The sequence below is a fragment of the Oculatella sp. LEGE 06141 genome, from assembly GCF_015207605.1.
In the GTDB taxonomy this organism is placed as follows: Bacteria; Cyanobacteriota; Cyanobacteriia; order Elainellales; family Elainellaceae; genus Oculatella.
Map to the genome: position 1 here is coordinate 57,672 of NZ_JADEWO010000008.1, position 57,671 is coordinate 115,342.

Here is a 57,671-nt window from a genome sequence, read left to right on the forward strand (position 1 = left end):
TGGTTGAGTCAGGAACCAGTGCTGAATTGGAGTCAGCGGCACTGTACCCACAGTCTCCTCGGAACCCACAGTCTCCTCGGAACCCATTGCCTCCTCGGACTGCGTGGGTAGCAATTGAGCCGTCACAACCGTCGCCAATTCGGCGATCGTTTGGTGTTGAAAAAGCTGCTTGGGCGTGAATTGTAGCCCTACTTGATTGGCTTTAGAAATAATTTGAATACTGAGAATGGAGTCTCCTCCCAGTTCAAAGAAGTTGTCATGAATACCAACCTGGGGCAATTGCAAAACATCTGCCCAAATGCGAGCCAGTTGAGCTTCAATTGCTGTGCGGGGAACATCCTCTGAAGCCGTTGACTCAGGAGACGCAACTACCGGGAGATCTTGCTGAGCCAATCCAACGCGATCGACCTTGCCATTGGGTGTTAAAGGCAATTCATCTAGAACCACGAATGCAGCGGGCATCATATAAGCAGGGAGCTTCTCTCGCACAAACTCTCGCAAAGCCGACACAGTTGTAGAACTAGTATCTGTAGTAACACTGTCCTGCGAATGCAGAACGACATAAGCGACCAGTCGGTGCGAGTCAGACAAATCTTGACGGGTAACTACCACAGTGTCTCGCACAACGATATGCTGCCTGAGTACTGTTTCAATCTCACCTAGTTCAATGCGAAATCCGCGAATTTTGACCTGATGATCAATGCGACCTAAACATTCAAGATGACCGTCATTGCGATACCTGACTAAATCTCCGGTTTTGTACAATCGCGCTCCTGGTTCACTACTGTAGGGATCAGGTACAAACCGTTCGGCGGTTAAATCTGGACGATTGAAATACCCTCGTGCTACTCCAATTCCGCCAATGTACAACTCTCCTGGAAGACCAACGGGCATCGGTTGGAGTTGGGCATCTAGCACATAGGTTTGCAGGTTCTGGAGGGGTCGTCCAATCGGCACTTCACGTTCAACAGTCAGAATTGAGTCAGAGCCTGCCAGATCACAGACAGTTGCCGCAATGGTCGTTTCTGTCGGACCATAACTATTCATCAAGCGAATCTGTTGGCTGACCTGCTGCTGCCACATGGCAAGACGTTCAGGCAGCGCCCGTTCGCCCCCCGTAACCACCAGGCGAATTGAGTCTGGAAGCGACAAGGCTTCGTTTGTCAAATCAATGACTGTCTGATGCCACAGTGCTGTGGGTAAGCAGAGTACTGTCAGTGCCTGCATCTGACACTGGTGTAAAAAGGTCTGGGTTGAACTCACCTGATCGTCGCTTCGCAGGACGAGAGTAGCCCCTTGAATGAGAGTCGCAAAGATTTCTTCCGCCGCCACATCAAAGCCAATAGACGCAAATTGGAGAAAGCGATCGCCCGATGTTAACTCGTACTGTTCAACCGCTGCCTCAATGTAGTTGACTAACGCATCATGCTGAATCATCACTCCTTTGGGATGACCCGTTGAGCCAGAGGTATAGATTAAATAAGCCAGGTTTTGAGCATATCCCCAATCCTCTGGGGCGGACTGGCTGTGCTGAGCGATCGCCCCTCTCTCCTGATCCAGACAAACAACCGTCGCGCAACAGGCGGGTAACTGTTGCTGTGCCGTGCGATGGGTAATGAGGAAAGAGACTTGAGCATCCCCCAAAATGTAGGCCAGCCTTTCAGGCGGATGCGTTAGATCCAGTGGCAGGAAAGCGCCTCCAGCTTTTAAAATAGCCAGCAGTCCAATCACCAGATCGAGACAGGGAGATAAATAGATCCCCACTCGCGTCTCTGAAGTGACGCCAAGGGATCGCAAGTAGTGAGCCAATTGATTGGCACAATGATCTAGTTCTCGATAGGTCATGTGCTGATCGTGAAACACAACGGCTGTGGCATCGGGCGATCGCGCCACTTGGGTTTCAAACAGATGATGGAGAGATTGATTTTGAATAGGTGATGTCGGAGCTTGATTCCAATCCATCAACTGCTGCCGCTCTAATTCAGTCAGCAACGATAATGTGGAGAGAGTCTGATCTGGTTGAGCAACAATCCCCTTCAGCACCTGTTGAAAATGCTCCATCATACGATGCATCGCCGCCGCCGCAAACAAATCTGTACTGTATTCCAGTTGTCCGATCAACCCGTGCGGTGTTTCTGACAGGGCAAGGGATAAATCAAAGTTGGTCGTGCCTTTGTCACGCTCCTGCACATCAAACGTGAGTTCCGGTAGCTGCACCGTTTTGTGGGGGGCATTGTGTAGCACAAACATGATTTGAAACAGTGGATTGTGGTTTAAACTGCGCTGGGGTTGCAGTTCATCCACCAGTCGTTCAAACGGCAAATCTTGATGCGCGTAGGCACCGAGAGCCACTTTCCGCACCCGTTGCAGCAGTTCTCGAAAGGTGGGATCACCGGAGAGATTAGTGCGTAAGACTAATGTATTGACGAAAAAACCAATAATTCCTTCAATTTCAGCTCGGTTGCGATTGGCGATCGGTGAACCAATCAAGATATCGGGCTGCCCACTATAACGGTACAAAAGCACCTTAAACGCCGCGAGTAGCGTCATAAATAGAGTGACATTTTCCCGTTGGCTAAAGGCTTTCAGGGCTTGCGTCAGGTCATTGGACAGTGAAAAATAATAGACTGCACCTTGAGTGCTTTGTCCTGCTGGACGGGGAGAGGCAACGGCTAATTGCAGAACGGGAAGTGAACCCTGGAGTTGCGATCGCCAGTAGATCAACTGTTGCTCAAGAATGTCTCCTTGAAGGTGCTGTCGTTGCCAAACCGAGAAGTCTGAATACTGAATTGCCAATGGCAGAAGTGGAGAAGGTTGTCTTGCAGAGAAAGCCCGATAAAGTGCCGTTAGTTCCTGAAACAAAACTTTCATCGACCAGCCATCAGAAATGATGTGGTGCATCGTGAGCAGTAACACATGTTCCCTGGCTGATAGCTGAACTAACGTAACGCGCAACAGCGGAGCATGGGTTAAGTCGAAGGGACGTTGTGCATCTGCTGTTGCCAGTCGGGCAACTTCCGGGGACTGTTGCAGAGTTGGTAACTCTTGCAAGTCCACGAATGGCACGCTCAACGCGAGTGACGGCACAATGACCTGAAGGGGCTGTCCTTGCACGGTATTAAAGGCAGTACGAAGTGCCTCCTGGCGATGAACCGTTTCATTCAACGCGCGAATCAGTGTCTTGACCTGAAGTGTTCCAGTCAGGCGAATCTGAAAGGCAATGTTATAGGCGGCACTACCCGGTTCCAACTGATCAAGAAACCATAACCGTTGCTGAGCAAAGGACAGCGGCACCGTTGTAGGTTGCTCAGCCTTCCGTTGCAATAGTTCGGCGAGAAGCTGGCGCTTTTCTGCTAGCGAACGAGGTGTAGCGTGGATTGGGCGATCGCTCATGAGTTCACCTCCTTCGCAAGTAGTTCGTTTAGTAACGTGTCCAACTCCTGTTCTGACAGTTGATCAATCTTCACGAGTAGGGATGGATCACTCGGAGTGCGATCGCGCTTTTGAATGGGCGTAACGGGTGCTTCGAACTGTGCCTGTGCCTGTAACTGTTGAACATGGTGAGACTGTTGGGCAACGGTGGGCGTTTCAAAGACGCTATGCAGGGGTAAATCTACCTGAAAGGCTTGCCGCATCGCAGAAATCACCTGAGTTGCTAGTAGCGAGTCACCACCCAGTTCAAAAAAGTGATCGTGAATGCCAATGGCCGTAATGCCTAAATACGTCTGCCAGATGTCTGCAATCGTTTGTTCAATCCCCGTTTGAGGCGCAACATAGGCCGTTGCGATGGGTGGCCGCGCATAGGTAGGTTTCACGTCATGGGCGGAAGGAGGCTGCGACCAATGAGCAGACCGCTTTTTCGCAATGACGGTGGGTAAGTCGCGAGTTGAAATCAACACTTGCGGAGCAACCCCTTGCAACACGCGCCGAAAGACTTCAATGCCTTCCTGGGATGTCATCCCCCGCTGGGCGATCGCGTCTTGGGGGGCTTCATGTTCCAGAGACGGCACTACTCCATTAGAAGATGCACTGGAGGGGATGGCATCTCCCAGGCGCTCACCCTTCACCTTCCGCATAGTGAACTCATCCACCGTGACTAATTCATTGCCCTGCTCATCTAGAATTTGGACGTTAAAGGTCAGGGTTTCCGTGTAAGCATCCTGACTGGCCAACGCCCGAATATGGCTGTAAATGCGGCGAGGAAGCGATCGTTGAACGGTTAGTTGCTTGTAAGAAAATGGCAAATATACTCCTCCATACAACCGCCGCATAAAGCCCGTAGCTAAATCTAGCAGGGCAGGATGCAGGGTATAGGCGTTCAAGTCGTCAGCGAAGCGTTCGGGTAACTCTAACGTGGCTAATGCCTGATGCGGCCCTGCGTTAATCTGCTTTAGATTCGTCCAGCGAGGGCCAAACTCAGCCAGTCGAGGTTCAGACGCATCCGATTGGTGGGACACGATTAGCGTTTGCTGACTACACTGGTCGGCAATGGCTGAAATGGAGTGGGCAGCAGATGGGGCATCGGTTAAACAAACAGCCGTTCCTTTTGCATGATCCTGCCATTGAGTTGGATCAACACCAGATTGACTTTTAACCACAAAGTCAATCTCCGTTCCTCGTCGCTGTAACTGTAGTTGAACCTGCTTGTTCTCAGTATCATTGACGCGAAGCGGACTGAGGAAGTAGACATTCTGAAGAGCAATTGCCCCTTCGAAGTGACAGTAATCTGCCACAGCGGCTCGTGCCATTTCTAAGTAAGCTGTCCCCACTAACACTGCCGTTCCCTGAATGCGATGTTCACTCAGCACCCAATGGTTTTGAACGGTCAACTGAGTGACATAGATAGCTTGATTTAAATCTTCACTAATGCAGGTGTCCAGTAATGGATGATCAATGGCTCGACCGGACAGGACAGAAGCAGGAGACAGCGCGCGCGATCGCCCGTTGAGCCGAGCCGCCATACCCACCTCTTTCCAGGTATCCCAGTTGATGGATAGCGTCAATGTCCCATCCTGATCAGACTTGTAGTAAGCAAAGGCATCGAGAAAAGCATTGGCGGCACAGTAATCCACTTGCCCAACGCCGCCGATGATGGCATTCAGGGAGGAGCAAAGCACAAAGAAGTCTAGCGGCAGATCTCGACAGACGTTACTGAGAATGACCGTACCGTTCACTTTGGGGGATAAAATCCGTTCAGTGACATCTCGTGTTTTGCCCTGGATGAGTCCGCCACCAGGAGTTCCAGCGGCATGAATGACACCGTGAATTGTCCCAAAGTGTGCAAGGGACTGGGCGATCGCCTCCTGCATCTGAACCGGATGGGTTACATCTGCACGAATCACCAAACAGTCTGCCCCTGAAGCCTCCAGTTGTTGCAGCAATCGAATTTTTTGACTGATTTCATCCTGTGATTCATGTGTCAACAACCACTGCGACCAGTTTGCTTTATCTGGAAAGGCCGAACGTCCGATTAAAACGAGTCGAGCCTGCACGGTGGTAGCTAAGTATTCAGCGAATGCCAGTCCAATGCCTCCCAATCCACCTGTGATTAAATAAACGCCCTGCTCTTTGAGTGGTGGAACAGCCTGAATTTCGGTCAGTGGAAATGGCTCAAAGGTTTGAATCCACCGTTGCGAACCACGATAGGCAATGAAGCGATCGCTTGATTGTGCTTGCAGTTCTGCCACCAGTGCATCGATTAATGCCTGAAACGACTGACTTCCAGGTTCAGGCATCGTGATGTCAATCGTACGGCAGTTGAAATTGGGATATTCCTGCTCCATTACCCGAACGCAACCCAACGAGGTCGCCTTCTCCGGACAGAGACTATCTGATCCAATCACCCGCTGCATATAGCTGGAAATAACCGTAATGTCGAGAGCATGATCGAAACTGTGTTTGCCCAATGCCTGTGCCAGAAACAGTAGGCTGTAGAACCCATTGGTTTGGCTGCGATCGATGGCTTCAGGATTGAGATCGGGTTGCTCTGGTGCGTCTACTGCCCAGCAGTGAATTATGCTGTGGGGCAAGCGATCGCCCGCCACCAAATCCCGAATGAGCTGATCGTAATGATCGGATTGGGCGGGATCAAGCGTATAGGTTCTGTCATTGATCCGCGCAAACGTATTGCCAAGTTGGGCGATCGTCACTGGATAGCCTTCTTGCTGCAAACGGTTTGCCAACGGAGTTCCAAGCCCCCACTCATCCACAAACATCAAGATCGGTGAAGATGAAGTTGGAGACGGTTGCGGTTGCACTTTTGGGAGAACAGACTGCTTCCAAATAGGGAGATAAAACCAGTCTGCGATGTTGGCTTTCTGGGTTAATGCAGGTTGAGCGGAGTCCTGCGTTAGAGACGACGTTCGTTCAATCCAGTATCGCTGTCGTTCAAACGGATAGGTGGGGAGGGGCGATCGCCACCGTTGCTCATGGGCATGAAATTCAGTCCAGTTGATCGCTACTCCAGATAACCAAAGCTGTCCCACCGTGTGCAGCAGCATCGCACTATCAGATTGGGCCTCTTGGGGATGGCGCAGGGAAGCAAACACAACAGACTCCCCAACAGAATGCTGCCTGACAAAGGTACTTAAGGTTTGTCCTGGCCCCACTTCCAGCAAGATATGAGTCGGCTGACGGAGTAATTCACGAATCCCGTCACTAAACCGTACTGTTTGGCGCAAATGCCGCACCCAGTAATGCGGATCAGTTGCGTCAGCATCAGTCATCCAGGTACCACTAACGTTAGAAATAAAGGGGAGTTGAGGTGCTTTCAACGGCACCGTTTGTAGAGCGTCCGCAAAGGGTATCAGAATAGATTCAACCAACGGAGAGTGAAAAGCATGACTAACTTCCAATTGCCGACAGTGAAAACCTTGCTGTGTCAGCGTTCGCTGAAGTTGATCGATTGCTGATGGCTTTCCCGAAATGACGCAGTGAGAGGGGCTGTTGTGACTGGCGATCGCCACATCCTGATTGAGCAGAGGCTGTACTTCCGCAATGGTTCCCTGCACCGACAGCATTGCCCCCGCCGGAAGTTGCTGCATCAGCTTGCCGCGAATCGCGATGAGCGTCAGTGCATCTTCCAGAGAGAAAACGCCTGCTAACGTTGCCGCGACATATTCCCCCAGGCTATGCCCAATGAGGGCTTTGGGTTGTACGCCCCAACTCATCCACAGTCGTGCCAGCGCATACTCCACCACAAAAAGAGCAGGTTGGGCGTAGCGGGTTTCGCTCAGCAACGTTGATGGTAGATCATTGTTGGGATAGAGAATGTCTCGTAAGTCAAAGCCTAGTTCAGGTTTGAGGAGCTGGCAGCACTGATCTACCTGCTGCCGAAACGTGGGTTCTGTGTCGTATAACTCGCGCCCCATGTTGACGTACTGCGCCCCCTGCCCAGGAAACAAAAAAGCGATCGCCTTTTGTCCAGGTTGCCGATCGGAGTGATACTGAGTCAAAACTCGCTGAGGATAGGGAGTAGAAAGAACCTGCACCGCATCTAGGCGATCGCGACAAACGACCATACGGCGATAGTCGAAGGATTTGCGACCGACGTGCAGTGTATAGGCAACATCCGCCAGGTTCAGCTCTGAATGGTGCTGAAGGCAAATGGCTAAGTTTTTAGTGGCTGTGTCTAATGCCGATTCGGTTTTGGCAGAGAGTAATAAAAGTTGCCAGGGACGCAATGATGGCTGTGATGGGGCCATCGGCGGCGCTTCCTGGAGAATGATATGGGCGTTGGTGCCACCCATGCCAAAAGAACTCACCCCCGCCCATCGTGGCGTAGTGGAGTGCCAGTCCGTCAGCTTAGTGTTGACATAAAACGGACTGTTGGTAAAGTCAATTTGGGGATTCGGTTGCTCAAAGTGGAGACTGGGCGGAATTTGTCGGTGCTTCAGCGCTAGAACCGTTTTAATTAATCCTGCAATGCCAGATGCCGAAACCAGATGCCCCACATTGCTTTTAACGGAGCCAATGGCGCAAAATCCAGTATTAGTTGTTCCAGTCCGAAAAGCTTTAGTCAACGCTTGAATTTCAATAGGGTCGCCTAATGCCGTTCCCGTTCCGTGGGCTTCAACATAACTAATCGTGTCTGGTGATACGCCCGATGCCGATAAAGCTTCGACAATCACTTCCGCCTGCCCTTCCACACTGGGAGCGGTATAGCTGACTTTGAGTGAGCCATCATTGTTGATAGCAGACCCTTTAATCACGGCATGAATCGGATCGCGATCGGCCATTGCCTCTTTTAACCGCTTCAACACCACAATCCCGATGCCGCTGCCAAAAATCGTTCCCTGAGCCTTGGCATCAAAGGTACGGCAGTGACCATCTGGGGAGAAAATATCATCGGCTCGATATGGGTAGCCCTGATTCTGGGGCATTTTGATCGACACCCCCCCTGCCAATGCCATATCACACTCATAATTGAGCAAACTTTGACATGCCACATGCACTGCTACCAATGAGGTCGAGCAGGCGGTTTGAATATTTAGACTGGGACCTTTCAAATTGAACTTGTAAGAAATGCGCGTTGGCAAGAAATCCTTGCTATTGCCGAATGTAATTTGTTCACCCAGTGCCGCAATTAAGTCTTGATTGGAATACAGGTTGATCAAGTAACTGTTCATGTTTGCGCCCGCATAAACACCAATGGCCCCCTGCGGTACGTATCCTGCTCCTTCCAATGCTTCCCAGGCGCACTCTAAAAAGAGGCGATGCTGGGGGTCCATAATTTCGGCTTCACGGGGTGAAATCCCGAAGAAGGTGGCATCAAACCATTCAATCTTTTCAAGTCTGGAGGCGGCTTTAACATAGTGAGGATGGTTGAACGTATCAGGTGCGACTCCGGCAGCTATCAATTCCTCATCGGTGAGCCAGGAAATGGACTCTACACCATCACGGAGGTTGCGCCAGAAGTCTTCCAGCGTTGCGGCTCCTGGAAATCGTCCCGCCATGCCAACAATGGCAATATCCAAGTCATCAATGATGTAGTCCAATGTCTCGGTCTCCATGTCTCTACCTAAAACCCATTCAATGCCACGCGCAGCGATGCCACAGCAAGCGCTATCATCGTCGTTGCTGCTTTGTTTCTCGGCGTTTTTGTCCTCGCGTTGAACTGGCAACCAGGGGTGCTTCTTCCTGGTCGTCCTGCCTCAGGAGTGCGGCTAAAGCATTGACCGTCGGCCGTTCATACAAACTGACAACGGGAATTTGAATATTTAACGCCTGTTTTAACTGGGCGACAACCTGGATACTGCTGAGGGAGTTACCGCCTAAATCAAAGAAGTTATCGTTCATACCAATCTGGGTAACACCCAATACTTGCTGCCAAATACTGGCAACGGTTTGCTCCAGATCAGTGCGAGAGTTGATCTTCTGAACGGATTGGATAGCAGGTGAAATGACTGGCTGACTTGAAGACGTGGCTCGAACAGACTCCAACTTCAACCATTGATCCATGCGAACCTTGAGATCGCTTGTTGAAACCACCACTTGCGCCAGAGTCTTCAAGGCAAGGAGTCGTTCAAAGGCCGCGATTCCTTCACTGGGGCTAATGGCGTGAACTAACGTTGAGTCGGCGATCGCCCCTCTATCCACGTCGGTACTGACCTGCCACGCATCCCAATTGATGCTCAACATCGGGATATCACGGTGGCAACGCTGGCGACGAGCCACGGCATCCATAAAACTATTCGCCGCCGCATAGGCCGCAAATCCCAATCCACCCAGAACGGATGCCAGGGACGAAAATAGCAGACAAAAATCTAGCGACTTGCCCCGCAAAACTTTTTCTAACGTTAGGACTCCATTCACTTTTGCCTGGAACTGTCGCTGACAGTCTGCCAGGGTTAGATCCTGAATGGTTCGCCGATCGCCTGCAATACCCGCCGCATGAATCACGCCGTGAATGTCTCCACACTGTTGATAAACTTGGGCGATCGCCCGTTGCAGTTGTGCCTCATCTCCCACATCTGCTTGAATCACTAAAACCTTAGCTCCCAGGTGTTCCAACCGTTGAATTTGTTGGATGCGGGAACGGGTAACATCCTGATCCGGATAGGTCTCTAGCCACTGCGGCCAGAGCGATCGCTCTGGCAGTCCGGATCGACTCATGAGTACTAAGGTTGCCTTGACCGTTTGAGCCAGGTATGTTGCAAAGGTCAATCCCAACTTGCCGAATCCACCCGTAATGATATAGACCCCCCTGTCTCGCATATATTGAGACTTAGTGTCAGTAAGTTGAACCGCTTCAAAGTCCTGAATCCAGCGGTGGTTTCCCCGGTAGGCCACGACCAAATCCACGGATGTAGTCAGTTCTACACAGATCTGTTCGGCAATCCGCTGGATGCCTGTTTGCCTACTTGTCCCGGTGATGGATAGGCTAACGTCAATACTGTGACAGGTAATATGGGGATACTCCTGGGGAATAACTTTGCACAGCCCCAGACTGGTGGCCTGGGTAGGACAAAGAACTTCATCACCCACTATATCGTAAATACTATTAGTAATTATTCTCAATTGCAAGGGTTTTGTTATCGCTTGTTGCCCAATGGCTTGCGTAAAGTACAGCAGACTATTAAAACCTAACGCCGTATCGGGAGAATCATCCCCTGTTGTGGTTGCCAGGTTCCACAGGTGAATAACGGCATCGGGAAGGGAGTGGGAGTCCGCCAGGGATTGAATCAGGGTGTCATAGTCGGCTCGATGTTGAGGATTGATGCCATATTCATCCTCATTGATGTGGGTAAACTCCCGGCTGCACGTCACGGTGATGACGGTCTTGTTTTGTTGGTGCAAGCGGGTGGCGATCGCCTGTCCAATGCCGTAAGTATCCGCAAAGATAAGCCAGCACTGGGGCTGTTGTTCACACCTGGGCTGAAGCAAGTCGGGTGGAACCGTTTGCTTCCAGGTCGGGAGATAAAACCAGTCTGCAACGTCCAATGGTTGAGCTTGTGACGTAGAGGGTAGGGCACTCGATTCACTCAAGCTAGGTTCAATCCAGTAGCGCTGCCGCTCAAAGGGATAGGTAGGGAGGGGCGATCGCCGCCGCTGCTCGTGGGCAGAAAAGGCTTGCCAATTGATAGAACCGCCAGTCAGCCAGAGTTTGCCAAGGGTTTGCAGCAGAAATGCAACATCAGACTGTTGTTCTTGGGGATGACGTAATGAAGACAGGACGGTGACCGACGCAGTACCATCCAGGGTTTGTTTTGCCAGGGTGCTCAATGTGCGTCCAGGTCCGACTTCCAGCAGGATTTGCGCCGAGGACTGGAGTACCTTGATACCTTCTGTAAACCGCACCGTTTGCCGTAGATGCTTTACCCAGTAGTGAGGATTTGTAGCTTCGGCGGGTGTGATCCAGGTGCCCATCACATTCGAGATAAAAGGGATGTTGGGAGCCTGGAGGAAAACCTGATTGACCTGTGCCAGGAACGGTTCCAGGATCGGGTTCATCATGGGAGAGTGAAAGGCATGGGATGTATGCAGTAAGCGGCAGGTAATACCCTGCTGGGTGAGGCGATCGCTCAACGTTTGGATGGCTTGACTCACTCCAGAAACGACACATCCACAAGGCGCATTGTGAGCCGCGAGAGTTACTTCATCATTCAAAAAGGGCTGTAACTCTGTTTCGCAGAGAGATACCGCTAACATACTTCCCGGGGGAATCTGTTGCATTAAGCGGCCTCGCATCGCCACGAGTTTTAAGGCATCGTCCAGGCTAAACACCCCAGACAAACAGGCTGCCACATACTCCCCAATGCTATGGCCGATCATGGCACTGGGTTTCACGCCCCAACTCATCCACAGTTGCGCCAGTGCGTATTCAATCACAAAGATCGCAGGTTGGGCGTAGCGAGTTTGGGTCAGGAGGGAAGAGGCTGGGGTTGGAGCTTGGGGATATAAAATATCGCGCAAATCTAATCCCAGGTGCGGTTTTAGAAGTTGACAGCATTGATCAACCTGTTCCTGGAAGCCGGGTTCTGTGTCATACAGCTCGCGTCCCATATCCCCGTACTGCGAACCCTGTCCAGGAAACATGAATACGAGTTGCGGTGAAGGGGACTGAACGAGGTTTGTGAACACGGATGGTGAATCAGGATGTTTCAACGCGTTCACGGCATCGTCGAGATCCTGGCAAACGATCGCCCGTCGATGGTCAAAGGCTTGCCGCCCAACCTGGAGAGTATAGGCGACATCGGCCAACTTGGGACGAGCCTGCTGGAGGTGGTCGGCGAGATTCCGCGTAGCGACGTCTAACGCCGATGGAGTCTTCGCGGATAGCAGCAGGAGTTGATGGGATCGGGAGGCTCCAGAGGATAGAATCGGGGCTTCCTCCAGCACCACATGAGCATTGGTGCCTCCCATGCCGAAGGAACTAACGCCTGCCCGCCTCGGCGTACTGGATTGCCAGTCCGTCAGCGTTGTATTGACATAAAACGGACTGTTAGTAAAGTCAATCCTGGAATTAGGTTGCTGAAAATGCAGGCTGGGTGGAATCTTTCGGTGTTGTAGTGCCAGGATTGTCTTAATTAAACCAGTGACACCAGCAGCAACGCCCAAATGACCAATGTTTGTTTTAACCGAACCAATGGCGCAACACCCAGTTTGCAGTTGAAAGGCTTGGGTTAGTGCAGCAATCTCAATGGGGTCGCCTAGTGCCGTTCCAGTGCCGTGGGCTTCAATGTAAGTAATCGTGGCAGGATCAACATCGGCGATCGCCTGCGCCGCCTGAATCACCTTCGCCTGACTATCAATGCGAGGAGCCGTATAGCTAACTTTCAATGCTCCGTCGTTGTTAATGGCAGAACCTTTGATCACCGCTCGAATGCAGTCTCCATCGGCGATCGCATCCTCCAATCGTTTCAGAGCCACAATCCCCACGCCATTACCGCCAACCGTGCCATTGGCCTGAGCATCAAAGGCGCGACAGTGACCATCGGGGGATAAAATATCGCCTTCCTGATAGCGATACCCGCTCTTTTGCTGCGCTGAAACCCCTACACCGCCCGCCAGAGCTATATCACATTCGCCATTCAGCACGCTTTGGCAAGCAAGATGCACCGCCACCAATGAGGTAGAACAAGCTGTTTCAATGGTGCAGCTTGGCCCCTCTAAATTCAGCTTGTAAGAGACGCGAGTGGTTAAATTGCCCGGATCATTGCCCAGCAAAATTTGATTGGGACTGACAGAGGCTAAGAGGCGATCGCGGTTGGGGAACAGGTTCACTAACAAATAGCTACTCAGTCGAGCTCCCCCATAGACACCAATTGAGCCGTCATAGCGGTGTGGGTCATATCCCGCATCCTCTAGCGCTTCCCACGCACATTCGAGGAACAGCCGATGTTGCGGATCAAGGATTTCAGCCTCTCTGGGAGAGAAACCAAAGAAAGCCGCGTCGAATTGATCACTGTCTGCTAAGATGCCTCCCGCCCTGACATGGTTAGGGTCATTCATCAGCACCAAATCAACGCCAGACTGCTCCAATTCCTCAGGCGTAAAGAATGAAATAGACTCTTTGCCCTCGCATAAGTTCTGCCAGAACTGGGCAACGTTTTTGGCACCCGGAAAGCGCCCGGATAGACCAACGACGGCTATTTCGAGTCCGTTCAGCGAATTTCCTGGATAGCTGGTGGTTGGATCACTCATAGTTCAAACTGGATGGAATTACCTGTACATGCACCGTTACTTTATGCGCTTGACTCGTCGTTGCTGCATTCGCTGTTTGCCCTGTTGACGTGCTTCGATGTGGTGGGCATTCGACGATGCTAATTGTTCACCAGGTTGATGATTGGATAGGTTACGGAATTGGCTGAGATGTTGAGCGATCGCATGAATCGTCGGATACCGAAATAAATCAAGAATAGATAAGTCTGCCTGCAACTGGGAGCGGAGTCGAGTATTCACTTGAATTAATAACAGGGAGTGCCCCCCCAACTCAAAGAAGTTATCGTGGATACCCACCGTTTCCAGTTGCAGTACCTCTTGCCAAATCTGGGCGATCGCCTGCTCTAACTCCGTTTGCGGCATGATATACGCCGTATCTAAGTTGGGGCGAATGGTTTGTGGCAAGGGCAATGCGCGGCGATCGATTTTGCCATTGGGAGTCAGCGGCATCGCATCCAGGGGCACAAAGACAGAGGGAATCATGTACTCTGGCAGTCGATTGGACAGGAAGTCATACAAATGGCTGACAGAACTTTCTGCGGTTGCATCAGCCACGACATACGCTACCAATCGCTTATATCCCTGTTCATCGTCCAGAGCTACGACCACCGTTTCCCGAATGCCGGGATATTGACTCAGTGCGGCTTCCACGTCTCCTAACTCAATCCGAAAGCCCCGCACTTTCACCTGATGATCCAGTCGTCCCAAAAATTCAATTGTGCCATCGGGTCGATACCGGGCAAGATCGCCCGTTTTATAAAGTCTTGAAGATTGAAGAGGGGTAACGGTCACAGACAGAGAATCGGTCTGCCGTTTATCGTTTGCCTTTAAAAACGGATTGGGAATAAATTTTTCTGCCGTTAAGTCGGGTCGATTCCAATAGCCCCGTGCCAGCCCCACTCCGCCAATATGTACCTCACCTGGAACACCGATAGGGACTGGGTTGCCAGCTTTATCCAATAGATCAATTTGCGTATTGGCAATGGGTCGTCCAATGGGGACGCTACTGCCTGTGTCTTGTCGTTGGCAGGTCCAATGGGTCACATCGATCGCTGCTTCTGTCGGTCCATAGAGGTTGTGCAGTGCGGCAGGTAATCGCTCTAAACATCGATGCTGTAACTCGGTCGATAATGCCTCACCGCTGCACATCATTTGTCGCACATTGCGACAGTCCGAGAGGTTGGGTTCCTCCAGAAATATCTGCAACATGGACGGTACAAAGTGAAGGGTGGTAATGCGTTCTGCTGCAATCAGTCGAGCCAGGTATGTACTGTCCTGATGACCACCGGGCTTTGCCACGACCAATCGTGCTCCTGTCATTAATGTCCACAGAAACTCCCACACGGAGACATCAAAACTGAAGGGTGTCTTTTGCAGTACACAGTCGATTGGCGTTAGGTGATACGCCTCCTGCATCCACCGCAGGCGATTGCAAAGTCCCACGTGGGTATTCATTGCACCTTTGGGCTGTCCAGTGGAGCCGGACGTATAAATGACATAGGCCAGATGGTTGAGGGTAACGCTGCTTTGAGGATTTGTAGTGGGATAGGCGGCGATCGCCTCCCAGTCGCCATCCAGACAAATGCAGTGTGCAGGCACTTCGGGCAAAGCGTGAACGAATCGTGCCTGGGTGAGGAGAATGGGCACCTGGGCATCCCGCAACATAAAAGCAAGTCGCTCGGATGGATAGGTCGGATCAATCGGCACATAGGCTCCCCCCGCCTTTAAAACCGCAAGAATGCCAATCACCATCTCTAGCGATCGCTCCAAGCACAGCCCCACCAGGGTATCGGGCTGCAATCCCTGCGCCTGGAGGTAGTGAGCCAGTTGATTGGCGCGATGATTTAATTCTCGATAGGTAAGCTGTTGGTTTTCAAAGGTGAGGGCGATCGCATCGGGGGTCTGCTTCACCTGCGCTTCAATGAGGTGATGAATACAGCTGTTATCATCGTACTCCCGTGTGGTTTGATTCCACGCCACCACTAACTGGTGGTACTCCTCCGGGGTGAGCAGTGAAAGATCAGACAAACGCTGCTGAGGATTGGCAACAATACTTTCCAGCAACGTTTGAAAGTGACTGACCAAACGGGCAATCGTGGGTTGATCAAACAAATCGGTACTGTACTCAACCTGCCCTTTCATTCCCGACTCTGAATCCACTAAATTCAGGCGCAGTTCAAATTTGGCCGTTTCGTTATCTAACAACAGGGGGTGAACCGTGAGATTATCCAGAGCCAGCGGTTGTAATGGGGCAAGCTGAAAGTCGAGCTTTGCCTGGAATAATGGCACCATCTGGCTGAGATCCCGTTCTGGCTTGAGCGCTTCGACCAGCCGTTCAAAGGGAAGGTCTTGATGGGCGTAGGCTCCCATTAAGACGTCGCGTACTCGCTGCAAGAGTTCCAGAAAGGTAGGGTTACCCGATAGCCGAGTGCGTAACACAAGTGTATTCACCAACAGGCCAATTAAGCTTTCCGTTTCAACTCGATTGCGGTTGGCAATATCGGTGCCGACAACAATATCCTCCTGGTGGCTGTAACGCTGGAGTAAAACCGTGAACCCTGCCAGTAAAACCGTAAACAACGTCACACCCGATCGCACACTTAGGGCTTTCAGCGCATCGGATAATGGCTTAGAAAGGGCAATCGGATACCTGGCACCTTGAAAGGTGGGCACTGCCGGACGGGGGCGATCGCTCGGTAAGTTCAGTACGGGCAGGGCGTTCAACTGCTGTCGCCAGTAGGCTAATTGTTTCTCAAGTTCGGCTCCTTGCAACCACTGCCGCTGCCAGACCGCAAAATCTGCATATTGAATCGGCAGAGGCGAGAGGGGGGAGGGCTGTTGCCGAGAAAAGGCTTCATAGAGTTGCGTCAACTCCTGAATAAAGATACCCAGTGACCAGCGATCGGCAATGATATGGTGCATGGTCACTAACAAGACATGCTCCGTGTGATCCAGCTTCAGGAGCCTGAGCCGCAGCAACGGCTGTGCCAGATCAAAGACCCAACGCGCTTCCTGATGGGCTAACCGCTGTACTTCAAGTTCTCGATCGGCAACGTGGCTCAGGTCGTGAGTCGCCAATGAAGTTGTCGATACAGGCGCAACGATCTGAATCGGTTGTCCCTCTGGATTCGTCGCAAAGGTGGTGTGCAGGGTGTCATGACGCTGAATGATTTCCTGGAGGGCTTGCTCCAGTACTGGCACGCGCAACGTTCCGTACAACCGCAATCCGCTAAACACGTTATATGAACTGGGATTCAGATCCAGTTGATGGATAAACCACAGCCGTTGTTGTGCAAACGACAGGGGAGCTTCATTGATCGGGGAAAGGGGCGATCGCTGTGGAATCCCGGTTGGAGATGATAGGCTTAGTCCCCGTTGTTGCAGGCGCTTTTCCAGGAGCGATCGCTGCTCTGGCGAAAGGGCTGCCAGTTGTCGAGCCAGCTCATTCATCATACGATTAACCCATTACGGCTACGGTTTTGCGATTGCAGGTCTCTTTCAGGGCATGGAGATGGGGCAGAGCCGCCATGACCGCATCAATGTTGGGATCGAAATCAATGAGGCAGGCCACTTCATCCACTCCCGCTTGCTGGAGGCGATCGATCATTGGTAGACAGGTAGCCTGGGAGCCAATCAGGGTTCTGCCTTTCAGCCAGCCTTCATAGGCAAAGGCCAGCAGACTATCAATGTCGGCATTTGAAAGTGACTTGAGATCAATCTTCAAGTTCAACCCTTTGGCTAAATGCTCCAGTAAGTCCAAATGCGTTTTTAAGTAATTGCAAAACGGCTCTCTCACCTGTTCTTTAACCGTCTCGAAATCCTCTCCTACAAACGTATGGAGCATCATCGCTACCTTGCCCTGCTGCGGATCATGCCCATGCTCTCTGCGGGCTTGCCGATACAGTGAAATATGCTTCGCCACTTCCTCCAGCGTGCCGGACAGCAGCGAGGTCAGAACATTCGCGCCCAGTTTGCCTGCTTCGATATACGTGTTGGGCGACTGGCAGACAATCCAGGTTGGAAATTCGGACTGCAAGGGTCGGGGAAAGGTTTTCACTGGAATCCGCTGACCCGATGCCTCATTGAGTTCGACGGATTCCCCCCGCCATAGCCTTTGCACGGTCTGGATACCTCGCCACATGGCGGCTTTGCGATCGCCATACGGTTCCGTTGACAGGACAAAATCATCCATTGTCCATCCCGATGCAAAGGCGATCGCCACGCGCCCATTTGAGAGGTTATCGACAACGGCCCACTCTTCCGCTACCCGTGCCGGATTATGCAGCGGCATCACCACACTGCCTGCCCGCAATTGCAGGTGATGCGTCACCATTGCCAGAGCTGCTCCGGTTACTGATGGATTGGGATACAGTCCCCCGAAGGGATGAAAGTGTCGTTCGGGCATCCACAGGGCTGAAAAGCCGTGCTGGTCAGCAAATTGAGCGCTTTCAATCATCAGTCGATAGGTATCGGGTTGAACGGTTGATCCATCCCCGGAGAAGTAAAACAAACTAAATTCCATAGGTGCAAACTCCTATTGCAATGTTCGTAGATATGAAGCCGTGCCTCATTTGAGTGAAAACCGCTGTAATAAGTCGGTTTCATGAGCCAGAGTGAGATTCTTTGAGGTACCTCTGAACCTCATCCGGCGATAAGTTTTTCACGTCTTCCAACAGAGCGGCGATCGTCTGCTCGTTCGATGGCGACTGGCTATCGTGAATGACCTGAGCCAATCCGGCAACCGTTGGTGCATCAAACAAAATACTTTTCAGCGGGAGTTCCACGGCAAACTGCTGCCGCAAACGTGACGTAACCTGAATAGCAAGTAGAGAATGGCCACCCAATTCAAAGAAGTTGTCGTGAATGCTGACTTGCTCGATGCCCAGTAGCTCTTGCCAGATAACCGCGATCGCCTGCTCCAGTTTGGTGCGGGGGGCTTCATACGGAGTCTGTACATTCGCTCGTGCCGAGGTGAATGGGCTGGACTGAGGGAGTGAAACGGCCTGTTGCTTCTTCAATCCAACGGGTGAAGGTTGACTCATTCGTTGTGAGAGTGACCCCGTTGAAACCACTACCTGTTCGGCTACAGACATGGCTAAAACACGTTCAATAGCCTCCCACACTTCCTGGGGAGTCATGGCCAGATCAAGCGCATCACTGGTTGGAGATGTCGGGTCGTGATCTGGCTCGTCCGAGTGCCACGCTTGCCGATTGATACTGAACCAAGGTGTGTGGCTCCTACGATTCAGATGGTTGACCACAGCATCGACATAGAAATAGCTGGCGGCATAGGTTGCTAATCCCACACCTCCCAAGACACACGCAAGAGAGGATTGAACCAGGCCAAAATCAAGGTGGCGATCGCCCAGAACCGTTTCCAAGACATGAAGCCCCTGCATTCGGGCAGATAGTTCTGCATCACTATTGGCAGGTGTCACGTCAGCGATCGCTCTAATAGAGTGTGCGGCATTAATGGCGGGCGTGTAAATTACACCCTGCAAAGAGCCAACCTGCTGCTCAATGTGTGCGATCGCCTGCCGCATTTGCGCTACATCGGTCACGTCTGCTTCGACCCAGTACACCCGGGCACCTGTTGCTTCTAGGGCTTGCCACTGGTGAATTTGACGGCTCACAGGATCATCTCCAGGGTGGTTTGCAAGCCAGTGTTGCCATTGCGTGCGGGCTGGCAATCCGGTGTTGCCAACCAGGGAAACGTTCGCCTGCCACCGTTCAATCAAGGACATGGCGAAGGAACATCCCAAGCCATGAACTAAATCCCCGGCAATTAAATACGTACCTCCTTTTCGCAGGCGAGACTGACTCGGAGCCGCTGGCAGTGGCATGGGGGCAAAGGTCTGAATCCAACGACGCGTTCCTCGATAGGCAACGGTGGTATCACCATCCGGATGAGTGAATTCTGCGAGTAGAGCCTGAATCAGTTGCGTCGCCCACGCATCGTTAGAAGAAGGGAGGACGACATCAATCACCTGACAGGGAAACTGAGGATATTCCTGTGGAATGACTTTGCAAGCTCCTGAGAGCGTAGCCTTGGCAGGTATCGGAGACTCGGTGCCCATCACATCCTGTAAATGATGGGTGACAACATGGAGCGACAGGGAATGATGATGGGGCACAAGTGCTTGAGTCAAATAAATTAAGCTATAAAACCCACATCGTTGACTGGTTTCATTGTCCGCCTCAGCATCAATACTCCAACAGTGAACCACGCGATGCAGCGGCTGAGTGTGCAGAGCCTGCACCAGTTTTTCGTACTCTTTAGCCTGGCTGGGATTGAGCGTGTACTGGCGATCGCCATGCTGTGCAAACTGCTCACCGGGTGTCACGGTAATCACCGTTTGTCCGATCTGCTCCAGTTGACGGGCGAGTTGCTGCCCAAAACCCGTGGCATCGAGCAGCAAGAGCCAGCACGAGGGGGAAGAGGCGATCGCCTGCAAGTCAGATACAACCGGAGGGGTGCGCTTCCATGTGGGCAGGTAAAACCAGTTTGAACGATCAGACTGGCGCATGATCAGGCTTGAAGAGGGTTGTTGATCTGGAATAGCGGGCTGTGGCTCAATCCAATAGCGCTGTCGCTCAAAGGGATAGGTGGGCAACGGCACCCGCTGCCGCCGCTCATGGGCATAGAAGCCTGACCAGTCGATCTCCACTCCCCCCAACCATAAGCGTCCCAGGCTTTGCAGCAACAAGGCACTGTCGGATTCCTCCTGCTGCGGATGGCGCAGCGAGGCAAGCACCAGTTGCTCTGCTGTTGCCTGCTGCTTTGCCAGAGTCGTCAGCGTTCGTCCAGGGCCGACTTCTAACAGAATCTGGCTAGAGTCCTGCACCAGTTCTTTGAGGCATGAGGCAAACTGCACTGTCTGGCGTAACTGCTCTCCCCAGTAGTGGGGGTCAGTAGCCTGTGCTGCCGTCAGCCAGGTGCCCGTCACATTCGAGAGAACGGGAATCTGCGGTGGATGCAGTCTCACCTGCTCAACCGCTGCAATCAACGGCTCAACCGCTGGTGCCATCAAGGCAGAGTGAAAGCCGTGGGAGGTATGCAACAGTCGTGCTTCCACACCTTTGGCAGCCAGTTCAGTAGAGAGAGAGGCGATCGCTCCCTGGCTTCCCGAGACAACCGAGAGCGAAGGCGCATTACTGACCGCCAGGGTGATGTCTGAACCGAGCCAGGGCTGCAACTGTGCCGCGGATAGCGGCACGGAGAGCATCGCTCCGGTGGGACACTGCTGCATCAACTCTGCCCGCCGCACCACCAGGGTTAACGCATCTTCCAGGCAGAACACACCGGCCAAACACGCTGCCACCAGTTCACCAATGCTGTGACCGAGCAAGGCAGCGGGCTGAATGCCCCAACTCATCCACAGATGCGCCAGAGCGTACTCAACCACAAATAGCGCCGGTTGGGCATAGCGGGTTTGATTGAGCCGTTCACAGTCATGCGTTGCAGCGGTGGGAAAGAGAATCTCGCGCAGGTCAACGGCCAACGCAGGCAGCAGTAATTGACAGCACGTTTCGACCACGGCTCGAAACGTAGGTTCTGTCTCATACAGCTCCTTTGCCATGCCGGGATACTGTGACCCCTGACCGGGGAACAGAAAGGCGATCGCCCGATGCGCTCCGGTGGCCTGACCCGATAGGAGGCGTTGTGGGTCAGAGGATGCCAGCACCGCACTCGCATCATGGGGCTGACAGACCACCATCCGCCGATGCGCAAAGGCTTGACGACCAACTTGCAGCGTATAGGCGATATCGGCCAGATGAGGATGAGGTGAGTGCTGGAGAAGGGTGGCTAAGTTAGCGGTTGCGGTATCTAGAGCCGTCTTTGTTTTGGCAGAGAGCAGTAGCAGTTGCCAGGGACGAGCGGGCTGCGGGGGTTCACCAGTAGGTGCTTCTTCGAGAACCACATGGGCATTGGTGCCGCCAATGCCGAAGGAACTGACTCCAGCTCGACGGGGAATGCCGTTGGATGGCCAGTCTGTGAGTTGAGTATTGACGTAGAAGGGACTGTTGGCGAAGTCGATATGGGGATTGGGTTGCTCGAAATGCAGGCTGGGTGGGATTTGCCGATGTTGGAGCGCCAAAACAGTTTTAATGAATCCGGCGATACCTGCCGCTGTATCCAGATGTCCTACGTTGGTTTTAACCGAACCAATGGCACAAAATCCCGTCTTTTGTGTGCCTGTGCGGACTGCTTGCGTGAGAGCCGCTATTTCAATCGGATCTCCAAGGGTTGTGCCCGTGCCGTGAGCTTCGATGTAGCGAATACTATCTGGGTCAACTTCGGCAATCTGCTGAGCGGTTCGAATCACGGCGGCCTGACTATCAATGCGGGGAGCCGTATAGCTGACTTTACTGGCTCCATCATTGTTTAGAGCCGAGCCTTTGATTACAGCATGGATATAGTCACCATCAGCGATCGCATCCTCTAGCCGTTTCAGCACCACCAGCCCAACGCCATTGCCCGGTACCGTTCCCTGGGCTTGAGCATCAAAGGCGCGACAATGTCCATCGGGTGAGGCAATGCTGCCCTCATGGTGGAGATAGCCGACGGTTTGCTGAGCACTGACCGTAATGCCACCCGCCAGTGCCATGTCGCACTCGCCGCTGAGTAAGCTCCGACAGGCTAAGTGAACCGCCACCAGCGATGTCGAACACGCGGTTTGCACAGTGTGGCTCGGCCCCTGCAAGTTTAATTTGTAGGAGACGCGGGTGCAGGCAAAGTCCTTGTCATTTGCCAGCATAAGCTGAAAGCGATCGACTGACTTCAGCACCTCTGGATGAGCCACTAAATTCAGCAAATAGCTGTTGAACCCTACCCCGGCATAGACTCCAATTAAACCGCTGTAGGTGTCTGGATCGTAGCCCGCCTGTTCCAATGCTTCCCATGCCACTTCCAGCAAAATCCGATGCTGCGGGTCAGTAATGGCCGCTTCTTTGGGATTGAAGTCAAAAAATGGGGCATCAAATAAGTCAACGTCTGCTAGCGTTGCTCTGGCTTTGACATAGTTTGGTTGACGGAACAAGGATGGATCAACCCCAGCGGCCTGCAACTGGTCATCGGTAAACCAGGACACTGACTCCACGCCATCCCGAATGTTGTGCCAAAATTCTGTCAAATTTCGAGCGCCGGGAAAGCGTCCCGTCATGCCGATGACAGCGACTTCTAATCCATTGAGCTGGTTCACGGGTCTGGAATCCTTCATGGGATATAAAACAAACATTTCATCGAGCTGAGATTCGTTGAAACTGCGTCCCAACCGTTATCGACTGAGTTGATTCAACGTGCGAAACCGTTGCAGGCGAGCTTTGCCCTGCTGAAGTTGAGCGGTGCGATCGCCCCCCATCTCCCCATCCGAAACAGAGGCGTGATGGTGCGAACTTAAAAACGCCGCAAGGGAACTGACCGTGGGATAGCGGAATAACTCTAATAGGGGAAACTCGGTGCCTGAGCGATGCTGAAGTTGGCTGTGAACCTGCACTAGCCATAGGGAATGCCCCCCCAAATCAAAGAAATTGTCGTGAATACCTACGGTTTCAACCTGGAGAATGTGCTGCCACACCTGAGCCACCATCTGTTCCAGTTGATTGCGGGGCGCAACGTAGGTCGTCGCTGAACTTAACCGCGTGTCGTGCTGCGGAGCGGGCAGAGCTTGCCGATCCACTTTGCCGTTGGGCGTTAATGGCAGGTTGTCCAACCGGACATACACCGATGGCACCATGTAAGCGGGTAACGTCTGGCTCAAGAACTGACGCAGTTCTCCCGACTCCAGTGATGCCTGTGCATGGAACACCACATACGCTACCAACTCCTGACTGTCCGCGATCGGGCGAGCCACCACCACCGCCTCACGGATGGCACTATGCTGAATAAGCTGAGTTTCAATCTCACCCAACTCAATCCGAAAGCCGCGAACCTTCACCTGATAGTCGATTCGCCCCAAAAACTCCAGCGTTCCATCTGGACGGTAACGAACGCGATCGCCCGTTTTGTAAAGGTTGGAAGAGTGAGGAGTTGAGTGCCCCTCTGCCTGCCAAAACGGATTAGGAATAAACTTCTCTGCCGTTAAGTCTGGTCGATTCAAATACCCCCAGGCCAACCCGGCACCGCCAATGTGAAGTTCGCCGGGAACACCCACGGGAACAGCTTGATGATAGCGATTGAGCACATAAAACTGGGTGTTGGCGATCGCCCGCCCGATGGGAACAGGCATGTGAGCGTCTGCGGGTTCAACATCCGATTCCTGTGACTGAGCCGCCTTGACTGGATGCACCGCTGACCAGATCGTCGTTTCTGTCGGGCCATACATATTCCACAATGTCCCACACCGTTCTAACAGGGCATTGGCAAGGGAACGTGGCAAGGCTTCACCGCCACAGAGGAGTTTTAAGCAGCGATCGCCCTGCCATCCTGCTGTAATCAGCAGTTGCCAGGTGGCAGGAGTCGCTTGCATGACGGTAGCCTGAACCTGGGTCATGAGGTTTGCCAACTGCGTGCCATCGGCGGCAATCGCACGACTCGTCAACACCACTCGCGCCCCCGTCACCAGTGGTAAGAACAGCTCTAGCGCAGCAATGTCGAAAGCAATGGTGGTTAATGAGAGCAGCACATCCTGCGACGTGAGTCCGGGTGTCTGTTGCAACGATTGGAGGAAATTGACCACCGCTCGATGCGGAATCTGCACCCCCTTGGGCTTCCCGGTGGAACCAGAGGTGTAGATGACGTAGGCCAGGGCATCGGGTGTAGCCAGCCCTGGAAGCGGATCAGTGCAGGCCTGGTCAATTGTGGCGCGATCGCCATCCAGAGAAACGTTAGGAATATGGGTCGGGAGGCGCGGCTCAGTCTCCAGATGTTCCGTTAACAAGACGGCAACATCGGCATCTTCCAGGATGAACGCCAGTCGTTGCGGTGGGTAGCTCGGATCAAGGGGGACATAGGTTCCGCCTGCCTTCAGCACGGCAAGCAGAGCAATGACCAGATGGGGCGATCGCTCCAGGCAAACGCCAACGAGCTGACCGGGACGGACACCGACCCCGCGCAGGTGATGGGCTACCTGATTGGCGCGGCGATCGAGTTCGCGGTAGGTCAACTGTTGCTCCTCAAAGCAAAGGGCAACGGCATCTGGAGTTTTTGCTACCTGCGCTTCCACCCATTCATGCAGACACAGGGACAGGGACAGGAAATCTGCCTCAGCGGCATTCCACGCCTGAATCTGCTGATGTTCGGCAGGGGTAAGCAGATCCAGTTCCCCGATGCGCTGGTGGGGGTTAGCCATCATCCCCTCTAGAAGCTGCTGCCAGTGGACAGCCATGCGGGCGATCGTGTTGGCATCAAACAGGGCACGGTTGTATTCCAGGGTGCCCACCAGCACATCGGCGCGTTCCTGTAGGGAGAGCGTCAGGTCAAATTTGGCCGATTGCGTTTGCGACTCCAGCAGGCTCAGGGTTAAACCGGGAAGTTGCAATGCTGCCGCAGGCGCATTTTGCAAAATGAACATGACCTGGAACAGGGGCGTATGGCTCAAGTTCCGTTCTGGCTGGAGGGCTTCCACCAAACGCTCAAACGGCAAGTCTTGATGAGCATAGGCTCCCAGGGCAACCTCCCGCACCCGATGCAGTGCCTCCTGTACAGTGGGATTGCCCGACAGGTTGGTTCGCAACACCAGCGTGTTGACGAAGAAACCAATCAATGCCTCAGTTTCAGCCCGGTTGCGATTGGCAATAGGAGAGCCGACGACGATGTCTTCACTGCTGCTGTAGCGAGACAGTAACACCTGAAACGCGGTCAGCAGCGTCATAAACAGCGTGCATCCCTGCTGCTGGCTGAAGCGCTTGAGCGTCTGGGTTTGCTGAGGGGAGATCTGGAAGGCATAGGTTGCACCCTGGAAGGTTTGTACCGCAGGACGGGGATGGTCGCAGGGCAACTCCAATAAGGGGGCAGCACCCGCTAGCTGCCGCGTCCAGTAGGCAAGCTGCGACTCCAGGCGATCGCCCTCTAACTCCTCTCGCTGCCACGCAGCAAAATCTGCGTATTGAATCGGCAAGTCTGGCAACGAGGTGGCTTGCCCCTGGCAAAATGCTTTATAGAAATCAGCCAGTTCATGAACCAGCACTCCCATCGACCAGCCATCGGCAACGAGGTGATGAAGGGTGAGCAACAGCACATGCTCTTGAGCCTGAAGCCGGATTAGCTTGACCCGCAGGAGTGGACTGCAATCAAGAGGCACAGGCTGTTGGGCTTCGACCTGTGCCCAGCGGTTGACCTCAATGGCCTGCTGAACTGAGGAAACGTCTTGCAAATCAATCAGGGGAAGCGGGAGGGCGATCGCCGTTGACACCACGGGCACCGGATGCCCTTCCACGCGCTCAAAAGCCGTTCGGAGGACTTCATGCCGATCTATGATTGCCTCCAAACTTCGCCGCAACACCGCTACATTCAACACCCCCTGCACACGAACCGCCACTGGAACGTTGTAAAACGGACTGTCGGGTTCAAGCTGTGCCAAAAACCAGAGGCGCTGTTGGGCAAAGGAAAGGGGCAGAGGTTGGGTGCGATCGCGCGGTTGCAGAGGAGCCGTAGTTTTGGGTTCGGTTTTCAGCAGAGTGTCTATCGCAGGCGCTAGCTCGGCAATGCTGGGATATTCAAAGATGTGACGTAGCGGCACCTCGACTCGAAACGCCTGCCGAATGTGCGACACAACGCGGGTTGCCAGCAGCGAATGTCCGCCCAGTTCAAAAAAGTTGTCGTGAACGTGGATGGCTTCCAACTCCAGCACTCGCTGCCAAATTCCCACCAGAATTTCTTCGGCAGGGGTATGGGGAGCCATCACCAAGTCTGCCTCTGGTGTGGAAGGCACCTGAACACCCGCCAGAGACGGCAACCTCCGGCGATCAACTTTACCGTTGGGGGTGAGCGGCAGAGCCTCCAGCGGTACCACGGCAGTGGGCACCATGTAGTCCGGTAAGGTAGCCTTCAACCAACGTCGCACCTCAACCGATGAAGGCGCATTCCGGGCAACGATGTAGGCCACGAGCTGTTTGCCGCCGCCAGGGGCATCCTGTGCCAGCACAACGGCGTGTTGAATACCGGGATACTGGCTTAATGCCGTCTCAATTTCGCCCAGTTCAATCCGGAAGCCGCGTATTTTCACCTGATGATCGACGCGATCGAGGCATTCCAGGGTGCCATCGGGGCGATAGCGAGCCAGATCTCCGGTTTTGTATAACCTCGCGCCCGGTTCCTGGCTAAAGGGATGGGGAATAAATTTCTCGGCAGTCAGATCGGGACGATGCAAATACCCTCGCGCTAAACCCGCACCGCCAATGTAGAGTTCCCCCACAACACCGCTGGGCACCAGTTGATAATGTTGATCCAGAACGTACAGATCGGTGTTAGCGATCGCCCTCCCAATTGGCACGACTCCCGGGTAGGATGCTCCCTGAGGCACCGAATATACACAGCACCCCACCACCGTTTCAGTTGGGCCATACTCATTGACCAGGCGCGTGGCTGGGGCGTGCTGTTGCCAGAAGGCGATGTGTTCGGGCAAGAGGGTTTCCCCACCAATGATGAAAGCGTTCGTACAGTGGGCAACATCAGACGGGTTAAGTTGTTCTGCCAGAAGCTGCAACTGCGCTGGCGTGATCTTGACCAGGCTGAGTTGCGATCGCTGCCGCAGAGCCATGCCCAACGCCTCAATTCCCAGGTCTTCGGGAACCAATTCCACCCGTTGCCCCACGAGCAGCGGCGAGAATAAGCCCGTAACGGTTAAATCAAAGGCGATGGACGAGTGAACGAGGGTTCCGGTGCCTTGTTCAACGGTGTAGGTATGGGTACACCAGTCGAGGTAGTTGGCGAGTCCCCGGTGGGTGACGAGCGTACCTTTGGGGTTGCCCGTAGAGCCGGACGTATAGATGACATAGGCCAGATGGTCGGGTTTGCACTCAATCCGGGGAAAATCGGTGGGCTGTTGGGCGATCGCCTCATCCTCGGCTCCAAGACACACGATATCTGCTTGAAGCGTCTCAGTCGTGAGCATCGGCAGTAACCGTTGCTGGATCAACAGCACTGCCACCTGAGCATCATTGAGGATGTAGGACAACCGTGCTGCTGGGTAGGTGGGGTCGAGGGGAACATAAGCCCCTCCTGCCTTCAAAATGCCGAGCAACCCAATGACCAGTTCGATGGAGCGTTCCACGCACAGGCCAACCAGACCGTCTGGGGCAACGCCCCTCTGCTGCAAGTGATGGGCAAGCTGATTGGCGCGAGTATTCAGTTCCCGGTAGGTGATTTGCTGGTCGGCAAACACTACCGCGACCGCATCGGGCGAACGTTCTACCTGCCGCTCGAACCAGTCAATGAATGTGCCGTCCTGGGTAAGGGGCGATTGCGTCCTGTTCCACTGCATCCACTGCTGCTGTTCCGATGCCGTTAGCAGGGGCAGGTCCCCAATTGGGCGATCGGGATTGGCCGCCAGCGCTGCCCATAGGGTTTGCAAGTGCCCTGCCATGCGGCGAATGGTGTCGATGGTAAACAGATCGGTGCGATATTCCAGTCGAGCCGTGAGGCCGATGGGGGTCTCCGTAATGGAAAGGGTCAGATCAAACTTGGCAATGGGGCGGTCAATCTCGATGGGCTGCACTTCCAGACCAGGCAGGGTCAGCGATTGGCGCGGAGTTTGCAGCACAAACATCACCTGAAACAGGGGCGTATGGCTGAGGTCGCGATCGGGATGCAGCACTTCCACCAGGTGTTCAAAGGGCAGGTCTTGATGGGCGTAGGCTCCCAGCGCCATGCCTCGAACCCGCTGCAACAGTTCTTGCCCGGTCGGATTGCCCGATACGTCCGTTCGCAGTACCAGGGTGTTCACAAAAAAGCCAATTAATTCCTCTACGTCTGGATGGGTGCGATTGGCGATGGGTGACCCAACGACAATATCGTTACTGTTGCTGTAGCGATGGAGGAGCAGGACAAAGCCCGTCAGCAGGGTCATAAACAGCGTGCAGCCTTGCGTTCGGCTAAGCGTCCTGAGCGCATCAGTGACATCGCCGGGGAGGGTAAAGGAATGACTACTGCCCTGGAATGTTTGAACCGGGGGACGTGGGTAATCGGTTGGCAGGGCTAAAACGGGCGGCGCACCCGCCAACTGCTGCTGCCAGTAGTTGAGTTGAGTGTTCAGAACATCGCCCTGTAACCACTGGCGCTGCCATGCGGCAACGTCAACATACTGAATTGGCAGGATTGGTAAAGGAGATGTCTGCCCGTTGAGATACGCCTCATATAGCACCGTCAGTTCCCGCAGCAGCACCCCAATCGACCAACCATCGGCGGCAATGTGGTGCATGGAAATGAGTAGAACATAGTAGCGTTGGCCTGCCTGCGCGGTGCGCGTATCGCTCAATTTCAGTAATTGCACCCGCAGCAGCTCATCCGTGGCTAAGTCAAAGGTCTGCTGGGCATAGGCATGGGCTAACTGCTGCACCACTTTGGTCTGCGTTGTGGCAGGTATATCACTTAAATCGATCAGGGGCAGGGGTAACTCTGCCGTAGGGCTAATCTCAACTAGAGGCTGTCCCTGGTCGGCTCGGATATGAGTCCGTAGGACTTCATGACGTTGCACAATTTCTTGGAAACTACGATGCAGCGCTGAAATATCCAGGCTACCGCTAAGCCGGATGGCCGCTGGCAAACTGTAAAAGGGACTGTCGGGTTCCCACTGGGCTAGAAACCAGAGGCGCTGTTGGGCAAAGGAAATCGGCAGCGGCTGGGTGCGGGAAATTGGCTGAATGGAGGGAACCGCATGGGTGGCCTCTTTCAACGCGGTGGCGATCGCGGGGGCAAGGGTGGCGATCGTTGGCAACTCAAACAGCGATCGCAGCGGTAGCTCAACCTGAAACGTTCGCTGTATCTGTGCAATTACCTGCGTTGCCAGCAGCGAATGTCCGCCCAGTTCAAAGAAGTTATCGTGAACGCTGACTGTCTCCAGTCCAAGAACTCGTGCCCAAATCCCCGCCAGCAATTCTTCAACAGGGGTGCGCGGTGACGTAAACGCAACCTCCGCCGAACGCCAATCAGGATCGGGGAGCGATCGCCGATCGACCTTACCGTTGGGCATCAGCGGCAATGCCATCATCACCGTAAAAACGGCAGGCACCATGTATTCAGGAAGAGTTTTCTGGAGGTGCAATCGCAACTCCGCTGCCGTTATCTCGTGAGAAGACTGAACGTAAGCAACCAAACGGCGATCGCCCTGCCGATCATAATCAATGACCACACTCGCCTTTACGGCTGGATGCTGGTTGAGCACCGCTTCAATTTCTCCCAGTTCAATGCGAAAGCCACGAATTTTCACCTGGTGGTCGATGCGTCCCAGAAACTCGATCGCGCCATTGGGAAGATACCGGGCGAGATCTCCCGTTTTATAGAGCCTTGAGGATTGAAAGCACAAAGACTGAAGGTCTGAGCTTACTTCTGCCCCACAAAACGGGTTGGGAATGAATTTCTCAGCCGTTAAATCGGGACGATTCAAATAGCCTCGCGCCAGTCCTGCGCCACCGATGTGTAACTCGCCAGGAACGCCAATCGGAACTGGATTTCCGGCATTATCCAACAGATAAATTTGCGTGTTGGCGATCGGGCGACCAATCGGAACGCTGGTTAAAGTGCCCTGCGGCTGACACACCCATGCCGTGACATCGATCGCCGCTTCCGTCGGGCCATAGAGATTATGCAGTTCGGCATTGACCCGCTCAAAGAAGCGGGTTTGTAGATCGCCGGGCAGGGCTTCTCCGCTACAGATCACTCGCGTTATGCTCTGGCAGGTTTCCAATCCCAGTGCGTCTAAAAACGCGTGCAGCATGGATGGCACAAAATGCAGCGTCGTCACTTGCTCCTGAGCAATCACCCGTACCAGGTAGGTGCTGTCTCGATGGCCGTCCGGTTGAGCGATCGCCAACCGTGCCCCTGCCATCAGCGGCCAGAGAAATTCCCAGACCGAAACGTCGAAGCTAAACGGTGTCTTTTGCAGCACCCGGTCGGCAGGGGTCAGTCCATACGCCTCCTGCATCCACACCAGGCGATTCCACAATCCCTGGTGGGTGTTCATTACGCCTTTCGGTCGTCCGGTGGAACCCGATGTGTAGATGACGTATGCCAGATGGTGAGGCTGACTCAGACCGGGAGGATTCATCGTGGGGAAAGGAGCGATCGCCTGCCAGTCACGATCCAGATAGACAACTTGTGCTGCGTGGGGCGGCAACGTCGATACCAGAGGTGCCTGGGTTAATAGCAACGGTACCTGTGCATCCTCCAGCATCCATGCCAGCCGTTCTACCGGATAGGTGGGATCAAGGGGCAGATAAGCGCCCCCCGCTTTGAGTACACCCAGAATGCCAATCACCATCTCCAGCGATCGCTCCAAACACAGCCCCACCAGGGTATCGGGCTGCACTCCCTGCGCTTGCAGATAGTGAGCTAATTGATTGGCACGATGGTTAAGTTCTCGATAGGTAAGCTGTTGGTCATCAAAGCTGAGGGCGATCGCCTCAGGCGTTTGCTCTACCTGCGCTTCAATCCGGTGATGGATACAGCGGCGGTCATTGTACTCCCGTGTGGTTTGATTCCACTCCACGAGAATCTGACGGGTTTCTGCTTCCATCAGCAGGGGGAGTTCGGAGACGCACCGCCGTGGATTTGCCGCAATGCCCTTCAGCAAAACGTGGAAGTGCCCCAGAAGTCGGGCAATGGTAGAAGCATCAAACAAGTCCGTGTTGTATTCGCAAATGCCCCGAATGCCGCTGAGAGTTTCCGAGAGGTTAAGCATCAGGTCAAAGCGAGCAGTACCGCTGTCAATCAGCAGGGGTTCCAGCGTTAGACCAGCCATCTCAACAGTGGTCAGCGGCACCCCTTGCAGCGTCAGCATCACCTGAAACAGCGGATTATGGCTGAGGTTGCGGTCTGGATGCAGGTCTTCCACCAGCTTTTCAAACGGCACATCCTGATGGGCGTAAGCGTCCAGGGCGATCGCTTGAACGCGCCGCAGCAGCGTTTCAAAGCTGGGATTGCCAGATAGATCGGTACGGAACACCAGCGTATTCGCAAAAAAGCCGATGATCGCTTCGGTTTCCGCAGGGGTACGGTTGGCGATCGGGGAACCGACAAGAATATCCGTTTGTCCGGTGTAGCGATACAGCAGGGTTTGAAACGCCGCCAACAGCGTCATGAATAGCGTCACCCCATGTTGTTGACTCAGTGCTTTCAGCAACTCAACCAGCGGTGCGGGAATCTCAAAAAATTGCCGGGTGCCTTTAAAGGTTTGTCGGGCAGGACGAGGGCGATCGGTTGGCACGTTCAGCAGGGCAGGACTATTGTGCAAGCACTGCCGCCAGTAGATGAGTTGCCGTTCCAGAGCTTCTCCCTGAAGCTGTTGCCGCTGCCAGTGGGCAAAATCACCATATTGAATGGGCAATTCGTCCAGGGGAGAAGGCTGACCCTGAACAAACGCCTGATACAGAACCGTCAATTCTCGAATGAAGATGCCCCGGCACCAGCCATCTGCAATGATGTGATGCAGCGTCACCAGCAGCCAGTACTCATCCTCGCCCCATGACAACAGCGCCGTTCGCATGGGCGGTCGCTGGGAGAGGTTAAACGGACAGCGCACTTCAGCCCGCGCAAGCCGTTGCACTTCAGCGTCTCGCTGTGCTGCCGGAATAGTGTGTAAATCGACCAGCAGCAGAGGCAATGTTAGGGTGGGAACGATCGCCTGCACCGGGTGTCCATCAACGGCGGGAAAGGTCGTCCGCAACACATCGTGTCGCCTAACCATTTCATTCAAGGCTTGTTCAAGGGCGGCGATATTGAGAGATCCCTTGAGCCGCATTGCCGCTGATACATTGTATTCCGGACTTTGGGACTGAAACTGATCCAGGAACCACAACCGCTGTTGCGCGAACGATAGGGGAGGGGTATCGTTCCGACGTGGGATGGGTTGCGGTTTAGCAGATGCTACGCCCTGCTGCTGAAGTTGTCGTTCCAGCAAGGCTCGCTGTGCTGGAGAGAGTGCTGCAATCCGCTTCGCAAACTCGTTCATCATCCTTATACCCTGATTTACCGACTCAACGGAGACTGTTGCGCCAGCCTCGCCTGAACGTCCTCTGGAGAGAGATTCTCAATTTCCCGCAACAGTTGATCCAGGCGATCATCCCCACTCGCCAGGGTTTGCTCCGCAATCACCCTGGCGAGTCCGGTTACGGTCGGCGCTTCAAACAAGATGCTCTTGAGGGGCAATTCCACCTGAAACTGCTCTCGCAGGCGCGAGATCACTTGAACGGCCAGCAGGGAATGTCCCCCCAATTCAAAGAAGTTGTCGTGAATGCCAATGGGTTCAATGCCTAACAGCATTTGCCAAATGGCGGCGATCGCTTTCTCCACATCTGTAGTGGGAGCCACATAGGGAGTGGCGATCGCGGGGCGAACATGGGATGCCGTTGGTCTCCACTGTTGCCATACCGTCGATTCGGCTAGCAGCGACGGCTGGGCTTCCTGCTCCAGCCGCGCCTGTAATGATGCCGTCGAGACGATGACCTGTCCCGCTCCCGGCATTGTGAGAACCTGCTGAATCGCCTCCCAAACTTCAGTCGGAGTCATGGCGAGATCACTCACGAACGGTCGCTCCATTGGCGAAAGCTCTGCCTCCCACTCGGAGTGCCACGCCTGCCGATTGACGCTAAACCAGGGGGTAGAATGGGTGCGGCTGCGTTGACTGACGACGGCATCCAGACATGTGTAACTCGCCGTATACGCTGCCAGCCCCAGTCCTCCCAGTACGCAGGCAAGCGACGACTGCACCAGGTAGAAATCGAGTGATTTGCCCTGCAAGGTACTCTCTATCACCAGGAGTCCCTGCATACGCGATCGCAACTCTGACGCACTATTCGTCACGTTCAGTTCTTGAATGGAACGGGCACTCTGGGCAGCATTAATCGCGGGCGTATAAATCACTCCATGTACGGTTCCAAAGTGCTGATCAATTTGGCCGATCGCCCGCTGCATCTGGTCTGCATGAGTTACGTCCGCCTCAAATATTAGGAGTTGTGCCCCGGCTGTTTCCAGGGTTTGAATCTGACGAATGCGACGACTTACCCGGTCGTCATCGGAATGGGAGGTCAGCCATTGCTCCCACAGGTGGCGTTCGGGAAGTCCACTTTGCCCCACCAGGGCAACCTTTGCCTGCCAGGTTTCAATGAGTAATTGAGCGATCGCAAACCCCAATCCATTGATCAAATCCCCTGCAATCAGGTAAATGCCCCCCTGGCGCAGGCGCGACGAACCCGGTTCTGCTGGCAATGGCATTGACTCAAAGGTTTGCTCCCAGCGATGACGGCCCCGATGGGCAATAGTCGCTTCAGGCGAGGATACGAGCAATTCGGCAAGGAGCGACTGGATCACGGGATGATCGGGAGAAAGCTCAGTCTGCGGTAGGTCGAGATCCAGGTTGCGGCAGGTGAGATGGGGATACTCCTGGGGAATAACTTTGCAGGCTCCCAGAACAGCAGCACGATCTGGAGCCGAATCTTCTGTACCTAAAACATCATGCAGATGATGAGTGAGCACATCCAGGTACAGCGTCGCCGTTCCCAGTTGGTTGGCGATCGCCTGTGTCAGGTAAATCAAACCATAGAAATCCCTCAGTTCTTCTAAGCCAGCGGTTTCAGGCGCAACTAAACTCCAGCTATACACTACCCGTTGCGGGGTTGAATGCCGAATTCGTACCGTTTGCAGTAATGTTTCGTAGTCTTCAGGCTGATCAGGATTGAGGGTGTAGTGGCGATCGTTCAATCGTGCGAATTCCGTTGCCGGAGTTACTGTGATTACTGTTTGTCCGGCCTGCTCTAATTGCTGAGCGACGTGATTCGCCAATCCGTTTGCATCAGCAAATATCAGCCAACAGGATGGTTCTATAAATGCTGAACGTCGGTTTAGTGCTGGTAGACGCTTCCACGATGCTTGATAGAACCAATCATTGACCGCAGACTTCCGGCTAAGTGAATCAGCGATTCTAGAGGATGATTGAATCGGCTCAATCCAATAGCGCTGTCGCTCAAAGGGATAGGTGGGCAACGGCACCCGCTGCCGCCGCTCATGGGCATAGAAGCCTGACCAGTCGATCTCCACTCCCTCCAACCATAAGCGTCCCAGGCTTTGCAGCAACAAAGCAATGTCGGATTCCTGCTGCTGCGGATGGCGCAGCGAGGCGAGCACCAGTTGCTCTGCTGTTGCCTGCTGCTTTGCCAGAGTCGTCAGCGTTCGTCCAGGGCCGACTTCTAATAGAATCTGGCTAGAGTCCTGCACCAGTTCTTTGAGGCATGAGGCAAACTGCACTGTCTGGCGTAACTGCTCTCCCCAGTAGTGGGGGTCAGTAGCCTGTGCTGCCGTCAGCCAGGTGCCCGTCACATTCGAGAGAACGGGAATCTGCGGTGGATGCAGTCTCACCTGCTCAACCGCTGCAATCAACGGCTCAACCGCTGGTGCCATCAAGGCAGAGTGAAAGCCGTGGGAGGTATGCAACAGTCGCGTTTCCACACCTTTGGCAGCCAGTTCAGTAGAGAGAGAGGCGATCGCTCCCTGGCTTCCGGAGACAACCGAGAGCGAAGGCGCATTACTGACCGCCAGGGTGATGTCTGAACCGAGCCAGGGCTGCAACTGTGCCGCGGATAGCGGCACGGAGAGCATCGCTCCGGTGGGACACTGCTGCATCAACTCTGCCCGCCGCACCACCAGGGTTAACGCATCTTCCAGGCAGAACACACCGGCCAAACATGCTGCCACCAGTTCACCAATGCTGTGACCGAGCAAGGCAGCGGGCTGAATGCCCCAACTCATCCACAGATGCGCCAGAGCGTACTCAACCACAAACAGCGCCGGTTGGGCATAGCGGGTTTGATTGAGCCGTTCACAGTCATGCGTTGCAGCGGTGGGAAAGAGAATCTCGCGCAGGTCAACGGCCAACACAGGCCGCAGTAATTGACAGCACGTTTCGACCACGGCTCGAAACGTAGGTTCTGTCTCATACAGCTCCTTTGCCATGCCGGGATACTGTGACCCCTGACCGGGGAACAGAAAGGCGATCGCCCGATGCGCTCCGGTGGTCTGTCCAGATAGGAGGCGTTGTGGGTCAGAGGATGCCAGCAGCGAACTCGCATCATGGGGCTGACAGACCACCATCCGCCGATGAGCAAAGGCTTGACGACCAACTTGCAGCGTATAGGCGATATCGGCCAGATGAGGATGAGGTGAGTGCTGGAGAAGGGTGGCTAAGTTAGCGGTTGCGGTATCTAGAGCCGTCTTTGTTTTGGCAGAGAGCAGTAGCAGTTGCCAGGGACGAGCGGGCTGCGGGGGTTCACCAGTAGGTGCTTCTTCGAGAACCACATGGGCATTGGTGCCGCCAATGCCGAAGGAACTGACTCCAGCTCGACGGGGAATGCCGTTGGATGGCCAGTCTGTGAGTTGAGTATTGACGTAGAAGGGACTGTTGGCGAAGTCGATATGGGGATTGGGTTGCTCGAAATGCAGGCTGGGTGGAATCTTTCGGTGTTTGAGTGACAGGAGCGTTTTGATCAATCCTGTTACTCCAGCCGCCGTATTCAGATGTCCTACATTGGTTTTGACCGAACCAATGGCGCAGACGTTCTTCTGATTTGTACTCGTCCGAAAAACATGGTTTAGCGCTTTAATTTCAATGGGATCGCCCAATTCTGTCCCGGTGCCATGAGCTTCAATGTAGCGAATCGTTTCGGGGGCAATGTTGGCGATCGCCAAAGCTTCAGCCACCACTTCGGCCTGCCCTTCTACACTGGGCGCGGTGTATCCCACTTTCCCAGCCCCATCATTATTAATAGCCGATCCTTTGATCACACCATAGATATGATCTCCGTCGGTAAGGGCTTCATCAAGCCGCTTCAGCACCACCAGCCCCATGCCACTCCCAAACACGGTTCCTTGAGCCTGGGCATCAAAGGCGCGGCAGGTGCCAGTGGGTGAGGCAATGCTGCCCTCGTGATGCAGGTACCCTTCCCGACGGAGATTTTGAATGGAAATTCCTCCAGCGATCGCCATGTCGCACTGATACCCCAGCAGGCTGCGGCAGGCCAGATGCACGGCTACGAGAGAAGTGGAGCAAGCCGTTCCAATGCTGAAACTGGGACCCTTTAAGTTCAGTAAGTACGAAATTCGGGTGGCAAGGTAGTCTTTGTCATTACTGATCAGGGTTTCCAACGCCTGAGATTGCAGCAACTCGGCGTGAGAACTCAGATGTTGCAACAAATAGTGACTGATATTAGCCCCGACAAATACTCCCGTTAGTTCGGTAAGGGAAGAAGGGGGATAACCCGCATTCTCTAGTGCTGTCCAGGCACACTCCAACAGTAATCGGTGCTGGGGGTCCATTAACTCCGCTTCTTTGGGCGTGAAGCCAAAGAATTTGGCATCAAAGGTATCCACATCCGATAACAAAGCCCCTGCTTTAACATAATTTGGGTGCTGAATTAAGGTTTCATCGACTCCAGCAGCACTCAGTTCCTCGTCAGTCAGAAAAGAAATGGACTCTTGACTGTTGCAAAGGTTTTGCCAAAACTGCGAAACACTATCTGCCCCTGGAAAACGACCTGCAAGTCCGATGACGGCGATCGCCTCAGGAGAATAGCTCACATCTGAATTAATCATGACGGGTTCTTCTATGTTTTAATGCACGCTGCTCAGCGGCGATCGCACGTTGCTGTTGCTTAGCACGGTCGCGTATTTGTGAAAGGTGTATGCGTTCGTCTAACGGGGCATTGATATGCCGAGCCAATGCTTCAATGGTGGGATATTCAAAGGGATCAATGGCCGTAAAGTCTCGCTGAAATAGGGTACTTAAAGCAGCACCCACCTGAGCAGCTAGCAGTGAGTTTCCTCCAAGTTCAAAAAAGCTATCATAAATACCAATCTGGTCTACCTTGAGTAAATCCTGCCAAAGAGTGACCAGGGTTTGCTCAGTTGCGTTTCTGGGACTGGTATAGGGCGTGGAGAGAGGAGGGCGCGATCGCCGTTCTGAAGCGGCCCAAATGCGACTGGCAACAACGGGCAATTCTTGGGCTAAATAGCTGGTGCGACAAGCGCGCCGCTGGATCTTACCACTTGATGTTTTAAGAATACTGGCGGGCTTTAAAAGTACAATTTCATAGATATCAATTTCGTGTTCAAGAGCGATGGCTTGGCGAATTGCATTGAATACAGCATCAGTATCTAGATGCCGCAGATGGCTCCGTTCCACCTCCTGAAGAATGATGACCCTTTCTTCATTACCCATCTCTAATGAAAACGCCGCTCCACAGCCTCGGCACAGGGATGGATGGCTGCATTCAACGGTGAATTCAATATCCTGAGGGTAGTGATTGCGCCCTCGCACAATGATCAAATCTTTGAGCCGCCCCGTGATGAATAATTCGCCATCTCGCATAAACCCCAGGTCTCCAGTTCGCAAGAAGGGGCCTTCCTGAGTTGGGGCAATATACGCCTGAAACATAGTATTGGTTTGGTCAGGTCGTTGCCAGTAGCCCTGCGCGACGCTGGGACTCGACACCCAAACTTCTCCCACTTGATCAGATGCACACTGCATGTAGCTTTCAGGGTTGACAATTGCAACTTGAGTGTCTAAGTGAGCATGACCACAACCGACTAAGCAGCGAGTGTTTGCATCAGATTCACCACCTTCAATGACCTGATGCTGTTCTAAGGCATCTGCTTGCACAGCGCAGTAAATTGGCTCTTGCCCGACCGTTCCACCGGAGATCATCAGAGTTGTTTCTGCCATGCCATAGCACGGATAAAAGAAGCGCGATTGAAAGCCATAGGGTTTGAAGGTGGCTGTAAATTCCTCAAGTGTTTGCTTGCGAATCGGTTCTGCCCCAGTGTACGCTTGCTGCCAACTGCTCAGATCAAGGTTGGCTCGCTCCTCGGGCGTTGTTTTATGAACACATAGTTCATAGCTGAAATTGGGACCACCACAATGAGTTGCCCGGTAGTGAGAAATGGCCTGTAGCCATCGAATCGGGCGCTGGGTAAATGCAACAGAGGGCATCAAGACTCCCAAAAACCCTGTATACAGGGGCTGGAGAATACCGTCTAGCAATCCCATATCGTGAAAGCTCGGCAACCATGAAACTGACACACTGTCGGGAGTGAGTTCAGACAGGTGGCGAATATAGTTCAAGTTGTGCAAGATATTGCTGTGACTCACCATTACACCCTTTGGATCACCCGTTGATCCAGAGGTGTACTGCAAAAATGCCAGTGTGTCTGGGGTCAACGATAGGTTTCGCCACTCTGATGCCCGGTCAGCCGCGATCGCTGTTGTATCAAGACATGGTAGATCAGAGAGATGCAAGACCTCGAAACAGGCTTGAATATCTGCAAGGAGTGTCGTAGTTGTGAGTGCGATCGCCGCTTGCGAGTCTGCCACGATATGCTGCAACCGCATCATTTTTGAATTGCGCTTTAACTGGGGAGGATACGCTGGAACAGCGACGATTCCAGCATATAAGCAGCCTAGAAATGCAGTGATAAATTCCAGTCCGGGTGGATATAGCAAGAGTGCCCGTGTCCCCGGAGCATACTGGTGTTGTAGGTGAGCCGCGATCGCTCGACTACGCCAATCAAGAGATTGATAGGTCAGGCGATCGCTTTCTACCTCTCCATCTTGCAGAAACAGAAAAGCGACCTGATCAGGAGACTGATTTATTCTAAGCTGCATCAAATCAACAACGGTGTCATTCAACTGCCGTTGCGTCTTCGAATTATGGAAATGCAAAATTAAATCCTCAACCTTAAGACTCAATCCCTTTGCTTGGCTAAGGGATAGTGTTTAAACGCTCTGCGGCGGCTTGCCCCTCACGCGGCATCTCACTGAAACGGCAGGGAGACACATTGAAATGTAACGACTGCCCAATGCTGAGTAGAACGAGTTTCGGCTCGCAAACCGAGTGTGATGGTGATCGAAATTCAAACAAGACTCAGGCTAACAGTAATAGGAATAGATTGCAATAGCTAAAATCCAAATCATGTCAAAACTCATCTATATCGCCATCAGTTGCAACCTGGATGCTATGAATTTGACAGTGGACAAGAATGAGGCTGTATATATCGTTACCCCGCCTGTTGTATCTTTAGCGATTAGAGAAATCAACTGGCAAACCCTGTAAAGCCTTATCCTGCAATCGTTTCCAACTCTTGCGGACTGATTTTACTTTCTATGACAAAGAACTTTTTATGACCAGAGAAAGTTCAAAGCCGTCACGCTTGGATTCTCAATAGAGAACCTTAACTAGGAATAAGTGGCAATAAGATGTTCATATATCGTGAATTTTTTGATTCCTTAATGAGAAAGATTGCAATTGGTAGTAATCTGGTTCTGTCTCCACTTTGTTACAGAACTAAGTAAGCAGAGTAGACCTGCCGTTGAATCTAGCAATTGACGTGAGGAGTCATTTTGAAAAGTTCATCGAGATTTTGGTTGGTTTGGATGGTGGCGATCGCCTCTATTGGTTCTACCCACTCTGCTCAAGCCCAGGTTGAAGCACAGTCCGATTCACCTCACTTAACGATTCGTTCAAATATTCCCCGACTGAGCAACCTCAATGAACCAAACTCCTCTGTGGAGGAATGGGTGCAGATGGCTCAAGTGGTTCAAGTGACGGAGGTGCGCGTGAATCCGACTGAAACGGGGGTGGAAGTCATTCTAGAAACTGGCGATGGGGTACTTCCATCGCCAACCCTCACCACCCTTGGCAATGCGTTGGTTGCCGATATTCCTGATGCTGTTTTGGCACTACCCGATCAGAATGATTTTCTGGTGACAAATCCAGCAGAGGGAATTGCTCTGGTCACCGTTACACCCACCGAAGCGGGAATTCGAGTAGCGATTACTGGTGCAGATGCGCCTCCTGTCGCCGATGTCAGGGTTGAGGCACAAGGTTTGGCGATCGCTGTTACTCCCAGTGTTCCCAGTGCTGAAACCGAGCAAGATGCCATTCAAATTGTTGTTACAGGTGAGCAGGATGAAGAATACGCCGTCACGGATTCAACCGTAGGAACGCGAACGGATACTCCCATTATTGAAGTACCACAAGCTATTCAGGTCGTACCGGAGCCAGTTCTAGAAGACCAAAATGCGCTGTCCTTGAATGATGCTTTGAGGAATGTCAGTGGGGTACAAATCTCCTTTGCCTCTGAGCAATCGCCCACTACAGCAGTCATTGCGCGGGGATTCAACATCGATAACTTTTTAGTGAATGGGTTGCGCGATACCACCTTCGGAGACCTGGGTGTTGGGCTGACCAATGTTGAGCGAGTGGAAGTTCTCAAAGGTCCAGCTTCTGTCCTGTATGGATTGGGTGACCTGGGTGGAACCATCAATATCGTCACCGAACAGCCCCTGAGTGACCCTTTCTATGAACTGGAGTACACCTTGGGCAGTTTTGGATACAATCGTCCTGCCATTGATCTCTCTGGACCATTAAATGCTAGTGAAACCCTGCTGTATCGACTGAATGCAGCGGTTGAATTTGGCGGCAGCTCTGTTGATTTTGAAGAAATTGAGTCTCGCCCCTTCGTCGCCCCTGTTTTGACCTGGCAGATCAGTGACGACACCGTACTGACGGCAGAAGCCAACTATCTGAGAAACAACACGAGGTCAGAGTCTCCCGCATTACCGGCTGTTGGTACCGTGATTGGCAATCCCAATGGTGACATTCCGCTTGATGTGAATTTGGGAGAACCCGATCTGGTTGAAACTGAAGAGCAAGTTACCCGAGTTGGCTATCGCCTTGAACATCAATTTAACGAGGATTGGGCGCTTCGCAGCGAATTCAATAGTGCTTTCTTTCGAGAGTTGAACAATACCATTGTTTTTCCATTAGGCTTGCAGCCCGATCAGCGAACCCTGTCGCGGGCTTTGGTTGATGTCAATACCGATCGAGATAATTACGTCCTCAACAATACTCTGACAGGACGATTTAGCACGGGTACCATTGAGCATCAGCTATTGGTGGGGGTTGAGTTAGCACGAGAAACGGTCACGGATCAATTTGTTGCTAATTTGATTAATCCGATTGATATTTTTGATCCGGTCTACAGCCCGGATAGCGTGGGCGATGTGGTCCTTAGCCAAGACTTATTTACCCGCACTGATTCTATAGGGTTTTATGTACAGGATCAGATTTCGTTTACCGACAATCTCATTCTGGTACTGGGTGGGCGATTTGATATTGCAGGCGTGACCAGAGAGGATGCGATCGCTGGAATCAATGACTTTCAGGAGGATAATGCTTTTAGTCCTCGTGTTGGATTGGTCTATCAGCCCACCGATGATGTTTCACTCTACACCAGCTACACGCGATCGTTTACTCCCCAGGCTGGGCAAACCTTTTCGGGGGAAGCATTTGAGCCAGAGCGAGGGACACAGTACGAGATAGGGGTCAAAGCAAATTTGTTGGGCGACCAGCTTTTTGCAACGCTTGCTTTCTTTGATCTGACTCGCACTAATGTGCTGACCACCGATCCAGACAATACGCTATTTCAAATTCAAACAGGCGAACAGCGCAGCCGCGGGCTTGAACTGGATGTGCAGGGTGAGATCTTACCGGGATGGAGTATCATTGCCGCCTATGCGCTCACGGATGCTGAAATTGCCGAAGATGAAGTGTTTGAGGAGGGGAATCAACTATTCAATGTGCCCCAGCATTCCGGCAGTTTGTGGACAGTATATGAGCTGCAATCAGGGGATTTGCGTGGGCTGGGGGTTGGTTTAGGTCTGTTCTTTGTCGGAGAAAGAACTGGGGATTTGAACAACACCTTTGAATTGCCCTCCTATGTTCGTACGGATGCAATGGTGTATTATCAGCGCGATCGCTTCCGTGCCCAACTCAATATCCGCAATCTATTTGATGTTGACTACTTTGAAGCATCTCGTAGTGGTACTGACCTGGAAATCATTGCAGGTCAGCCTCTGACAGTATTAGGAAAGGTATCATGGCAATTCTAAATGGGAGTGTTTATCAGGTAATTCAAGGGGTGATCAACCTCATAGTTTGCTGGAAAAGAAAGAGGCTGAGGAGCCTCGTCTATCCAGTTCTCATCGGTTTGACATGTCTGCTGGTCACAGCCTGTGTCCCTCATGCATCTTCTAATTCTTCTGACACTGGAGCACCGACAGCAAACTGCCGCCTCATTCAACACGCAATGGGAGAAAGCTGTGTGCTCCCATCTCCAGAGCGTGTCGTCACACTGTCACTTCCGCCCCTGGCAAATCTGATTGCTCTTGATATCAAACCCATCGCTACCGCCACCTATGATGCGTTTACTGGTATCGAGGTGCAGCCCTATTTGCAAGATAAAGTTGACGGCATTGAATGGGTCGGTACAGATGACCAACCGAGTTTAGAAAAGCTGGCACAGCTTAAGCCTGATCTCATCCTTGGATTTGATAAGCAGCATGAGCAAATTTATTCCCAATTATCTCAAATTGCGCCAACGGTGCTGTTTGACGTGGGCGATCGCAGCGATTGGAAACAGCTTGTCCTAGAGGTGGCAGCAGTGTTTGATCAGACCTCAAAGGGGGAGCAATTACTCCAGGACTATTCCCGTCGTGTTGACCAGTTGAGGGAGCAGTTAGGAGAAAAGGGACTTCAGCAAGAAATTTCGATCGCCTACACGTTAGGAGGCGATATTTATTCAGACGCAAAAAATTCCTTTCCAGGCAGCATTTTAGAAGATGTTGGGCTTAAGCGTCCTGTGAATCAAGATAGGGTTGCCTCTAACAATGGCAGGCTGATTTTTTCTCAGGAGAATATCGACAGTATTGATGGCGATGTTCTCTTTGTGCCTAAGAGTGGTAATAGTCTTGATCAAGATCAGGACAAGTTAATGCAAACACCACTTTGGCAAACGCTTAAGGCTGTGCAACAAGGACAGGTGTATCGAGTTAATCTTTGGAACTGGACAGGGCTGGATATTTTGGCTGCCCATGAAGTACTAGATGATTTGTTCGAACATCTTGTGGGTGACGAGCCTAAACCGCCTAAACCCTAGTAATTACTCTTTCATTCGGTATGTGTCCATCTTCTTTCAACTCGCATGAAAACGTTTATTCTCATCTGGTTGGGGCAGATGGTTTCGACCATTGGCAGTGCCATGACGGTCTTTGCGTTTATCCTGTGGGTCTGGGAACGCACAGAATCAGCAACAACCCTGTCTTTATTTGGCTTTTTTTCAGAACTGCCGCTGATTGGTGTCATGTTAGTAGCTGGAGTCCTCGTCGATCAAGCCAATCGAAAACGATTAATGATTCTGGGAGATGCAGGGGCACTGTTCAGTACCATCGGTGTCACGGTGTTGTATGCTGCCCATCTGCTTGAAGTCTGGCACCTGTATATCATTGTTGCCCTGCAAACCTGTTTTAGCCACGTACAAAACCTTGCTTATTCCGCCTCGATCTCAACGATGTTGCCCAAAGAACACTATGCTCGTGCAGGGGCAATGCGTACAATTGTTAGCTACAGTGCCACGATCCTTGCACCGGGTTTGGCAGGGTTCTTGTATCCTATGATTGGGCTAAGGGGCATTCTTGGAGTCGATATTGGCACTGCTCTGGTGGCGATCGCCACCCTATGTATTGTCCAGATTCCGCAGCCTGTAACATCTCACTCTAAGGACGAACCGTGTTCAGATACGCCCACGTCCCTTTGGCACAAGTTAACCTTTGGGCTGCGCTACATCTGGCAAAGCCCTAACCTGCTGGCGCTGACCATTGCCTTTTCCTGCTTTTGGTTCTTCCATCAACTTGGAGAATACGTGTTTAAGCCCATGATTTTAGCTCGCACTGACGGAAGCGCTATCATCCTGGGCAGTGTATCTATGGCAACCGGTGCAGGAGGACTGATTGGGGGTGGAGTTATGAGCATCTGGAAAGGCTTCCATCCTCGAATTCATGGAATGCTGCTGGGCTTTATGGGAGCGGGAATTGGCAAACTAGTGGTGGGAATTAGCCCTATTCCACTGGTTTGGATTCTGGGTCGAGTGTATACCTTCATCCATTTTCCGGTTCTACTCAGCTCTAGCAATGCCATCTGGTATGCCAAGGTCGCGCCAGGGTTGCAAGGGCGAGTATTTGCTGCTGATCAGTTGATTGGCATCATCGTTGGAGCATTTACGGCTTTGCTAGCTGGGCCTCTTGCTGATGGCATCTTTGAGCCAGCAATGCAGCCCAACGGAATACTAGTCCCCTTTTTAGGATTTATCTTTGGCACCGGAGATGGTGCAGGTATGTCGTTGCTGTATGTAATTGTAGGTTTTGCAACACTGTTAGTTGGATGTTGGGGCTACAGAATACAACGGTTACGAGAGGTTGAAATACGTCTACCCGATCATGATGAGATATAACCAACTGTGTCGTGCTACAAATACGATGAGCCACTGTCGATGAACAGGCTTGTTGGAAATCAGGGATAATAAGCAGCAGTTTCAAGATACTCTTTCAACTTCCATGAATGCTTCATCATTGACCGCAGATTGCCAATTGTGCTCCGTTATTTCGAAGACAAACGGCGAAGACCCAATCGGTAGCGCCAATCCCTGTGATGGCTGGCTAGTGATGGAGTTACCCCTCCCCTGGACAAACGAACGCTTCCACCACGATCCACTGCTTCAGCCGATTCACAGTTTGTTTCACGATCTTCATGATCAGGGTATTAGAGTCGCACCGATGGCGATCGCCCCCGACCAGGAGTATTCCATTCCCAATCGGGCGAACGTCTTCTACTATTACCGTCCCGATCGTGCCTTTGCCCAATATGAGAAGCAAGCGTTTCTGCTTCCAGCGGATCAAATTATTTTTCTGATAAAAGCTTTGCTGTTCCAACCTGACGATCTGCATCGATTCTCGGCGTATCAACAGCCTACAGATGACATCCGCGATATCATGGTTTGCACTCATGGCAACATTGACATCGCCTGCGCTCGATTTGGACACCCCATTTATGCCCAACTCCGTAAAAAGTATGGCGCTCAGTCTAATGGGAAATTGCGAGTTTGGCGCTGTTCTCACTTCGGCGGACACCAATTTGCCCCCACACTGGTAGATTTTCCCACCGGACAGGTCTGGGGACACCTCGAACCTCATATTCTGGAGGGTTTGATCAACCGAAATGGTCCTGTAACCGATCTCCGCCCATTTTATCGAGGGTGGTCTGGGTTGGGGCAATACGAGCAGATGGTAGAACGCGAAATCTGGATGCAGCGGGGTTGGGAGTGGTTACCTTATCGCAAATCTGGACAGGTGTTGGCACAAGACCCAACCCATGAGGAGTGGAATGCTGACTGGGCTGAAGTGCGGTTAGAGTTCGCTTCACCCGATGGTTGCATTGCGGGCACCTACGAAGCGAGAGTTGAGATCTGTGGTTCTGTGATGACGGCTCGTAACTCTGGAGAAGCCCAAACTCCGGTTAAGCAATATCGGGTCAATCGGTTGAGAATGTTGGGTGCTAACTCCTGACCCATCAAAATGCTGGCGCGCGCTTTCATCACGTTCATGAGAGAAAAGCTGGAATGCCCCAATTCCATTTCTGAAATGACGGCATCATGAGCCAAACATAACGAGTGAATCGTTTCAGATTTCCTCTAGATAGACTGCCCCAAACTGTTCAAGAACCATCCTGCTTCCTTACTCCTCATATTTATTCACTAAAGGATCAATAGTTATGGTATCGAAATCCCAACCAGGGAACTGAGCTAGTTTTGCAGCAGCACTGGCAATATCGTGCAGCGATTTATAGGGATTAAGCCAATGAATAGCACTGCCATCACCTGCACTCCTCATTAACTCCTGATCGATTTGAGGAACGGACAACAAGGAATCGCTTGTAGTAACAGCGCGAATGGTCTCAATCATTTCGGCCTTGTGGTTCTCATTGAGAGCAATCAACCACAACAAACCACGTTCAAAATCCTCACTTTCAGAAACTTCTGCCAATAACTCTGCCGAACAAGAATCTATGAAGGTAAGCAAGTAGGGTTTATGATCAACCACAATTTCTGAGTTGGCCTTTAGTTCCTGTCCTAGAGACCAGCGTTGAGGAGAAACGGTGATTAGGCAGGCTGAACGATGCAGGAAGGCAAAGGATAAAAACTGTGCTGCCACTTGCCGCCATTGCCAGTAGACATCAATTGTCTCTAGCGGTACAGGCAGCCCAATTTCGATGCTGTTCGAACCCAATAGCTTCAGCAACAGGGTAGTCATTGCATCATCCCCAAAACGATTTCACCACATTTTCTCCGACCCAAGAGCCACCAAATGCGCCAGCAACACCACCAGCAAGCCCCCCAACAAGGCCACCCACTCCTGCTCCTACGGGGCCACCCAATGCGCCGATCGCCGCACCTAACTGGGCGCCACCCCACGCCCCTGCGGCTGCGCCACCCCATCCACCAGCAACGCTCCCTGCTGTTACCGCTGTGTTTTCTCCAAAGCGTCCACCATCGGCTTCAACTGCATCGGCCAGGCGAATCGTATCCGTTACAACCGCAACTGGCTTTGCAACTTTACCAACACCTTCAAGCACCCGTGCCGTACCACCCGCTGCTCTCAACGTTCCGGGTGATATTCTGGTGTGTGGATCAGGCTTACCAGTCAACTGTGGGTTTGCATTGATATGGGGGTATTTGGTTTTGTTGTCTGGCGTATCGAGACGAATTAAAGGGGCACCAACAGGCAACCCTGTTGTCTTACTTATTCTTCCTGCATGGGTGTCGCGTATTCCTGTGACAGTATCACCCCGCTGTGGCTCTAGCTGATAGCGTTGCTGTGATCCGAATAAAACTCCTTTTTCGACATTTCCAGCAAGAGAGAGAGGAGTCTGAATGTAAACGGACGTTCCTTCTCGTACTTGGCTAACCTCTTGCTCGGTGAACGAGCGACCATCCGCTTTGCGAAGTTCTCGCCAACGATTCCCATCCCCAAGCTCCCTTTCAGCGATCGTCCAGAGCGTTTCTCCTGAGCGGATAACATGTTCTCGTTGATCAGACTGAGCAGAACTAGAGGCAGATGTAGCCGGAGAGACTGCCGTTTTAGCTCCCGATAAATAGACCAACGTTCCAACTTGGAGATGATGAATGTCTTGCTCTGTGAAGGTGCTGCCATCTGCTTTTCGGAGTTCCTGCCAGCGGTTGCCATCTCCAAACTGGCTCTGCGCGATCTCCCATAAGGTATCACCTGATTCAACGACATATGCTTGTTCACCCAACTCGTTGGAGTTGGCAGGCGATCGCTCAGAATTTGGAAGATAAACCTCAGTCCCAATTTGAAGTTGATGTGCTTCTTGTTCGGTGAAGCTACTGCCGTCTGCTTTTTGAAGTTCCTGCCAGCGGTTGCCATCTCCTAGCTGTCTCTCAGCAATATCCCACAGTGTATCGCCCGACTCAACAACATATGCCACAGACTGAACAGGACTAGAGAAAGCAGATGTGGACGGCTCAGGAGCAACGGAGGCTGAAATGGCGGTTTGTTCTACCACCGTCGTAGTGCTTGGAAGATAAACCTCAGTTCCAATTTGAAGTTGACGTGCCTCTTGTTCGGTGAAACTACTACCGTCTGCTTCGCGGAGTTCTACCCAGCGGCTCCCCTCTCCCAGTTCCTGTTGAGCGATCTCCCAGAGGGTGTCACTCGCACGAACAGTAACGGAAGATCCCAGCGGCTGCGTGAAGGTAGATTCTATAGAATTTGGTTGCTCACTGGGAATAGCGCCATTCAAACTGCTCCAGGTTGGGCGATCGACTTTTTGATCCAGATTTTGAATTGACTGAGAAGGAGTGAGATCAAAAGCCTCAAGGGAGGCGATTTCTGCCTGTTCGATCGCTGCCGATCGATCCAGTAGACCAAATCCAGTTTGGGCATCCCATCCAGGTGTATTGAGGTCTTTAGCACTAGAGCGCAAGGTATGAACAACTTGGTGAACATTCAACTGTGGCTCTTTTGCCCATAGCTCAGCGATAGTTCCTGTCACTTCTGCCGCTGCCAGAGAAGTTCCGGCTAGCGCACTGTTGTCACTATGACCCGCAACCACCAGATCCAAGCCTTCGCCATAGCTGGAATAGCTGGCACGATCATTTCCTGCGGTTGCACCTACTGTAATAATGTGGTCAAACGCTTGAGACGCTTGACCCAGAGCCGACATTGCTCCTCCCTCATTTCCCGCAGAGGCAACAATCAATACTCCGTTATTTTGGGCATACGTTAGGGCTGCTTGTTCTGCCTCAGTGAGTTCAAATCGGGTTGAGACGCTACCATCGGAGTTGATCTGGGTCAAATCAAAGCTGAGGTTGACGATCGCCCCTGAACGTCCGGAAGCTTTGGCAGCATCTACAAACTGCACCAATGACTCTGCCCACTGTCCAGTTCCAACACCCTCTCCAAGCCAATCTGGAAAACGTTGACCAGCCTGTTGAATAGCATGAACAACCTGTGACCCATGACTTTGAGCACTAAAGCCCGTATCAATAACACCGATAAACGGTTGGTCTGAGGTAGCAGGGCTAACTGGTTTTACAGAGATCGATTGACCTGCATGGGACAAGTCAAATGCTTTATCAATCCAAGCCTCCGTTGCAGATTGAGCAGTTTCAATGAAATTGCTAGTTTTTGCTGCCATGCTACGACCCAGGCGAGTAGTCGCATTCACAGCTTCTTTCACATCAGGATGAGCAGACAGGTCAGTAATCTTCTGCTTGATCAATGCGATCGACTGATTGAGGCGATTATCTACTGTAGTCCGAAGCTCGTTATCAGGTGCATTCCAATTCTGTTGAGCGGTATCGATGGAGCTGTAAACAGTTTCAGCGATTTCAGTAACAGCAGCATAGGTTGCTTTCCTGACCGCTGAAGTACTGGATTCAACCATGTTATCAACCGCATCCAGTGCCTTTCCCGTCAGGTGAGCGGCATAATCGATCGGGAGAAGTCCACTTTCAAACTCATCGCCATAAACACCCGTGGAGGTACTGTTCTGTGGTGGTAAACCCGTCAGAGCATCAGATCCGGCTGCGTCATTCCCACCATCTTCAGACTTCAAGAGCGGATGCTCGTAACCTGCGAGAGCGGTAGGTGGTTTGCTCAGCGGTTGTCCAAATACATCACGACTTAAGTTGAGATAACCGCCAGGTAAGCTCGATGTAGCATCAAGACTGGAATTACCCCCATCAACGGGGTTTACTTCTTGAGTAGACATGGGTTAAATATCTTGGGAGCTAGAGTTGTCTGTTAAACACTAAAGATTTCAAGTAGATTTCTCTTATCCAGCTTGTAAGTTGACCGTTAGTAGTTGTTCGTTTTTCTAGTCATAGCAGCGATGCACCTCAACTGACCTTCGTAGAGGTGAGCTTTTTGGAGGTATAAAAACGCAGAGAACAGTCTACCTATTCCTCGTCACGCTCATCATTAACCAATACGACCTTACAGCAGTTCTCAATTGAGTCAGCCACCGTCTCGCCAAGATGGGTGTGGGGTGTAGAGTGTGAGGTGCAGGGTTTGGGGTGTGGTGAATGTAAATGAAAATGGCTGTAACTCAAGCCAATTTTGCAACTCAAACAATTCCTCAAAGCAGCAATTAACGCCGATAGAGACGTGACGTATCACGTCTCTACACGGCTAGAGAAGATTTACCCCAGGTTGAGAAGGGATAGCAGGTACGGTGTACGCGCTATTCTCAAAATGCCCCACAACCCTTGAGCTACTGCCCATTTCAGCACGCCACTGCGGTACATATAGTCTCCGGCTCGGTCGGCTGTTGCCAATTCAAAGGTGCGAACACTACCGCAGGACAGTGCTGATTCCGCCGCAACGCGAGGGCTTTGGTCGCCCATGTAACTCCATTCGCGCCAGGTATGACCGTGAATGGTAAAGCTATGGTTGCGGGGGCGATCGGCGGCACAAATCAAATGGAAGTGAACCTCTCCTCGGCGGGGCACCACCCAGGTCGGAGTAGCAGGATTCGCCAGATTGACCAGTGTCGGATCTAGCAACGGTTCAACCCGATAGTTAAATCCTTTGTTTCCCTGGTCTTCCGTGTCTTCTGCCTCTTCCGCAAGCAGAGCAGGATTGCCCGCTCTGGCAAAATCTTCTGGTTTGTCAGGCAATGGCACCTTGAGATCGCCGTTAATAAACAGCCGCAACCCATCCTGAAGCAGTAGCACCATTTCCTCGCGGCGATCGCCATACTGACCACAGATCGTTGCACGGGTTCCATGCCATGCTGCAGGGCTACACAGAGGTGCGGTCGCTTTGCCAGAAGGTACCCGGCGAGGGGTCGCTCCGCGTGGTTCGACAATGAGTGCGCCAATGAGTCCATGACGACGATGATTTCGCACGTCGGCCATGTCTTGCAGCAAGACAGATCCCACCTGATCGGCATACCACAGATAGGTATAGCTCTCCCCTGGAGAGACGCTTTGGATGGGATTTTTGCCCACGTTTGCGCCATCATACTGCTGCACATCGTAGCGCAGTAAGTCGGCGTGAATGGAAACCTGACTGGAGACGAGACGTCCTGCCTTGTCGTCATCACGACGCTCCGCAAGCACTTCGGGCGAGAACGGTTCTGGAGTTAGGTGGACAGGCAAGCGGTTGTGCAGCTCGATTTCAACCCATTCTCCGGCACGGCAACGCAGCACCAGGGGTTCTGGTTGAACGGGGGGAGATACGGATTGCCACTCGGTTGCGCCGGGAGTGGCGATCGCCTCAAGGCGATACATCAAACCAAACGGATCGACCAGATCGGCATCACGATAGACCAGCGATCGGGCTTCTGCAATCACCTTAAATCGGCGGCGCTGTTGAGTATCAGGCGGAGTCGGTAGCGGTGGATCAGACAAGGGTGTAATGGGCACCAGTTTTTGTCCCACTTCATCCAACTGAGCCGGATTGTGGCTACGAACCAGCCCCCAACAGCCCACCCACAGGTCATCGGCTCCGGCAAATTTCCACAGATAGTCGCCAGTTCCGTAAGACTCCTGCACCGTGAAGGTAAAGGCTTCTGAAATGCCTAGCGTTTGCTGATTACTCAGCGGCGAGGCAGGATCATGGCGGAAGCGTCGCCAGCGCATCCCGTGAACCTGGAAACTGTGTTGTTCTTCATGAGATCCCTGCACCAGCCGCATCCAGATCGGTTCATTGGGTAAGGTATGGAAGATGGGGGTATCGGGTTCTTTGTTCTTCTCGGAATGAAACCAGTAGGCTGGCTCTTCTGGCCGCCGCTCTCGCAGTGGAGAAGAGCGATAATTAACCGCCATCACGCCATTATCATCGTGACTACCAAGTTCATCGGGTGGCTCGATCGGCCTTCCCTTGCGATCGAACATCGGTATCCAATCGGCAACAGCAACACAAAACTCACGAAATTCCTGTACGCCATCGATCGGTTGAGGCAGTTTAATCACCGCTTGTTGTCCACTCAGGATCGTCTTGCTGAGATCAAACGGGTCGTGGAAGGTTGCGCCTTTGGGTTCGACAATCAATGCCCCAAACAAACCGTGTTTTTGGCGATAATTGGCAAACAGATGATCGTGAAAGAAAATGGTGCCAAATTCCTCATCGGCCCACCAGCGATACACCATCTTTTTACCCAAAACGGGCGCACTCATGTAGTTCCAACCCGTACTGGCTCCATCGGCACAAATCGGGTCAAACTTCACCATGTGAACATGCAGCCCACATTCCCCTTCCCACTCCAGCTTGTCACAGGTTGGAAACGCCGGATCAAACGCGGTTCGATCAATTTCAAACGGTAATTGATTGTCGAGCGTGAGTTCCAGCACATCATCATGGCGACAGCGAAAGAACAGCGGCTCTTTTGCCCCATCTCGCTGATCTGGATCGCCCTCTGCGGTCAGATAGAATAAATGTCCATCCGGATCATGCCAACCATCATCATTGTACTCAATGCACCGTTTTACCACGCCAATTTCATGGGTTGGTTGCGGCAGTTCGCGAGGATAGGGGAAGCGCGTAAACAACTCGCCCGGACGTGGATCGGCGTTAAAGGCACTCCATTCCAGGGACGTTGCTTCCCGATAGTCTAACTCCTGCGACATCTCAGCAAAGTTACCCGGAAAAGGAGGCTTGGGCGATTTTTGTCCCACAACACCTGGAATAAACAGAGGGAACCCAGGGCGATCGGGCGTGGGTGCAGGGGGCGGTTCGCGATCGGGTAAAACGGCTAACTTGCCGATCGGCGTTCCGTCTGGATAGCGACCAATGCGGCGATCGCTGTAACGAGGATCATCATTGGGTAGTGCCTCTCCTTCTACACAATCTTGATCGGCATCAAAGGCTTGATGGGTATCAAAGGTGCGGAATATCCCCCACATGCCTTCATGAAAATGAGGATACAGATGGCAATGCCAGATCACATCTCCTGGAACGCCCTGACGATTTCCTGCGCCCCATAGAGGAATAATAGTATGTCCGGTTTGTGGACTGATGCTGATCGCGTCAATGAGCGGAGTTTGGGGATTGTTGGGAACCGCATGCCATGCATAAACATGCAGGTGAAAGACATGGGTTTCTTTGACTCCAGCATGAACCAGCCGAATTCGTACCGGGTCGCCCAAATACGCTCGTAGAATAGGAGTCGCGGGATCACCAAACATCCATGAGCTGTGATGCTGCTCTTCGTTTAGCACAGGCGCGTCTAGCGTTCCCTCACAGTGTTTCTGCCAAATGATCCGTTCCCGGTTAATCATTGGCTCTGCCCGGTAGCTGACTGGCATTAGTGACATATGATCTGCGTCGTGATCGTCACCATGCTCGTTGCCACCATGTTCATTGCCACCATGTTCATTGTCTTCACGACAGCCTGATTTACAGGGATTCTGTTGCAAATCCCCGTGGGGTGGTACAAACTCTGGCTCATCATGAAAGAAGATGACATACTCCCGAAACGAAGCGTTATCAGCCGCATACTTTGGCGGTTGAGAAAACCGATTGTTTGGATCGGGGAAGAGTTTTTTGGGCGATCGCTCTAATTCTGCCCGTGACCGTAAATGCACGTCGGCATACAGCCCATCTTCTAGAAGACCATCTACTCCCACTTCTGGGTTAGACCACCAGGCTCCCTCTGGTTCTACAACCAGGGCACCGAACAGGCCGTGGGCATTTGTTCCATCCTGATTGCCAGAAAAGTTTCCAGCATCGTGGAATGGAAATACCCCTTCATGTTGACAATGCCAGATATAGTTGCGCTTTTCCCCTGGAGCAATGAGACTGGAGGCGTTTTGTCCCACCTGTGCGCCATCACTCGTTTGAATATCATAGCCATCGCCAACCAAATGTAAACCAATGGAGCGATCGCGAATTTCATTTTCTAAATGCACCTCTACAGTGTCACCGTGGCAGGCTCTAAGCACCAGCGGACGCACCAGTGGATGCGGCTGTTTTGCTTCCTCAGACGTTTTGGGTAGCGTCATTCCCAGTTGCCGAGCGCGCGCCTGAGCTTCAACCACCAGTTGAGCATCGTTAACTGTGCCTGCCATTAACTGCTTAATATATTTCAATACGGGTAAATTTTGTTTCAACGTAAACATCAAACCATTGTGGTTGTGATCGCCATATTTGTTGAAGTACAGGGTGATTTCGATCGCCACAACGTGATAATGACGCGAGCTAAACTGACTGAGCGGCAGCATAATATCTTTCCTTACTAGCAACAACCAGTGAATCAGTGAGTAACTTGGCTATTGCTGTAATAGTTGCAAACTTGGTTATCCCTGCCAGTACACTTGTGGGTACTTTATTTTGCTCCCTTGCAAGAATTTAAGGACGATTAGAGGCTGTTTGAAAGGTGTTGATTGTCACTCGATCTGCCCCTTTTTCTGGCTTGCAGCAAGCGCGAAGACCAGAGTTGGGTTGGGGGGTGAATTCACACAATTCAGCAACGCCTCTGTTTGAGCCTCACTATCATGACCCACGCGGTTGAGAGTAAACTCCTGGCATTACGCTCGCTGGCCTCGTGTTGGATTATCCTCACCGGAGAATGGCTTCATCAACTCAAACAATCTTTGAATCTCGATGTGTTACCTCAATCCTTCTCTTTCTTTGGATGGATAGAACAAAACTATACCAGGTGGTATAGCTAATGAATGCAATTTAGTGATGTGCGTTCTATGCCTGCAATCGAGCAGTCAGAGCTGGCAGCCTTAGTCCGAGAAACGCGACAGCGGCTTGACCTCTCGCAGGTCAAATTTGCCAAAAAGCTGGGAGTGTCCTTTCAAAGTGTAAATCGCTGGGAAAATGGACGGACAAAGCCCATACCGATCGCGTTGAAGCAGATCGAACTGCTGCTACAACAGATGGGAGAACAGGGTGAAGACCTCCTTGCTCAATATTTCAGGAAACCGCAGCGATGACAGGTTCAACACAGAGCAAGGCTGCTAACTCCGTCTTTGCGAACGGTGGCGAAATGGGTGAGTTGATGCGATCGCTCGACTGGTCACAAACACCCATTGGGTCGGTGCAGTCCTGGTCACACAGTCTCAAATCACTGGTCAAGACATTGCTCACCTCGCGCTATCCAATGGTGCTAACCTGGGGAGCCGAGTTCACGCAGTTTTACAACGATGCCTACTCTCAATTAATTGGGGATAAGCATCCAACCGCCCTGGGAACCGACATCCGGGAAACGCTGGCAGAAGCCTGGGATACGCTTGGTCCCATGATTCAGCGAGTCATGGCAACGGGGGTAGCAAACTGGACTCCGGCACTGCCGCTGGTTTTAGAACGCGCTGGGTATCGGGAAGAATCCTACTTTAGCGTCTCACATGCTCCAGCCGAAGATGACGATGGGCAGATTGTGGGTATGCTGGCAGTCTGTAGCGAGGTGACGCAGCAAGTTTTAGGAGAACGGCGACTGCGGCTGTTGCGGGATCTGGCTACTCAAACAGGTGAAACGCGCAGTGTGCAGGAGACATGCCAGGATTTGATGACGGCGATCGCCGCTCATCCCCTAGATGTTCCGTTTGCGCTTCTTTACCTACGAGAGCCGGACGGCAGCACGCTCTCCCTCCAAGCAACCGTGGGCTTAACCGCAGACAAACAGCTCTGCCCTGATTCGATTGATTTAGCAACCAGTCACCCGCTTTGGTCGTTCGCATCAGCGGCGGCGGGTGAAACCGTTTTAGTAGAAGCATTGAATCACCACATGACCGTGCTTGGAGGTCTGTGGAATGAATCAGTTCACACGGCTCTGATGATGCCGATCGCCTCTGGTCAAACCGCGACGTTAGGCGTGTTGGTGGCTGGCGTAAATCCCAATCGGGCAATTGATGAAGGCTATCGATCGTTCTACGAGTTGCTAGTCGGACAGGTTTCCGTATCGATTCGCAATGCTCAGGCGTATGAGGAAGAGCGCCGTCGTGCCGAAGCGTTAGCCGAACTCGATCGGGCAAAGACAGCCTTCTTTTCTAACGTCAGCCACGAGTTTCGCACCCCTCTAACGTTGATGCTCAATCCGCTGGCAGAGGTGCTGCAAAGTGACCATCTGCCACGCGCCGAACAAGAGAAAATTGCGATCGCCCAGCGCAACGCCCAGCGGCTCCTCAAGCTCGTCAATACCCTGCTTGACTTTTCGCGGATCGAAGCCGGACGCGCTCAGGCATATTTTGAACCCACGGATCTCGCCACCTACACCGTTGAATTGACCAGTCTCTTTCAGTCTGCCATTGAGCAAGCGGGACTGCGCTTGATGGTGGATTGTCCCCCGTTGCCACACCCTGTATCTGTCGATCGCGATATGTGGGAGAAGATTGTGCTGAATCTACTCTCGAATGCGTTTAAGTTCACCTTTGAGGGGGAAATCGCGGTTTCCTTGCATCTGCTAGGCGACCAGGTGGAACTAATGGTGCGCGACACGGGCACGGGCATTCCTGAAGCCGATCTGCCCCGATTATTTGAGCGATTTCATCGAGTTGAAGGCGCAAAGGGACGCACATTTGAAGGCACTGGCATCGGGCTATCGCTGGTGCAAGAACTGGTGCATCTGCATCATGGCACGATCGCCGTTGAGAGTACTCTGGGTCAGGGCAGCAGGTTTCGAGTCCAGCTACCGATAAACGCCACACCTGCGGTTTCCACAGAGCGAGGCAGTCACCATTCTGACAGCAATGCTCAACCGACCAACAGCGCAACGTCTTATGTGCAGGAAGCCTCAGGCTGGCTACTTGGAACCCCAGATCAGCGGGTAGATGAGTGGCTGGGTAAGAGCGTGGATCAATCTCCCTCTCTCCCTTCCTCTCCTGCTCGCATCTTCCTCATCGATGACAATGCCGATATGCGGAACTATCTGCACCGCATTTTGAGCGAGGTTTATCAGGTGGAGGTGTTTACCGAAGGATCAGCCGCACTCAACGCTGCCCGCACTGCAACGCCCGATTTAGTCCTCAGCGATGTGATGATGCCGGGAATGGACGGGTTCGAGTTGCTCAAGCAATTGCGACGCGATCCACACACTTGCGAAATTCCAATTCTGCTGCTGTCTGCTCGCGCCGGAGAAGAAGCGGCAGTGGAAGGGCTAAGTGCCGGAGCCGATGATTACCTGGTCAAACCGTTTAGTGTTCGCGAACTGTTGGCACGAGTCGCTGTGAATGTGGAACTGGGGCGATCGCGCCAGGCTGCCGTTCGTCGTCGCCTCGATCAGGTCTTGTCTTCTGTCTCTGATCTCATCTATATCTTTGATCTGGCAGGGCGGTTTACCTATGCCAATCAATCGCTGCTTGACCTCTGGCAAAAACCATTTGCAGAAATTGTCGGTAAGACCTTTCTAGACCTCGATTACCCACCTGAACTAGCCGATCGCCTTCAGCAGCAGATTCAACAGGTCATCACCACGCGCCAACCGCTCAAAGACGAAACACCCTACAC

General features: G+C 52.5%; 18 protein-coding genes (2 of these 18 cut by a window edge). 6 read left to right on the forward strand and 12 right to left on the reverse strand.

Annotated elements, in window-relative coordinates; genetic code table 11:
* From IQ268_RS08165 to IQ268_RS08205, 9 genes are all read right to left on the reverse strand, one after another.
* Nucleotides 1-3,393: the 5' portion of a non-ribosomal peptide synthetase gene (locus tag IQ268_RS08165; RefSeq protein WP_193877318.1), read on the reverse strand. Its footprint begins 1,374 nt before the window's first position; the window shows 3,393 of its 4,767 coding nt (coding positions 1-3,393); it begins with the start codon at nucleotides 3,391-3,393; its stop codon lies beyond the left edge, outside the window.
* Entirely contained in the window at nucleotides 3,390-9,011 is a 5,622-nt protein-coding gene (locus IQ268_RS08170) for a type I polyketide synthase (protein WP_193877320.1), read from the reverse strand. Before IQ268_RS08170 ends, IQ268_RS08165 begins: the two co-directional genes overlap by 4 nt.
* A 55-nt stretch (nucleotides 9,012-9,066) precedes the next feature.
* Nucleotides 9,067-13,644, reverse strand: coding sequence for a type I polyketide synthase (locus IQ268_RS08175; protein WP_193877322.1), 4,578 nt, complete (start codon nucleotides 13,642-13,644; stop codon nucleotides 9,067-9,069).
* A 36-nt stretch (nucleotides 13,645-13,680) separates the two neighbouring features.
* Nucleotides 13,681-17,115 carry a non-ribosomal peptide synthetase gene (locus IQ268_RS08180; RefSeq protein WP_228035192.1) on the reverse strand — a complete coding sequence of 1,145 codons (3,435 nt, stop codon included), beginning with the start codon at nucleotides 17,113-17,115 and terminating at the stop codon, nucleotides 13,681-13,683.
* Between the two features lie 4 nt (nucleotides 17,116-17,119).
* Nucleotides 17,120-18,184: an LLM class flavin-dependent oxidoreductase gene (locus IQ268_RS08185; RefSeq protein WP_193877324.1), complete on the reverse strand. Its 1,065-nt coding sequence runs from the start codon at nucleotides 18,182-18,184 to the stop codon at nucleotides 17,120-17,122.
* Between the two features lie 79 nt (nucleotides 18,185-18,263).
* The gene (locus tag IQ268_RS08190) at nucleotides 18,264-22,883 is read right to left on the reverse strand and encodes a type I polyketide synthase (RefSeq protein ID WP_193877326.1); all 4,620 of its coding nucleotides are present in this window, start codon (nucleotides 22,881-22,883) and stop codon (nucleotides 18,264-18,266) included.
* A gap of 57 nt (nucleotides 22,884-22,940) precedes the next feature.
* A complete protein-coding gene (locus IQ268_RS08195) occupies nucleotides 22,941-32,771 on the reverse strand; it encodes a non-ribosomal peptide synthetase (protein ID WP_193877328.1) in 9,831 nt (3,276 codons plus the stop codon).
* Between the two features lie 14 nt (nucleotides 32,772-32,785).
* The gene (locus IQ268_RS08200) at nucleotides 32,786-37,399 is read right to left on the reverse strand and encodes a type I polyketide synthase (RefSeq protein WP_193877330.1); all 4,614 of its coding nucleotides are present in this window, start codon (nucleotides 37,397-37,399) and stop codon (nucleotides 32,786-32,788) included.
* A complete protein-coding gene (locus tag IQ268_RS08205; RefSeq protein WP_228035193.1) occupies nucleotides 37,392-39,524 on the reverse strand; it encodes an AMP-binding protein in 2,133 nt (710 codons plus the stop codon). The genes IQ268_RS08200 and IQ268_RS08205 overlap by 8 nt, the downstream gene beginning before the upstream one ends.
* Nucleotides 39,525-40,202: 678 nt before the next feature.
* Here IQ268_RS08205 and IQ268_RS08210 point away from each other — a divergent pair.
* The 4 genes from IQ268_RS08210 (at nucleotide 40,203) to IQ268_RS08225 (ending at nucleotide 46,262) form a co-directional block, all read left to right on the forward strand.
* A complete protein-coding gene (locus tag IQ268_RS08210; RefSeq protein ID WP_228035194.1) occupies nucleotides 40,203-42,755 on the forward strand; it encodes a TonB-dependent siderophore receptor in 2,553 nt (850 codons plus the stop codon).
* 212 nt (nucleotides 42,756-42,967) lie between these two features.
* Entirely contained in the window at nucleotides 42,968-43,801 is an 834-nt protein-coding gene (locus IQ268_RS08215; protein WP_193877332.1) for an iron-siderophore ABC transporter substrate-binding protein, read from the forward strand.
* 45 nt (nucleotides 43,802-43,846) lie between these two features.
* Entirely contained in the window at nucleotides 43,847-45,151 is a 1,305-nt protein-coding gene (locus IQ268_RS08220) for an MFS transporter (protein ID WP_193877334.1), read from the forward strand.
* Nucleotides 45,152-45,254: 103 nt separating this feature from the next.
* Nucleotides 45,255-46,262, forward strand: coding sequence for a sucrase ferredoxin (locus IQ268_RS08225; RefSeq protein WP_193877336.1), 1,008 nt, complete (start codon nucleotides 45,255-45,257; stop codon nucleotides 46,260-46,262).
* A 168-nt stretch (nucleotides 46,263-46,430) separates the two neighbouring features.
* Here the strand turns inward: IQ268_RS08225 and IQ268_RS08230 are convergent, their stop codons facing one another.
* The 3 genes from IQ268_RS08230 to IQ268_RS08240 all read right to left on the reverse strand — a co-directional run bounded on the left by IQ268_RS08230 (nucleotide 46,431) and on the right by IQ268_RS08240 (nucleotide 54,442).
* Nucleotides 46,431-46,994 carry a hypothetical protein gene (locus tag IQ268_RS08230; RefSeq protein ID WP_193877338.1) on the reverse strand — a complete coding sequence of 188 codons (564 nt, stop codon included), beginning with the start codon at nucleotides 46,992-46,994 and terminating at the stop codon, nucleotides 46,431-46,433.
* A 16-nt stretch (nucleotides 46,995-47,010) separates the two neighbouring features.
* Entirely contained in the window at nucleotides 47,011-49,989 is a 2,979-nt protein-coding gene (locus IQ268_RS08235) for a LysM peptidoglycan-binding domain-containing protein (RefSeq protein ID WP_193877347.1), read from the reverse strand.
* 430 nt (nucleotides 49,990-50,419) lie between these two features.
* Nucleotides 50,420-54,442, reverse strand: a complete 4,023-nt coding sequence (locus IQ268_RS08240) for a multicopper oxidase domain-containing protein (RefSeq protein WP_193877349.1) — start codon at nucleotides 54,440-54,442, stop codon at nucleotides 50,420-50,422.
* 477 nt (nucleotides 54,443-54,919) lie between these two features.
* Here IQ268_RS08240 and IQ268_RS08245 point away from each other — a divergent pair, with 477 nt between their 5' ends.
* Complete coding sequence (locus IQ268_RS08245; protein WP_193877351.1) at nucleotides 54,920-55,162, forward strand: helix-turn-helix transcriptional regulator; 243 nt, start codon at nucleotides 54,920-54,922, stop codon at nucleotides 55,160-55,162.
* Nucleotides 55,159-57,671: the start of a PAS domain-containing protein gene (locus IQ268_RS08250; protein WP_193877353.1), read on the forward strand. 3,001 nt of this gene lie beyond the right edge of the window; the window shows 2,513 of its 5,514 coding nt (coding positions 1-2,513); it begins with the start codon at nucleotides 55,159-55,161; its stop codon lies beyond the right edge, outside the window. Before IQ268_RS08245 ends, IQ268_RS08250 begins: the two co-directional genes overlap by 4 nt.

What these genes read in the sequence shown, in the direction of transcription:
- IQ268_RS08170 (WP_193877320.1), bottom strand. Translation starts at nt 9,011, where the DNA reads ATGGAGACCGAGACATTGGACTACATCATTGATGACTTGGATATTGCC.
- IQ268_RS08175 (WP_193877322.1), bottom strand. Translation starts at nt 13,644, where the DNA reads ATGAGTGATCCAACCACCAGCTATCCAGGAAATTCGCTGAACGGACTC.
- IQ268_RS08180 (WP_228035192.1), bottom strand. Translation starts at nt 17,115, where the DNA reads ATGATGAATGAGCTGGCTCGACAACTGGCAGCCCTTTCGCCAGAGCAG.
- IQ268_RS08185 (WP_193877324.1), bottom strand. Translation starts at nt 18,184, where the DNA reads ATGGAATTTAGTTTGTTTTACTTCTCCGGGGATGGATCAACCGTTCAA.
- IQ268_RS08190 (WP_193877326.1), bottom strand. Translation starts at nt 22,883, where the DNA reads ATGAAGGATTCCAGACCCGTGAACCAGCTCAATGGATTAGAAGTCGCT.
- IQ268_RS08195 (WP_193877328.1), bottom strand. Translation starts at nt 32,771, where the DNA reads ATGATGAACGAGTTTGCGAAGCGGATTGCAGCACTCTCTCCAGCACAG.
- IQ268_RS08200 (WP_193877330.1), bottom strand. Translation starts at nt 37,399, where the DNA reads ATGATTAATTCAGATGTGAGCTATTCTCCTGAGGCGATCGCCGTCATC.
- IQ268_RS08220 (WP_193877334.1), top strand. Translation starts at nt 43,847, where the DNA reads ATGAAAACGTTTATTCTCATCTGGTTGGGGCAGATGGTTTCGACCATT.
- IQ268_RS08225 (WP_193877336.1), top strand. Translation starts at nt 45,255, where the DNA reads ATGAATGCTTCATCATTGACCGCAGATTGCCAATTGTGCTCCGTTATT.
- IQ268_RS08235 (WP_193877347.1), bottom strand. Translation starts at nt 49,989, where the DNA reads ATGTCTACTCAAGAAGTAAACCCCGTTGATGGGGGTAATTCCAGTCTT.
- IQ268_RS08240 (WP_193877349.1), bottom strand. Translation starts at nt 54,442, where the DNA reads ATGCTGCCGCTCAGTCAGTTTAGCTCGCGTCATTATCACGTTGTGGCG.
- IQ268_RS08245 (WP_193877351.1), top strand. Translation starts at nt 54,920, where the DNA reads ATGCCTGCAATCGAGCAGTCAGAGCTGGCAGCCTTAGTCCGAGAAACG.